Genomic DNA, 55412 nt, shown 5'->3' with positions numbered 1-55412 from the left:
AAGGTCTCGACCTCCGCCCACCAGACGCCCCGGTGGCCAAGGCAGATCCTGTCCTTGTTGAGGGGTTCGGGAATGATGACATGCTGGACCCGGTCCGGGCTGAAATAGCCCTTGCCGGCGAGATAGGCGACACCACCATAGCCGCCGGACTCCTCGTCCGCCGTACCGCTGATCTCGATGGCGCCGGAAAACTCCGGAGAGACGGCCAGGAAGGCCTCGGCGGCGACAATGCTGGCGGCCAGGCCGCCCTTCATGTCGCAAGCGCCGCGGCCGTAGATCTTGCCGTCAATCAGTTCTCCGCCGAACGGATCCTTGGTCCAGCCGTGTCCGACATCGACCACATCGATATGACTGTTGAAGTGAACGCACTCGCCGGGCCGGTCGCCGTCCCGGCGGGCAACGATGTTCCAGCGCGGATAGCGGTCGCTGTCGCCCGGTGTGCCGTGGGCGCGGATCAGTTCGACATCGAAGCCGGAGGCAGCCAGGCGCTTTTGCAGATAGTCGCAGATCTCGCGGTAGTTCTCGCCGGGCGGATTCAAGGTCGGAATGCGCAGAAGATCCTGGGTCAGCGCGATCAGATCGTCGCGCCTTGCATCGATTTCCCTGACAAGATCGTCCGCAAGCGGCATTCCGGCATCGTCCCTATTGGCAAAAGGAACGATAACTATGCTACCGTCTTTCTACGGTGCCAATACCGTAGTTTCACGGTGAGTTCAATTTCCATGCTCGATCTTGACCAGCTTGCCTTCGACCATGCGCCCATGGGCCTTGCTCTCACCGAGGACCGGATCATCCGGACTTGCAATGAGAGTTTTGCGGAGATGTTCGGCTACGAGAAAGACGCCCTGATCGGCCAGAGTTTCCGGCAGCTCTATGGAACCGACCAGGAATTCCACCAGATCCGCGACATTGGCCTCGAACCCTTGCGCCGGTCCCTGCCCTATACCGACGAGCGGCTGATGCGCCGCGCGGACGGGTCCCGGATCTGGTGCCGCTTCCGCGCCCGCACACTGACACCGGAAACCCCGCTCAAGCGCATCGTCCTAAGCTTTGCCTTGATCGACAATGCCAGCGCCGGCCCGAAATTGACCCCACGCGAGCGCGAGGTGCTGCTGCTGCTCTCACAGGGCCAGACCAGTAAGGAGATGGCCCGCAGCCTCGGCCTGTCGCCGCGCACGGTGGAAGATGTCCGGGCACGGCTTCTGAAAAAGTTTCAGGTGAAAAACGTCGCGGTGCTTTTGGCTCGGCTGTCCGGGCATGAGGCGGGCAAAGGAGGACGGTGAGAGATTATTCGGCAACAAGCCGATGCAACAAACTCTGGGGCCACCCCGGACGCTCGAAGCGCAGGTCCGGGCCCCACTCATTTCCAGAGCGCTTAACGTATTGAGGGCAAAGCCCTGAAAGGCCTAGGTTGATCGCAAGCGGCGATGCGAGTGGGCCCCGGGTCTCGCTTTGCTCGCCGGGGACGACACTCAAAAACAGCAAGGCTCCGTTGGTCCCTCAGGCCTTCGTCACCTTCTGAGTCTGCACACCCAGCTTGTCGATGCCGAGTTTCATGACTTCGCCGCCCTTGAGATAAACCGGCGGTTTGCAGCCCATGCCGACACCGGGAGGGGTGCCCGTGGAGATGACGTCGCCCGGCTGCAGGCTCATGAAACGGCTGAGATAGGAAACCAGGAACGGGACGCGGTAGACCATCGTCTTGGTCGAGCCGTTCTGGTAGCGCTTGCCGTCGACCTCCAGCCACATGCCGAGATCGTCAAAGTCGCCGACCTCGTCCTTGGTCACCAGCCACGGGCCGGTCGGACCGAAGGTGTCGCAGCCCTTGCCCTTGTCCCAGGTGCCGGCACGCTCGATCTGGAATTCGCGTTCGGAGACATCGTTGACGACACAGAAGCCGGCGACATGGTCCATGGCATCGGCTTCGTCGATATAGACCCCGCCCTTGCCGATCACCACACCAAGCTCGACTTCCCAGTCGGTCTTTTCAGACCCGCGCGGGATCTTCACGTCGTCATCCGGACCGACGATTGCGGAGGTCCACTTGTTGAAGACGACCGGCTCCGGCGGCACGTCCATGCCGGATTCGGCGGCATGGTCGGCATAGTTGAGGCCGATGCAGATGAACTTGCCGATATTGCCGACGCAGGGACCAAGACGCAGGTCCTGTTGCGGCGTGCCCTCGACCACCGGCAGCGTGTCGACGTCGAGCGATTCCAGAAGCTGGAGACTTTCCGGCAGCAGCGCGTTGCCCGCAATGTCCGGCACGATGGAAGACAGGTCGCGGACATTGTTGTCGGCATCCAGAAGCCCCGGCTTTTCCTGTCCCGGCGCGCCATATCTCAGCAATTTCATGAAAGGCTATCCTCAGAGGTTGGAACCCGGCCGCTTGCGGCGGCCGGGTCAGGGTGCGGATCAATCTGCCGCCATCAGACTGCATATGGAAGCAAAAATCCGCCCCGGTTACGCATTTAATTATGATCTATATCGATCAATCATAGAGAACCGCGGTGATCTTCGGATCGTCCATGTTCGATTTGTCGTACCAGTAGAAACCGGTGTCGATATGGGCCGGAACTTCCTTGCCCTGGGACGCTTCGAGAGCCGCCTTGACGGTCTCGTAGCCGATGCCGACCGGGTTCTGGGTGATCGCGCCGGCCATCACGCCATTGCGGATCGCGTCCTTCTGGGCCTTGCCGCTGTCATAACCGATGATGACGATGTCCGACTTGCCCATTTCGGTGACGCCGTTGACGACACCGAGCGCGGAACCTTCATTTGCGCCGAAGATGCCCTTCAGGTCGGGGTTCGCGGTCAGGATAGCCTTGGTCAGTTCCGTCGACTTCAGATGATCGCCCCCGCCATATTGAACAGTGACCACTTCAATATCCGGATGCTTGTCCTTGATCTGATTGGCAAAACCGTCAACGCGGTCGATGCCGGTGCGGCTGGTCTGGTCATGAGCGATGATGGCGACCTTGCCGGCGCCGCCGATCAGCTCGGCCATCTTGTCGGCGGCAAGTGCTGCCGCAGCGACGTTGTCGGTGGACGCGGTGGAGACCGGAATGTCGCTGTCGACGCCGCTGTCAAAGGCAATCACCGGGATGCCCTTTTCCTGCGCCTGTTTCAGGAGCGGGATCGCGGCCTGGCTGTCGAGGGCGGCAAAGCCGATTGCCGTCGGGTTCTTGGCAAGCGCGGCGGCGAGCATGTCGATCTGACGGTCGACCATGGTCTCGTTGTCCGGGCCTTCGAAAGTGATGGCAACGCCGAATTCCTCGGCCGCCTGATCGGCGCCCGCTTTCACGGCCTGCCAGAACTGGTGCTGGAAGCCTTTCGAGATCAGCGGAATGTAGGTTTCCTGGGCCGTGGCGATATTCGCGGAGAGCAGCAGCGCGGCGGCGCTGGCAGCTCCGATGAGGGTACGTCTGTTCAGCATATTCCTCTCCTGTGGGTTGGACCGGGCATTGCCGGGGTTCGGGGCGTCAGCGCCCTCTTGTTGGTTGGTGAAACTCATGCCCTGCGCCTGCGCACCATGTCGGCGTAGACAGCCAGGATGATGATCGCGCCGGTGACCACCGTCTGCCATTCCTGGGCAACGGACAGCACGCGCAGACCGTTGGTGAGCACAGCCATGATCAGGGCCCCGATCAGGGTTCCGAGCACGGTGCCGCGCCCGCCTGACAGCGACGTACCGCCGATCACGACCGCGGCGATGGCTTCCAGTTCGTAGCCCAGGCCCAGCGCCGGCTGAGCGGAATTCAGCCGCGAGGCGATCAGGATGCCGGCAATGCCGCAGATGGAACCCGCCAGCGCATAGACCGACATCTTCCAGAAATCCGTGTTGACGCCGGAGAGCCGCACGGCTTCCTCGTTGGAGCCAAGCGCAAACGTGTAACGGCCGAGCACGGTGCGGCCGAGGATATAGGCGGCGGTTCCAGCAACCAGGAACAGGATCAGGACACCGTTGGGGATCGGCAGCCCCGGGAAGATGTCGCCGATCAGCGAGCCGCGCGAGATCTGGTCGAAACCGGGCGTGTCGTTGAAATAGATCGGCCGCGTGCCGGAAATCACCAGCGACAGGCCCTTGAGGATCAGCATCATGCCGAGCGTGGCGATGAAAGGCGGGATCTTCATCTTGGCAATGAACGTTCCGGAGCAGAGGCCGCAGAAAGCCCCGGTCGCAATGGCGGCGATGACACCGAGCGGCAGCGGCAGTCCAAGATTGGTCAGGACCACGCCGGCGATCACCGCGCAGAAGGTCATCAGCGTACCGACCGACAAATCAATACCGCCGGTGATGATCACCAGCGTCGCCGCCACCGCAAGCACCCCGTTGACGGAGGTCGCCTGCAGGATCGCGATCATGTTCGAGGTCTGCATGAAATTGGGCGAGGCGATGGAGAACCCGACCAGAAGCAGGATCAGGCTTGCAAAGGCGAGCAGCTTCTGATGCGCGCCGGCCTCGACCAGGCGGCCGAGAAGCGAGGGGGGCGTGGTTGAATTCACGGCGGTCATTGCTGGTATCCCTCTGGCTGCATGGACGGGGCCCGAAGTGTCGCGAGATGCATGATGTCTTCCTGGGAGGTCTGTTCCCCGCCGGGCAGGATGCCGGTCAGGCGGCCCTCGCACATGACGGCGATGCGGTGGCTGAGGCGCATGACTTCCGGCAGTTCCGAGGAGATCACGATCACCGCCCTGCCCTCGCCAGCCAGGTTCTTGAGAAGCTTGTAGATTTCCGACTTGGCGCCGACATCGATGCCACGGGTTGGCTCGTCGAAGATCAGGATGTCACAATCCCGATAAAGCCACTTGGCGATGACGACCTTCTGCTGGTTGCCGCCGGACAAAAGCCGGACTTCCTGCCGGTCGGACGGCGTCCGGATCTCCAGCTTGCCGATATAATCCTGCGCGGTCTTGCGCATGGCCTCTTCGTTGAGCACACCGAGGCGGCTGGAGAAACGGTCGAGGCTTGCAAGCGCGACGTTGGTGCGGACATCCATGCCGGTGGCGAGACCGAAATGCTTACGATCCTCGGAGAGGTAGCCGATGCCGGCCCTGACCGCGTCGGAGGGCTTGGAGATCGCACAAGGCTTGCCGTGGACGCGGATCTCACCACCGTCGCGCGGGTCCGCGCCGAAGATCGCCCGGGCGACTTCTGTACGCCCGGCGCCCATCAGTCCGGCAAAGCCCAGAATCTCGCCCTTGCGGACGGAGAAGCTGACATCGCGGATTTCCTTGCCGCGGTTGAGGCCACGCACTTCCAGAACCGTTTCCGCCTCCGACAGGTCGGGGACAGTGACGGGGTCGTTGGTGACCTCCCGCCCGACCATCATGGAGATGATCTTGGAAACCGGCGTTTCGGCCGCGCCCACCGTTCCGACATAGGCGCCATCGCGCATCACGGTGACCCGGTCGGCGATCTGTTTCAGCTCGTCCATCTTGTGGCTGATATAGATGATGCCAACCCCGTCGGCCTTGAGGCGCCGGATGATCGTAAAGAGCTCCGCGATCTCGGCATCGTTCAGCGCCGCCGTCGGTTCGTCCATGATCAGGACCTTGGAGCGGTAGGACAGCGCCTTGGCGATCTCCACCATCTGCTGGCGGGCAATTGTGAGCTCTCCGACCACGGTCTTCGGGTTCATGTTCAGGTTCATGGAGCGGAAGATTTCGGTTGCCTGCGCATTCAGCGCGGCCTCGTCAAGAAGTCCAAAGCGCTTGCGCGGCTCCCGGCCAATGAAGATGTTCTGGGCAACGGTCAGATCGTTCATCAGGCTGAGTTCCTGGTGAATGATACCAATGCCGAGATCCTGAGCCGCGCGCGGACTGTCCGGCACAACGTCCCTGCCCTCGATCAAGAGCTCACCGCCGTCCTTCGGGTAGATGCCGGACAGGATCTTCATCAAGGTCGACTTGCCGGCACCGTTCTCGCCCATAAGCGCGTGGACTTCGCCGCTGTCGAGCTCGAAGCTGACGGCTTTCAGGGCGTGCACGCCGGGGAAACGCTTTTCGATTCCCGTCATTCTCACCAGGTTTGTCATGACGCGGTCCTCCCAAACCACGACGAAGGGTCACTAGATGGTGACGCCTCCATCGACGAGGAGCGCCTGCCCGGATACGAACCGGCTCTCATCCGACAAAAGGTAGACGACCATCGGGGTCAGATCGTCGACGGTGGCCAGCCGGCCCATGGGCTGGCGGGCAATGAAATTCTTCTCCGCTTCAACCGGATCCGGCGCGGACGCGATCCGGCCCCGCAAGGAGGGCGTGTCGACCGTGCCCGGGCAGAGCGCATTGCAGCGAATGCCTTCGGCCACGAAATCCGCGGCAATGCCTTTGGTGAGGCCGATCACGGCCGCCTTGGTGGCGCCGTAAAGCGTGCGCACCGGAAAGCCTTTGATGGACGAGGCCATCGAGGACATGTTGAGGATCGAGGCGGACCCGGTTGCCTTGGCCCTCAGGCGCATGCCGGGCAGAAAGGCCTGGGTCATGCGGTACATGGACCGGACATTGAGATCGAAACTGAAATCCCAGTCGTCCTCGCCGATGTCGAGAACCGTGCCGTGATGGACAAAACCGGCGCAATTGAAGAGGCCGTCGAGCTCGGGCAGCTCGGCTACCAAGGCATCTATCGACGCGCGGTCGCAGACATCCAGCTTGCGGGTCTCGATGCCCGGCGCTTCTGCGGGCAGCGTCGCCAGGGTCTCGTCGTTGATGTCGACCGCGAAGACCTTCGCGCCTTCCCTGGCGCAGGCAATGGCGCTGGCACGGCCAATGCCCTGGCCGGCCGCAGAAATCAGAACTGTTTTATCCTTCAGGCGCACTCAAATTCCTCCCGAACGTCCGCGCGTTTTCTTGTAATTCTCGAGGCTGCGGCTACATCACCGCGCCGATTTGCCACGGCACGAATTCGACGCCGCCGAAGCCGAGCTTCTCGCTCTTCGACTTCGCGCCAGAGGCAACGGCGATGATCTTTTCGAAGATCTCCTCGCCCTTGGCCTCCAGGCTGACGTTTTCCGAAATGACATCGCCGCAATTGATGTCCATGTCCTCGGACATGCGGCCATACATCTCGCTGTTGGTCGCCAGCTTGATGCAGGGCGTCGGCATGTAGCCGGAGACCGAGCCGCGCCCCGTTGTGAAGACGATGATGTTGGCACCCGACGCAATCTGGCCGGTGACGGAACACGGATCGAAGCCGGGACTGTCCATGAAGACGAAACCCTTCTTGTCGATCGGCTCGCCGAACTTGTAGACATCCACCAGCGGCGCCGACCCGCCCTTCGCAGCCGCGCCCAGGGATTTTTCCAGGATGGTGGTCAAGCCGCCGCGCTTGTTGCCGGGCGACGGATTGTTGTCCATCTCGCCGCCGTTTCGCGCGGTGTAGTCCTCCCACCAGCGCACACGCTCGATCAGCTTCCTGCCGACATCGACCGAGACCGCCCGGCGGGTTAGAAGATGCTCGGCGCCATAGATCTCGGAGGTTTCCGACAGGATGGTGGTGCCGCCGTGGCGCACCAAAAGATCGGACGCAATGCCAAGGGCCGGATTGGCGGTGATGCCGGAATAACCGTCCGAGCCGCCGCATTGCATGCCGACCGTGATTTCCGACACCGGAATCGGCGTGCGCACAGCTATATTCGCCAACGCTGCCAGCTCGCGCAGTTCCTTCAGCCCCGCTTCGATGGTCTTGCGAGTGCCGCCGGTCTGCTGGATCGTCATGTAGCGCAAGTCGCCGCCCGTGCGGATCTTGCGCTCGCCGACGAGATCGGCAATCTGCATGACCTCGCAGCCAAGTCCGATCAGCAAGATCGCGGCGAAATTCGGATGCTGCGCGTAGCCGGACAGGGTCCGGAACAGGGTTGCGTAGCCCTCGTCCCTGGCCGACATGCCGCAGCCGGTGCCATGGACAATCGGAACGATGCCGTCGACATTCGGAAATTCGTCGAGAAGGCCGGATTTCTCGGCCGCCTCGGCAATGAACTTGGCGACAGACCCCGAGCAGTTCACGGAAGTCAGAATGCCGATGTAGTTGCGTGTGCCCGCCCGCCCCGTCGCCCGGCGGTAGCCCATGAAGGTTCGCTCGTCCGTTATGGGCGCAAGCGGAACAGAGGCTTCCGCGTGCTGGTAATCCTGACTGTGGTCGCCCATGCCGAGATTGTGGACATGGACATGCTCGCCGGGACGAATGTCGGATTTTGCCTGGCCGATGATCTGACCATAACGGATGACATTCTGACCGGTGGCAATGGGGCTTCGCGCGATCTTGTGGCCACGCTGGATTTCGTTCACCAGAGGCGCATCCACAAAGGCTGCCTGTTTTCCGGCTTCAATATCCTCAAGGGCGATGACCACGTTATCATCGGCGTTGAGAAGGATTGAATTGGCATGAGGCTGCAGCACGAATGTTTCTCCCGGTTCGGCCCCGATTTGGGTTTTGTCGAGCTCCGATTTGACCCGACGATAAGCTTGACAGGACAACTGTGTCAACTAACATGTTAGCATACTAATCGAGATAATCATGTCCCTGAGCACCGAACACGACTTCCCGGACATCACCCTGCCGGACATCAGCAAGCTCTCCGGATCGCTGGCCCAGCGCGTCTACGAGGCTTTGCGGACAGCGATCCTCGCCATGGACCTGCCGCCTGGCACACCGTTGAAAAAACAGGTGATTTGCGAACAGCTGGGCGTGTCGCGCTCTCCTGTCACCGAGGCGATCACCAAACTCGCCGCCGAAGGTTTGGTGGAGGTCGTGCCGCAATCCGGGTCCCGCGTGACCAAATTCTCCATGTCGGAAATCCGCGAAGGCGCCTTCCTGCGTGAAGCCATCGAGCTTGCCGCCGTCGCCCGGGTGGCAGAAGAACGGACGGAAGAGCAGCTGGCGGAACTGACGCGCAATCTGCGTCTGCAGGCGCTCTGCCTGGAAGACCACGACGAGACCGGTTTCTACCGGGAAGACGAACATATGCACGAGCTGATCTTCGCCTTCACCGGCTATCCGAGGCTCAACGCGCTGGCCGCGACCGGCTGGGTTCAGGTCAATCGGGCCCGGCAATTGCTGTTGCCCATGCGCGGCCGGGCCTATGAGGCCTATGAGGAACACCGGCAGATTCTCGAGGCCATTCGCGACCGCGATCCGGAACGGGCCCGCAAGGCGATGCAAAAACACCTGAGTGAGCTGGTCACACGCCTTGAGCCGCTGGCGGAAAGCCGGCCGGACCTGTTCGACTGAGATCGGACCGAAATCAAACACCGGGAGGATAAACATGACCGCTCTGAAATCGCGGCCACTAAATGCAAGAACCAATCGCCCGATCCACCTGACGGAGATGGGTTTTGGCGGTGCGCCGCTCGGCAATCTTTATCGCAAGGTCTCCGAAGAGGATGCGCAGGCCGCCCTGCAGACGGCCTTCGACAACGGCATCCGCTATTTCGACACGGCGCCTCAATACGGCCTTGGCCGCTCGGAACTGCGTTTTGCCGAGGCGATCAGGCGGTTCGGGCGGGACAATATCTGCCTGTCGACCAAGATCGGCCGCCTGCTCATCGACTGCACGCCCGAGGAAGTGACCCCGGAGGCCTTTGTCGACGTGCCGCAGAAGAAGATCGTCTTCGACTACAGCTATGACGGCGTCATGCGCAGCTACGAGGCAAGCCGAGAGCGCCTCGGCGTCGCCAATGCCGACATTCTGTTCGTGCATGATGTCTGCGCGTTTTCGCAAGGGTCGCAGGAAGCCAGCGATGCGCGGGTGCGGGAACTGTTCGACGACGGCGGCTACAGGGCGCTCACCGAGTTGAAAGATGCCGGCGAGATTGCCGCAATCGGCGCCGGGGTCAACGAGTGGCAGGTCTGCCAGAAACTGCTGGGCCTCGCCGATTTCGACGGTTTCCTGCTCGCGGGCCGCTATACGCTGCTGGAACAGGACGCCCTGGAGAGCTTCCTGCCGCTTTGCGAAAAACGCGATGTCGGCATCATTCTGGGCGGGCCTTACAATTCCGGCATTCTCGCGACCGGCGCCGTCCCTGGCGCCAAGTACAACTATACTGAGGCACCACCGGACATCCTTGAGCGGGTGCGCCGGATCGAGGCGGTTTGCAACTCTCATTCCGTACCGCTGATTGCAGCCGCGCTGCAATTCGTGCTCGGTCATCCGGCCGTCAAGACAGTCATCCCCGGCGCGGTCAACGCCACCGAGGTCGAGGCCAACATTGCCCTTCTGAAAACCAACATTCCCGCCGGTCTCTGGTCCGACCTCAGGACCGAGAACTTGATTCGGCCGGATGCCCCCCTTCCAAGCGAGACCTCCCATGCTGCGTAATCTGCCCCAGATCCTGAGCCCTGCCCTGCTCTATGCCTTGAGGGCCATGGGCCATGGCGACCGGATCGTCATCGCCGATGCCAATTATCCGGCCGAAAGCAGCGGTCCGGAGTGTATCCGCCTGGACGGAATCACCGCCACCGATGTGCTCGCGGCCATCCTTCAGGTGATGCCGCTCGACACATTTGTCGCCGCCCCGGCGCAGACCATGCAGGTCGTCGGCGATCCGGACGCCGTTCCGGACATTGTCGCCGAGTTCCAGACCCTCATCGACGAGACCGCCGACAATCCGGCACAGATTTCAACGCTCGAACGGCACGCCTTTTACGAGGAAGCCTCGTCCGCCTTCGCGGTCGTCCAGACCGGAGAGCAACGAATTTACGGCAACATCATCCTGACCAAAGGCATCATCGCGCCATGAGACTGGACGCCCATCAGCATTTCTGGCAGCTCGCGCGCGGCGACTATGGCTGGCTGACACCGGATTTTAAACCGATCTACCGGGATTTCGGACCGGGCGACCTGACGCCTTACCTAACTCGCTTCGGAATTGAAGGCACCATCCTGATCCAGGCAGCACCGACCGTCGCCGAAACCCGCTTCATGCTGGGCCTTGCGCGGCAGAACGCGTTCATCAAGGGTGTGGTCGGCTGGGTGGATTTCGAGGCAAGCGATGCTCCGGACCAGATCGCGGAGCTTGCGGCCGATCCAAAGCTTGTCGGTCTTCGGCCGATGATCCAGGACATTGACGATCCCGACTGGATGCTGAAGGGCAGTCTGACCCCGGCCTACAGCGCGCTTGTCGCGCACGATCTTGTCTTCGACGCCCTCACGCTGCCGCAGCATCTGAGAAACCTGCTGTGGCTTACAGACAGGCACCCGCGCTTGCGGATAGTTATCGACCACGGCTCCAAGCCCGATATCGCCGGCGGCAATGTCTCCGCCTGGGCAGAGGATATGTACTTCATCGCGGAACGTCCGTCGGTCTACTGCAAGCTCTCTGGTCTTGTGACGGAGGCAGGAGCCAAATGGACTGTCGACACCTTGCGTCCACATGTTGATTACCTCCTGGACATATTTGGCCCGGACCGACTGATCTGGGGCTCCGACTGGCCGGTCTGCACGCTTGCCTGTTCCTACGAAGACTGGGTTCAGCTCACGGGCGAGCTGCTGCAGGATCTCTCAGAGGATGAAAAGCAGGCCGTTCTTGGAGGCAATGCCGAGCGGGTCTACCTGCGGGCGCGCAATAGCTGAGGCCTCCACCAGCTTGCAGCATTACCCCAGACTTGCATGACCGGTGATGACCCTCAGAACTTCCTGCGCCACGACCTGCGCCACCGGAGTCAGCACCTGCCCCTTACGCGTCAGGAAGGAATAAGTCTCCACCGACAGCGGCAAGCGGCTTTCCAGAACCGCAATGCTGCCGGGCGCGCCATCCGGCCGGTTGGCAAAGCTGTTGGCCACAGATCTCGCGACCGGTGCGACCGCATTGGTCTGCTGGATGGTCGCCAGCGTGAACAGGAAGGAAGAGGTGGTCAGCACGCGCCCGGGCAAGGACAGGCCGGCGTCCCGGAGCGCCTGTTCCACCGTTTGCCGGATCGGTGCGCCGACCGGCGGCAACACCCAGTCATAAGGCAGAAAGGCATCCGCGGCCAAAGGCGTCTCGTGCCTTGTCAGCGGATGGCCGATCCGCGCGATCATCACGGCGGGTTCGCGCAACAGCGGCTTTTCCTCAAAGAGGGCGGGATCCTCGTCAACAGGTACCCGGCTGATCGAGAAGTCCAGCCGACCATCCTCCAGCATCATCGCCAGTGAGTTGCTTGGCCCGACCTCCACGGAAATCGAGATTTCCGGGCTGTGAATGCGGATCTGGCGCAGCGCCGGCAGCACATATTCGATGGCCGGTCCAGTCACCGAGCCGATGCTGACATGACCGCTCTGGCCCGCCTGGTGCTGCTCGATATCCCGGCCGGCATCGGCGAATTCCTGTAGGATGCGCACGCATCTTTCAGCCAGTTTGCGGCCGACATCGGTCAGCTCGATGCCCCGGCCGCTGCGAAAATAGATCTCCGCCCCGGTGATCCGCTCGATTTCGGCGATCAGGCGCGAGGCGGCCGGCTGGGTGATGCCGAGTACCTGAGCGGCGTCGGTCAGCCGTGAATGACCGGCCAGTTCAGCCAGCAGGCGCAGATGGGAAATCTTCAGGCCGCGTCGCAGCAGATCCAGGCTCATGAACGTCTCAACCTCAAATCACATACCATTTTTGGTATTCAACAATAATGAATAATAATTTGACGGTCATGTTGATTTTCTCCCATTTAGACCCGGCATCACCCATGCATGCCTGAGATTGACTTGAGGCCGGTGGGGAACCGGTCTGGGAGGACGAAATGAAACTTGTTTCCAAGGCGCTGGTCGCGGTCGCGGCAGCAGCAACCCTCATGTCCGGCGTCGCGCTTTCCGGCGCAGCCATGGCCCAGGACAAGGGCACCATCGGCATTGCCATGCCGACCAAATCCTCGGCCCGCTGGATTTCCGACGGCAACTCGATGGTCGAGCAGTTCACCGAAGCCGGCTACGCCACCGACCTGCAATACGCTGAAGACGATATTCCGAACCAGCTGGCGCAGATCGAGAACATGATCACCAAGGGCGTCGACGTCCTCGTGATCGCCGCCATCGACGGCACCACGCTTTCCAACGCGCTGGAAAACGCGGCCGCCTCCGGCATCAAGGTCATTGCCTATGACCGCCTGATCCGCGACAGCGGCGATGTCGACTATTACGCCACCTTCGACAACTTCAAGGTCGGCGTACAGCAGGCGACCTCGCTGGTAAGCGGCCTGAAAGAGCGCTTCGGCGACGGCCCGTACAATGTTGAATTGTTTGGCGGATCCCCGGACGACAACAACGCCTATTTCTTCTATGACGGCGCCATGTCCGTCTTGCAGCCGCTGATCGATGACGGCACCGTCGTCATCCAGTCCGGCCAGATGGGCATGGACACGGTCGGCACCCTGCGCTGGGACGGCGCTGTCGCCCAGGCCCGCATGGACAACCTTCTGTCCGCCCACTACACCGACAAGACCCTCCATGGCGCGCTCAGCCCCTATGACGGCCTGTCCATCGGCATCCTGTCGTCCCTGAAAGGTGTCGGCTACGGCTCCGGCGACCAGAAAATGCCGATCGTCACAGGTCAGGACGCCGAAGTTCCTTCCGTGAAGTCCATCCTCGCGGGTGAGCAGTACTCCACCGTCTTCAAGGACACCCGTGAACTGGCCCGTGTCACCGTCGGCATGGTCAATGCCCTGCTGGAAGGCGGCGAGCCGGAAATCAACGACACCAAGACCTATGACAATGGCGTCAAGGTGGTGCCGTCCTACCTGCTGGAGCCGGTCGCGGTCGACTCAAGCAATTGGGAAGATATCCTGATCGGCAGCGGCTACTACACGGCTGACCAGGTCAAATAAGAAAATTCTCCCAAGCAGACTTCCCGCCCGTAGGCGTTAAACTTGCGGGCGGGTCTTTCCTTCCGAACTCGGAGAACGGGGTCGATGGCACTCCTTTCCATGCAGAACATTAGCAAGACCTTTCCCGGCGTGAAGGCGCTGAACCAGGTCAATCTGGACGTCCAAGAAGGCGAGATCCACGCCGTCGTCGGCGAGAACGGTGCCGGCAAGTCCACGCTGATGAAGGTTCTGTCAGGCGTCTACCCGCACGGCCAGTATGACGGCGAGATCGTCTATGACGGCGCGCCGGCCCGGTTCTCAGGAATCTCGGACAGCGAACGCAAGGGCATCATCATCATCCACCAGGAACTGGCGCTGGTGCCGCAGCTGTCCATCGCAGAGAACATCTTCCTGGGCAACGAATGCGCCCGCAAGGGTATGATCGACTGGCGCGAAACCAACAAGCGCACCGAAGAGCTTCTGGCCAAGGTCGGGCTGGTGGAAGCGCCGACCACCAAGGTCGACAATATCGGCGTCGGCAAGCAGCAGCTGGTGGAAATCGCCAAGGCGCTGTCCAAGGACGTCAAGCTTCTGATCCTGGACGAGCCGACCGCCGCGCTCCAGGAGAACGACAGCAGGAAACTGCTCGACCTGATGCTGGAGCTGAAGGCACAGGGCGTCACCAGCATCATCATCTCGCACAAGCTGAACGAAGTCCGTTACGTCGCCGACAGCGTCACCGTGATCCGGGACGGCATGACGGTTTCCAAGCTTGATGCCAGGGCGGGTCTGAGCGAAGACGATATCGTGCGCGACATGGTCGGCCGGGACATGACCCACCGGTTTCCGGAACACAGCCGCACCCCCGGCGATATCCTGATGGAGGTCGAGGGCTGGAACGTCTGGCACCCGGAACATGCCGAGCGGAAAGTCATCAAGAATGCTTCGTTCAATGTCCGCGCCGGCGAGGTCGTCGGCATTGCCGGGCTGATGGGCTCCGGGCGGACCGAGCTCGCCATGTCGATCTTCGGCCGTTCCTATGGCCGCAACATTTCCGGGTCCGTGAAGCTGAAGGGCCAGCCGGTCGATGTCAGCTCGGTCGACCGGGCCATCGATGCCGGCATTTCCTATGTCACCGAGGACCGCAAGGCGCTCGGCCTGGTGCTCGACGAGACCATCCGGTTCAACACCACGCTGGCCAATCTCGAAGGCGTTTCGGCAGGATCCATTCTGAAGCGCAACGAAGAGACCAAGGTCGCCGAACGCTACCGCGAGGCGCTGGCGATCCGTACCCCGTCGGTGTTCCAGAAGACGGTCAACCTGTCGGGCGGCAACCAGCAGAAGGTGGTTCTGGCCAAATGGCTCTTCACCGCGCCGGAAGTCCTGATCCTCGACGAGCCGACCCGCGGCATCGATGTCGGCGCCAAATATGAAATCTACACCATCATCAACGACCTCGCGGCCCAGGGCAAAGCGGTGGTCATGATCTCGTCTGAAATGCCGGAACTGCTCGGCATGTGCGACCGGATCTACGTCATGAACGAAGGCGCGCTTGTCGGCGAACTCAACGCCGCCGACGCGAGCCAGGAGCGCATCATGTCGCTCATTGTCAACGAGTGAAAGAGCGAGACCGATGGAACTGGCAGAAAGCGATAGCAATGTGGCTCCGGTCGTTAAGACCAAGAGCATTGGCGAGTATCTTTCCTCGCACCTGCGCCAATACGGCCTTCTCTTCGCACTGATCGCGGTGATGGCCTTCTTTCAGATCGTCACCGACGGCACTCTGCTGCGGGCGGTGAACGTCACCAATCTGCTGCTGCAGAACTCCTATATCGTCATCATGGCGCTCGGCATGCTGATCGTCATCGTGTCGGGCAATATCGACCTCTCGGTCGGCTCGGTGATGGGCTTCATCGGCGCGCTCGCCGCGGTGATGATCGTCAATCACGACATGCCCGTCCTGGTGACCATCATCAGCTGCCTCGTGATCGGCGGCGTGATCGGCGCGGCCCAGGGCTATTGGGTCGCCTATTGGAAGATCCCCTCCTTCATCGTGACCCTGGCGGGCATGCTGGTCTTCCGCGGTCTGTCGCTGTGGTTGCTCGAGGGCCAGTCCGTCGGCCCGTTCCCGAAGGAATTCCAGGTGCTGGCCACCGGCTTTGTACCGGACATCTTCCCGGCCGGCCTCGGCGCGGCACTGGCGGAGATCTTCGATGCGCGCAAGGTCAACGTCCTGGCGCTCGGCACCGGCCTCGCCGCCGCTGCCCTGGTGGTCTGGATCGGCCTGCGCCAGCGCGCCCAGAACAAGGCCTACGGTATCGAGGACGAGCCGAGGAGCTTCTTCGTCGCCCGCAACGTGATCATTGCCGCCGCGCTGATCTTCGTCATGTTCAAGCTGTCCCTGTTCCGCGGGCTGCCGAACGTGCTGATCACCATGGGCGTCCTGACGGTCATCTATGCCTTCATCACCGAAACGACCACGGTCGGCCGGCGGATCTATGCCCTTGGCGGCAACCAGAAGGCCGCCAAGCTCTCCGGCATCAAGACCGAGCGGCTGACCTTCCTCGCCTTCACCAACATGGGCGTGCTGGCCGCCGCGGCGGGCCTGGTCTTTGCCGCCCGCCTCAACACGGCAACCCCGAAAGCTGGTTTCGCGCTGGAGCTCGACGTGATCGCGGCGGTGTTCATCGGCGGCGCCTCCATGTCCGGCGGGGTCGGCACCATCATCGGCGCAGTGGTCGGCGCCTTCCTGATGGGCGTGCTCAACAACGGCATGTCGATCATGGGCATCGGCATCGACTACCAGCAGATGATCAAGGGCCTGGTCCTGCTCGCCGCCGTCATCTTCGACGTCTACAACAAGAACAAGCAGGGATAGCGCCATGTTGATTTCCCAGATCCGCGACGATGCCGGCAACCAGGCGGTCGTCGTTCGAAACGGCAGCGAAGCCTGTATCCTGAAAGGGGCTCCATCGACCTACGCCCTCGTCCAGGAAGCCATCGAAAAAGGCATCAGCCTGGCCGACTGCATCCGCGGCTACGACCTCGGCCCTGCCGTCGATCTTGAACAGCTTGCTGCCGAAGGCCGCCTGCTGCTGCCGATCACCCATCCGGACGGGGCGCATCTGCATCTGACCGGCACCGGCCTGACCCATCTCGGCTCCGCCGCGACCCGCGATGCCATGCATGCCAAGTCGAAGAACGACGATGCAAACGTCACAGACAGCATGAAGATGTTCCATATGGGACTGGAAAACGGACGCCCCGCCCCCGGCCATGTCGGTGTGCAACCCGAATGGTTCTACAAGGGTAACGGCGCCTGCGCGGTCGCCCCCGGCGGCGACCTTGTCAGCCCTGGTTTTTGCAACGATGGCGGCGAGGAACCGGAGATTGCGGGCGTCTATGTGATTGCCAGGGACGGCTCGCCGTTCCGGGTTGGTTTCGCGCTTGCGAACGAATTTTCCGACCACGTCATGGAACGGCAGAACTATCTCTATCTGGCCCACTCCAAATTGCGCCCCGCCTCTTTCGGGCCGGAGCTGCTTGTCGGTGAGCTGCCGGAAAGCGTCCAGGGCACCAGCCGGATCTACCGGGGCGGCTCGCTGCTCTGGGAAAAACCGTTCCTGTCCGGCGAAGCGAACATGTCGCACACGCTCGCCAATCTGGAACACCACCATTTCAAATACGGCGTCTTCCGCCAGCCGGGCGATGTCCATGTGCACATGTTCGGAACGGCGACCCTCTCCTTTGCCGACGGCATTTCCTGCCAGGAGGGCGACGAGGTCGAGATTTCCGCGCCGGGCTTCGGCGTTCCCTTGAAAAACCGGCTTGTGTTCCGGCCGTCGGAAGATGCCGCCGTTCAAGTGAAAGTGCTTTAAGTCATGACGTTCAAACCGGCAAAATGGCCGCGCAGATTGCGCTCGGCCGAATGGTTCGGCGGCACCAGCCGCGACCACATCTATCATCGCAGCTGGATGAAGAACCAGGGCCTGCCGGATGACCTTTTCGACGGCCGCCCGGTGATCGGCATCTGCAACACCTGGTCCCAGCTCACTCCCTGTAACGGCCATCTCCGCGATCTCGCCGAACGGGTCAAGCACGGCATCTACGAGGCCGGCGGCTTTCCCGTCGAGTTTCCGGTGTTTTCGACCGGTGAGAGCACGCTCAGACCCACGGCGATGATGTACCGAAATCTGGCCTCGATGGATGTGGAAGAAGCGATCCGCGCGACGCCGCTGGACGGTGTTGTCCTTCTGGTCGGCTGCGACAAGACCACGCCGTCCCTGATCATGGGCGCGGCCTCCGTCGATCTTCCGGCGATCGTGGTCACCGGAGGGCCGATGCTCAACGGCTGGTTCCAAGGCGAGCGGGTCGGTTCGGGCACCCATCTCTGGAAATTCTCCGAAGCCGTGAAGGCCGGCGAGATGACACAAGAAGAGTTTTTGGAAGCGGAAGCCGCCATGAGCCGGTCGCCCGGCACCTGCAACACCATGGGCACGGCCTCCACCATGGCCTCCATGGCCGAGGCACTTGGCATGGCGCTCTCCGGCAACGCCGCCATTCCCGCAGTCGACAGCCGCCGCCGGGTGATGGCGCATCTGTCGGGCCGTCGGATCGTGCAGATGGTCAAGGACGACCTGAAGCCGTCCGATATCCTGACACGAAAAGCCTTCGAGAATGCCATCCGCACCAACGGCGCCATCGGCGGCTCGACCAACGCGGTCATTCATCTGCTTGCGATTGCCGGCCGCGTCGGCATCGACCTCACCCTGGACGACTGGGACAGGCTCGGCCGGGACATTCCGACCGTCGTCAATCTGATGCCGTCGGGCAAATATCTGATGGAAGAGTTCTTCTATGCCGGTGGCCTGCCGGTGGTGATCAAACGGCTCGGCGAAGCCGGCATGCTCCACAAGGACGCGATCACGGTGGCCGGCGAGGCGATCTGGGACCAGGTCAAGGATGCGAAGAACTGGAACGAGGATGTCATCCTGCCGGTCGAGGAAGCCTTGACCCAACAGGGCGGCATCGCGGTGCTGAAGGGCAATCTGGCGCCGAGTGGTGCAGTGCTGAAGCCCTCCGCCGCCTCGCCGCACCTGCTTCAGCACCGGGGCCGCGCGGTCGTTTTCGAGGACATTGACGACTACAAGGCGAAGATCAACGACGACGCGCTCGACATCGACGAGACCTGCGTGATGGTCCTGAAGAATTGCGGACCCAAGGGCTATCCGGGCATGTCCGAGGTCGGCAACATGGGTCTGCCGCCGAAAGTTTTGAAAAAGGGCATCACCGACATGGTGCGCATTTCCGATGCGCGCATGTCCGGCACGGCCTATGGCACCGTCGTGCTGCACACCACCCCGGAAGCTGCCGCCGGTGGCCCGCTCGCGGTGGTGAAAACCGGTGACATGATCGAACTGGATGTGCCGAACCGGAAAATCCATCTCGACATTTCCGAAGAAGAACTGATCGAGCGGCTTGCGGCCTGGTCTCCGAACCACCACGTCCCGGAGAGCGGCTATGCCCGCCTGTTCCACGATCACGTCCAGGGCGCCGATACCGGTGCCGATTTCGACTTCCTGAAAGGCTGTCGCGGCTCCGCCGTGCCGAAGGATTCTCATTGATGGCTGAAAAACTGGCGCTGGTGGGCATCGGCAAGATTGCCCGCGACCAGCATATTCCCGCAATCAACGCAAACCCGGACTGGAGCCTCGCGGCGGCGGTCAGTCGTCATGCCGGTGTCGATGGCATCGACCATTTTCAGGACATAGACGCGCTGCTGGAAAACCGGCCGGACATCACGGTGGTGTCACTCGCGATCCCGCCCCAGCCGCGGTTCGACTATGCCGCCAAGGCCTTGAGAGCGGGCAAGCATGTCATGCTGGAAAAACCGCCGGGGCAGAGCCTTGCGGAGTGTTTCACGCTTGAACAAATGGCGAAGGAACACGGCGTAACCCTTTTTGCCACCTGGCATTCCCGCCATGCCGACAATGTTCCGGCGCTGAAAGCCTTTCTTGCAGAACGCACCCTGAAGCGCCTGAAGATCACCTGGAAGGAAGACGTGCGCCGCTGGCATCCGGGCCAGGAATGGATCTGGGAGCCGGGCGGCATGGGCGTCTTCGATCCGGGTATCAACGCCCTGTCGATCCTGACGGAAATCCTGCCCTATCCGGTCCATCTCACCGGCGCGACGTTGGAATTTCCGGAAAACCGGGCGACCCCGATCGCCGCCAACCTGGATTTTGCCGATCCGACCGGGGCCGAGATGAGCGCCGTCTTCGACTGGCGCCAGGAAGGTCCGCAGACCTGGGACATCGACATTGAAACCGACCGCGGCTGCGCCAAACTCTCACTTGGCGGTGAAAGGTTGGAAATCGAGGGCGCGCCCGCTACACAGGGGGCGAACCACGAATATGCCAATCTCTATGCCCGCATGGCGGAGCTGGTGAAAACCGGCAGGAGCGATGTCGATCTCTCGCCGATGATCCATGTCTGCGACGCCTTCTCGCTGGGCCGCAGGCTCACCACGGACGCCTTTCATTTCTAGGCTGGTCACAGCCTGAGTTCACATTCGAAACCAGAAGGTTTGTCATGACATTCATGCCTCACGGAAAACAGCTCGTTGCCGGTCAATGGGTCGCGAGCGACGCCACCTTCACCTCCGAGCCCGCCACCGGCACCGCCCATGCCTTTTCGGTCGGCACGCCCGAGCAGGTCGACTCCGCCTGCCAGGCCGCCGAGGAGGCATTCTGGACCTACGGCTATTCCTCCAGTGAAGACCGCGCCAGGTTCCTGAACGCGATTGCCGACGAGATCGAGACCCTCGCCGACGCCATCACCGAGATCGGCATGGCCGAAACCGGCCTGCCGCAAGCCCGGCTCCAGGGTGAGCGTGGCCGGACCACCGGTCAGCTGCGCCTCTTCGCAAGCCACATACTGAAGGGCGATTATCAGGACAAGCGCCACGACGAGGCCCTGCCCGACCGCCAGCCATTGCCACGCCCGGATCTGAAACTGGTGCAGCGTCCGATCGGCCCTGTCGCCGTCTTCGGCGCGTCCAATTTCCCGCTTGCCTTTTCAACCGCCGGCGGCGACACCGCTTCGGCCCTGGCGGCCGGCTGTCCGGTCGTGGTGCGCGGCCATCCGGCCCATCCGGGCACGGGCGAAATCGTTGCCGAGGCGATTGCCGCGGCAGTGAAATCCTGCGGCCTACATCCCGGCGTCTTCTCCTTCATCCAGGGCAATGGCTACGAAGTCGGCCAGGCGCTGGTGCAGCACCCGCTGATCACCGCGGTCGGCTTTACGGGCTCCCTGCGCGGTGGCCGGGCCCTGTTCGATCTCTGCGCCCAGCGCTCCAATCCGATCCCGTTCTTCGGCGAACTCGGCTCGGTCAACCCGATGTTCCTGCTGCCCGAGGCTCTTTCCGCGCGCGGAGAAGCGATTGCCAAGGGATGGGCCGGATCGCTGACGATGGGCGCGGGCCAGTTCTGCACCAATCCGGGCATCGTGCTCGTGATCGACGGCCCGGCCGCGGACGCCTTCGTCAAAACCGCGACGGAGGCTCTCGGCGAGATCGGCGCCCAGACAATGCTCACCGACGGCATTGCGTCGGCGTTCCGATCCGGAGCCAAGCGTGTGGCCGGATCGAGCGGTGTGCGCGAACTGATCGGCACCAGCTGCGAGACCCGCGAAGCCGCTCCCTATTTCTTCGAGACCACCGGCGACAACTGGCTGGCCAACGAGGAACTCGGCGAAGAGGTCTTCGGCCCGCTCGGCATCGTCGTGCGCGTGAAAGACGAGATACAACTGCTTGAAATCGCGAAGGGTCTTGAAGGTCAGCTCACCTGCACCCTGCAGATGGACGACGGCGACACAGAGCTTGCGCGCAAGTTGATGCCGGTGCTGGAACGCAAGGCCGGCCGCGTGCTCGCCAACGGCTTCCCGACCGGCGTCGAAGTCGCGGATGCCATGGTCCATGGCGGCCCCTACCCGGCTTCGACCAATTTCGGCGCCACCTCGGTCGGAACCCTCGCCATCCGCCGCTTCCTGCGCCCGGTCTGCTACCAGAACCTGCCGGATGGTTTGCTGCCGGTAGCGTAAGTTTGAGCGAAGACACAGTCGACCTCACACCAAATCCGACGTCATCCTGAGGAACGCGCCCGCGCGCGTCTTGAAGGATCTGCACCTTGTTCAGGAGCAAGCGGCCGATCCTTCGAGACGGACCTAACGGTCCTCCTCAGGATGACGTCTTTTTGTTTTGTGAGCTCGCAGTGGCCTTCATCTGTTGCCGCCATGCGTCTGCATAGGCTTCCAGCAACGAGTCACCCGGAACACTCGCAGACGAAGCCGGACGCTCGGGACCATCGCCTTGCCGATCCCCCAGCACCAGCAAGGCCGCCCCGATGCTTGTGCCGGTGGCCGAGGCTTCCGAAGTTTCGACCGGCCGCCCTGTCGCTGATTGCAGCATCGCCTGATAGTGGCTGTTGCGCGCAAAGGGCCCTTCGACGATCACCGGTCCGTCCGCCCCTATCATGTCGAGGCACTCGGCGGTGACCATCGCCAGATAGAAGGAAAGCGCCGCAAAGCGCTCTCCCACACTCAAGGTGCGTTCATCGACAGTCCAGACCGCCTGCCTACCCTGAAACGGACCGGATCGCGGATCGACGGCCGGCAGCAGAAAGATCTGTTTTTTCAGCACCGCTGCCACGTCGGCCTCTGAATACTCTGCCGTGCGGCCATCCATCGCGAGATCGAATTCCCGTCCACCCATGAAGCGGGCCGAGGGAACGGGGTCACCGAAGGCATTGACATTCATCAGCGTGTCCCGCGCCGGGTCGAGCGGGGTTTCCCTGCCGCCAATGGCAAGGGCAATGACCCAGGTACCCGTCGAGACGACCGAAAAGGGCGCAGGCCGTTCCCGAAGATGCGGCAGCAGCGACGCGTTGGAATCGTGGATGCCGCAGGCCACCTCAGTCTCTGGAGACAATCCGGTCGCCTCGGCGACCTCCGGTCGGAGGCGGCCCGCGCAGTCAATCGCCTTGCGGACCGGCGCCATTCTGCTCTCAAGCCCGAGGCGTGCCACCAGCGACGAAAAACATCCCCGCCGCGGATCCCAGAGATCCGTATGGCAGCCAAGCGAGGTGACCTCGTTGGCGAGCACTCCCGCGAGACGGAAGACCCAGTATTGCGGATAGGTCAGGACGGTGACGACGCGCTTCTCAAGCTCCGGATCCGTCTTGAACTGCCAGAACAGCTGCGCCCCGGCATTCAGCCCCACGGGCAGGCGCGGCGATCCGGTTTCGGCGAAGTCCGGCCGGATCCCGTCATAGTCTTCGGTGAGGTCATCCGGTCCGTCATGCTCGTAGTCGAGCACCGGAGCCGCGAGGTTTCCATCTTCATCCAGCAGCACCAGGCTTGCTCCATGGGTGGTGACGGAAAGCGCGTCAATGCCGTGGTCTTCGTTGAGCCTGGCGAGGGCTTCGCAAATGAACTGCCAGTGCCCGTCAATGTCGTAATGGGGATAGGGCGGCCCGCCCAAAACCGTATTGGCCCGTTTCAGGACCCCGATTTCAACGCGCTTTTCAAGATCGACCACGGCGACCTTCACGTTGGTCTTGCCAATGTCGATCACGCCGACATGCCGGATCTCCGTCATCTGGCGTCAGTCCATACGAAAGACGGTTTCAAGCTCCGTCACCACGGGCTTGTTGTCGGGCTCGGATGCCATGATGTCGGCCATGTGCGCCCACCATTTCTGCATCACCGGATGGCTCGGCAGATCCTCCATCCTGTGACCGTCCTCACGCCAGAGCACGCCGAAAAGGATGTTGGTCTCCCGGTCGAGATGGATCGAATAGTCCCGGATCCCAGCCTCCTTGAGAAGCGCGACCAGCTCGGGCCAGATCTCGTCGTGGCGCTTTCTGTATTCTTCTTCCTTGCCCGGGTTGAGCTGCATCTTGAAGGCGACTTTTTCCATGAGTTCAGGCCTTCCGCTTCGCGAGTATCCGCCGGGCGATGCGCGGCAGGGCAATGACGCCGATCAGCAAAAGGCCGATGAAGATCGACATGACAATGCCCGGCACGTTCAAAAGCCCGAAGCCGAAGGTGACCATGCCCATGACAAAGGCGGCGATGACCACACCCGGAATGGAGCCGGATCCGCCCAGAATGCTGACGCCGCCGAGCACGACCATCGTCACCACTTCAAGCTCCCAGCCAAAGGCGATCGACGGCCTTGTCGCACCAAGCCGCGAGGTCAGGCAGATCGCAGCCACGCCGGACATCAGGCCGGTCAGCAGGAACAGCGCGAATTTCACCCGTGTCACCCGGATCCCGGAGAACAGCGCGCCAACCGGATTGTTGCCGATGACATAGACTGCGCGGCCGAAATTTGTCCTGTGCAGGATCACGGCAAAGACGATGGCAACAAGAGCAAACAGCAGGAATTCGAAGGAGATCACCCACCAGACATAGCCCTGTCCGAAAAAGGCGAAGTCGGACGGGTAGCCGGTATAGGCCTTGTCACCGAGCACGATATAGGAAATGCCGCGAAAGAGGCTCATCGTGCCGATGGTGACCACAATAGACGGCAGGCCGAGACCGGTCACCAGAGCGCCATTGAACGCGCCACAGGCCAGTCCGACGCCGAGACCGATCAGGATCAGCATCGGCGTGTCCGCCCCCATCTGTACGGCAAAGCCCATGGCTGTGGAGGCCAGCGCGATGATCGAGGCGACGGAGAGATCGATCTCACCGGAGATGATCAGGAGCGCCATGGCAAAGGCGATCATCGCCTTTTCGGTGAAGTTGAAGGTCGCGTCGGAGAGGTTCCACGGGTCGAGGAAATAGGGCGACGCGAAGCTGTTCAGGATGAACACGGCAACGGCCACGCCGAGCAGGAGCAGCTCCCAGCTGCCTAAGAAGCGCTGCATCGGCGATTTCAGCCGGTCCGGGATCTGCCGCCCAGCTGAACCAGTGTCTTGTGCGGTGACGCTCATGCCGCATGCTCCGCTTTCTTCAGGATCACCCGGCCTTTGGTCCGGCTGGACGTGGCGTTGAAGGCGACCGCGATGATGATGGCGCTGCCGGAAATGGCAAGCTGCCAGAAGGGCGAGATGTTGATCACCGGCAGGGCGTTCTTGACGATGCCGAGGAACAGCGCCCCGAGCAGCGCCCCGCCGACCGAGCCGACGCCGCCGGCAATCGAAATGCCGCCGATGACACAGGCCGCGACCACTTCCAGTTCGAACCCGCCGGCAATGTCGACATAGGCAACCGCGTAGCGCGCCACCCAGAGATAGCCGGTCAGCCCGGCCAGCGCGCCGGAAATCACGTAGGCCGCGCACTGGGTCTGGCCGACATTGATGCCGGTATAGACGGCGGCGTGGGGATTTCCGCCGACGGCAAAGAAGGCGCGCCCGAGCGGCGTGCGTCCGATCAGGACGACAAATCCCAGCACCACCACGATCGCGATCCAGGACAGCACCGGCAGGCCGAAGACGACCTCGCGCGGGAAAGCCTTGAAGGCATCGCTCATTTCATGGGCGTTGATCCATTCTCCTCCGGAGATCACGAAAATGATGCCGCGATAGATGGTCATGGTGCCGAGCGTGACCACGATCGGCGGAATGTCCAGCCGCCAGACCAGCAGCCCGTTCAGGAGCCCCATCAGCGCGCCGAGACTGACGGCCAGCAAAAGGATCAGCGGCACCGGCAGTCCAGGCATCGCGGTATTCAGCATGGCAACCACCATGCCGGTCAGGGCCAGATTGGCGGCGACCGAGAGATCGATGCAACGGGTCAGGATCACCACCATCTGGCCAAGCGCCAGAATGATCAGCGGCGCGGTGTCATTGAAGACATTGGCGAGGTTCGCCGGGGTGACAAAAGCCGGAAAGCGCGACGCGATGGCAACGACCAGGACCAGGATCGCTCCGGCCAGGATCGCCTCGCGGGATTTGAGAAACGACAGGATCATGAGCGCACCTCCGTGATGCCGGCGGCCGCGCGCACCAGATGTTCAGGCGTCAGCTCGTCGCCTTCATATTCGGCCGCGATGCGGCCTTCGCGCATGACGATCACCCGGTCCGACATGCCGAGGATTTCCGGAATTTCAGAGGACACCATGATGACGGCGAGGCCCTCGGCGGCGAGTTCAGCCATGAATTCGTGGACGGCGGCCTTGGAGCCGATGTCGATGCCCTTGGTCGGCTCATCCAGGATGATCACCCGCGGCTTTGTGGCCAGCCATTTGGCGATGACCACCTTCTGCTGGTTGCCGCCGGAGAGTTCACCGATGTCCTGGTCGAGCGCGGCCGCCCGCAGGTCCAACCGCCGGGTGTAGTCGCGCGCCAGCTTGAATTCTTCGGCCAGTCGCAGGAAACCCTTGCGAGATGTCTCCTTCAGCGACGGCAGCGAGACGTTCTGGAAGATCGGCAGACCCTTGATCGCGCCCTGTTTGCCGCGGTCTTCGGGCACATAGACGATGCCATGGCCGATGGCCTGGTTCGGGTCGCGGATGACGGCAACCTGATCGTCGATGCGGATCGCACCCTTGGACGGTTTGGTGATGCCAAAGAGAGCCTGCATGAATTCGCTGCGGCCCGCGCCGACCAATCCGTAAAAACCGAGGATCTCGCCGGCACGCAGCGAAAATCCGATGTCCTCGAATTCGGTCGGATGCGAATAGCCGACAACCTTCAGGACTTCCTTGCCGAGCTGCGGCGAGCGCTTCGGAAACACCTGGTCGACCGAGCGGCCGACCATCAGCTTGACCAGTTCCTGTTCCGAGACCTCTGAAATCCTGCCGGCGCCGACCATCTGACCGTCTCGGAAGACGGTGTACCGGTCGGCAATGCGGAAGATCTCGTCGAACTTGTGACTGATGAACAGGATCGCCTTGCCCTCGGCCTTCAGCCGTTCGACCAGTTCGTAGGTCTCCTCAATCTCCTTGTGCGACAGCGACGCGGTCGGCTCGTCCATGATGACGATGTTGGCATCGATGGAGAGCGCCCGGGCAATCGCCACCAGGTGCTTGTTGGCAATGCCGAGATCCCTGAGTGTAACGGCGGGATCGATCCTGGCACCGATCCGGTCGAGAAGCGCCTTTGCCTTGTTGACCATCGTCTTGTGGTCGATCAGACCAAATTTGGTTTTCGGCGCGTGGCCGATAAAGATGTTTTCCGCCACCGAGAGATCGTCGAAGAGCACCGTTTCCTGGTGGATGGCCGTGACCCCGGCCCTTCCCGCGTCCTGGGCGGTCGGAAAGGTGACGGACGTGCCCGCGATCGAGATCTCGCCTGCATCCGGCTGGTAGATGCCGGTCAGGACCTTGACGATGGTTGACTTGCCGGCGCCGTTTTCACCCACCAGCGCTGTGACTTCGCCGGGAAAAAGCTCCAGCGACACTTCCGAGAGCGCCTTGACGCCCGGAAAGGACTTGGAGACTCCCTTCAGGGACAGAATAGGGCTGACCGCCTCGCCCGTTTGCGGATGCACGTCCGCACTGCCCTGCGTGTTCGCAAGCATGACCATATCCCGGAGCCTGGTGTTAGAAGTCTTGAGGTGAGGACCCGGGGCACAAGGGCTCCGGGTCCCGGACAGTTTTCCGTCAGGTCTTGGCGACCAGCTTAGAAGATGTCCTTGAAGTCGTCGATGTTGGAGCTGTCATAGACGAACGGATCCGCCATCGCGCCTTCGTTGCTGTCGTTCAGCGTCAGCGTGCCCATGCGCCCCATTTCGATTTCCGCACCAGGGGCTGCCTCGGCTTTGCCGGTGGACAGGTTATAGGCCAGCATGGTGGCCGAATAGCCGAGGTCGATAGGGTTCCAGATCGCGAAGGATTTCGAAGCGCCGGTTTCGATATGGCCGGCCATTTCTGACGGCAGTCCCAGACCGGTGACGTTGATCTGACCGGCTTTTTCCGCGTCGGAAACAGCCTGTGCGGCGGCCACGATGCCGACGGAGGTCGGTGCGATGATGGCCTTCAGGTCCGGATAGGTCTGCATCAGGCCCTGGGCTTCGCGGTAGGACTTGTCGGCCAGGTCGTCACCATAGACGGTGGCGACCACGTTGATGCCCGGATAGTTGTCCTTGACCTTGTTCATTTCCTCGATCCAGATGTTCTGGTTCGTGGCGGTCGCGGAGGCCGACAGCACGGCAACGTCACCACCATCCGGCAGGTGATCGGCGGCCAGCTTGATGATCATGTTGCCGATCAGCGGGTTGGACGACGGGTTGAGGTGCAGCTGGCGGCCTTCCGGCGCGACGCCCGAATCCCAGGAAATGACGGTGATGCCGCGGTCCATGGCCTTTTTCAGCGCCGGCACCAGGGCGTCCTGGTCATTGGCGGAGATCGCGATGGCATCGACCTTCTGTGCGATCAGTGCGTTGATGACCTCGATCTGGCCTTCGGCCGTGGTGTCGGTCGGACCGGTATAGATGATCTCGACATCGCCGAGTTCCTTGGCGGCTTCCTCGGCGCCCTTGGCGGCGGCCTCGAAGAAGCCGATGCCGAGCGCCTTGACCACAAGGGCAATGCGCTTGTCTTCAGCCTGGGCCGGGTTGGCGATGGTAACGGCGGCAACGGCGGTTGCGGCCAGAAGTGATTTCCAGAGTTTCATTGCTTCCTCCCTAAGATCAACCTGCATTCCTTGGAATGCAGGAAGTTGATCGCTCTTGAGTGCTGGAGCATCTTGTCCGCGTTCGTCGAACGCGGGATGCACCAGTCTGCCGCCCCTCCTCTGGTCCGGCAGAAAACCGGCTACCCGCTCGAGGTCGCCTTGCTCTGTGCGGCGCCCATCGGCGCCACGATCAGATCGATGTCGGCCTGTTCCAGCATCTTGGCCGCGCTGTCCGGAATGCCGTCATCGGTAATGACGGTCGTGATCCGTTCAAGAGGGCACAGGATCAGGCTGGACCTGGCACTGAATTTCGATGAATCAACCAGAACCACCAGCTCGTCCGCCTGACCGATCAGTTTCTGCTCGGCCTGGATCAGCAGCGGGTCCGCTTCCATCAGCCCCAATGGCCCAAGCCCCTGCGCGCCCATGAACATGCGCTTGGCATAGAAGTTCCGGGTCACGTCATTGTCGAACGGGCTCAGGATGATGTTCTGCTCGCGGTAGATCACTCCGCCGGAGAGCATGATGGTGTTCTTTGAGTTCTTCAGGAGATGCTCGGCGATCGGAAACGAGTTGGTGAACACCTGGCAGCGCTTGGTCGCCAGCGGATGCACCATCTGGAATGTCGTGGTACCGCCATTGACAATGATCGCGTCGCCGTCCTCGCACAGCTCGACCGCCTTCTGCGCGATTGCGCGTTTTTGCGCGATATTGATCGTTTCGTTGACGCTGAACGGGCGGCCGGCCAGGCCGACAAATTGCGGCGGGTGCATGGACTCAGCGCCTCCGCGCACACGGCGCAGCTTCTTCTGTACATGCAGCTGGGCAATGTCCCGGCGAATGGTCGCTTCGGAGGAATCCGTCAACGCCACCAATTCCTGAACCGTCACGACCGGACGGTCCTGGACGGCGGATAATATGATCCTGTGGCGTTCTTTCTCGTGCATCTGGTCCTCCCATTGAGCAAACGTTTCCACCATTACCGGTCAGTGTCAATCATAAAATGTCAAAAATGATCATATTGCACTGCGATATGATCGTTATTGATCGTTTTTGATTGACTTTCAATTCCGATCAAGCGAGTTTCTAGTCAACGAGACGCAAGCTGTCAGGCTTTCATGGGAGGAAAAGATGTTGAATTCCGCTGCCGGGTCCCGGCTGGCCAATCTGTGGGATGACCAGAAAGCCTCCGGAATGAGCGAGGCCGAGCTTTTGCTCTACAGGTCCAACCTGCTCGGCTCGGACAAGCGCATCACCAACTACGGCGGCGGCAACACCTCCGCCAAGGCGATGGAACAGGATCCGCTCACCGGCGACATGGCCGAGGTGCTGTGGGTCAAGGGCTCGGGCGGCGATGTCGGCACCATCAAGATGGACGGATTCGCGACGCTTTACATGGACAAGCTCCGCGCGCTGAAAGGCCTTTATCGCGGCGTCGCCTATGAAGACGAAATGGTCGGCTACCTGCCCCATTGCACCTTCAATCTCAATCCGCGCGCAGCCTCCATCGACACGCCCTTGCATGCCTATGTGCCGAAGAAACATGTCGACCACATGCATCCGGACGCGATCATCGCGATTGCGGCCGCCAGCGACAGCAAGGCGATCACCCAGGAAATCTTCGGCGAGGACATCGGCTGGCTGCCCTGGAAACGGCCCGGTTACGAACTCGGCCTGTGGCTTGAAAAGTTCTGCTTGGAAAACCCGGAAGCGCGCGGCGTGGTCCTGGAAAGCCATGGCCTCTTCACCTGGGCCGACGACGCCAGGGCCTGTTACGAAACCACGCTGGAAATCATCAACAAGGCGATTGCCTGGTTTGAAGACAAGACCGCAGGCAAGGACGCTTTCGGCGGCTCGAAACACCGGGCGCTTGCCCCGGCCGAGCGCCGAGCGGCCGCAGCCAAACTGATGCCGGCCATTCGCGGCATGGTGTCCGGCAAGCAGCACATGGTCGGTCATTTCGACGACAGTGATGCGGTGCTGGAATTTATCTGCGCCAACGACATGGAAGCGCTTGCCGCCCTTGGCACCAGCTGCCCGGACCATTTCCTGCGCACCAAGATCCGTCCGTTGGTGGTCGATTTCGATCCTGAACATCCGAATATCGACGACACGCTCGCCGGCCTCGGCGCCGCCGTCGAAGCTTACCGGGACGATTACGCCGCCTATTACGCCCGCTGCAAACATGACGACAGCCCGGCGCTGCGCGATCCGAACGCGGTTGTCTACCTGGTGCCCGGCGTCGGCATGATCACCTTCGCCAAGGACAAGGCGACCGCGCGCATTTCGGCTGAATTCTACACCAACGCCATCAATGTCATGCGCGGCGCTTCCGGTGTTTCCACCTATTGCGGCCTGCCGGAACAGGAAGCCTTCGACATCGAATACTGGCTGCTGGAGGAAGCAAAACTCCAGCGCATGCCGAAACCGAAGAGCCTGGCCGGCAAGATCGCGCTGGTCACGGGCGGCGCCGGCGGTATCGGCTCGGCGACCGCCGAACGCTTCCTGCGCGAAGGCGCCTGCGTGGTCCTCGCCGACATCGATGCCGGTGCCCTGGCGGCCGCCGCCGACAATCTCTCAAGCCGTTATTCGAAGGACGTTGTCCGCTCGGTGACCATGGATGTCACCAGCGAAGAGGCTGTTGCCGACAGTTTTGCCAGCGCGGCGCTGGAATTCGGTGGCGTCGACATTCTGGTCTCCAATGCCGGCATTGCCTCCTCGGCGCCGATCGAAGAAACCACGCTGGATCTCTGGAACCGCAACATGTCGATCCTGTCGACCGGCTATTTCCTGGTCTCGCGCGCGGCCTTCCAGCTGATGAAAACCCAAGGGGTCGGCGGCTCGATCGTCTTTATCGGCTCCAAGAACGGCCTTGCCGCCTCGCCCGGAGCCAGTGCCTATTGCACGGCCAAGGCCTCCGAGCTGCATTTGGCCCGCTGTCTTGCCCTTGAAGGCGCGCCGGACGGCATCCGCGTCAATGTGGTCAATCCGGACGCGGTGCTGCGCGGCTCCAAGATCTGGTCCGGCGACTGGCTGAAGGAACGGGCCGAGGCCTATGGCAAGGACACATCGGAGCTGGAAGAACATTACCGCCAGCGCTCTCTGCTGAAGCGTTCCGTGCTGCCAGAGGACATCGCCGAGGCGAGTTACTTCTTTGCCTCCGAGGCTTCAGCGAAATCGACCGGCAACATCCTCAATGTCGATGCCGGCAACGTCCAGGCATTCACGCGGTAACGACAAGCCAATATCCTCCTTTTGAGAGGCTAAACCAAAAAACTCGTCATCCTGAGGAGGTCCGTCAGGTCCGTCCCGAAGGATGGGCGGCAAACTCCAGACAAGAGGCCCATCCTTCGAGACGGGCCTCGCGGCCCTCCTCAGGATGACGCAGAGTGGGTCGGAAAGGGTCTCCAAAATGATGATCGACAAGGCACTGATCGCCAGGGACAACGCGGCGCGGGCAGAAACGCTCAAGCGCGATTACGACACCCTTGGCGAGCGGCTCGACCGCCAGGGCATCGCCATTGATGCCATCAAGGCGAAGGTCGCCGCCTATGGCGTCGCCATTCCTTCCTGGGGCGTCGGCACCGGCGGCACGCGCTTTGCGCGGTTTCCGGGCGCCGGCGAGCCGCGCCACATCTTCGACAAGCTGGAGGATTGTGCCGTTATCCAGCAGCTCACAAGGGCAACACCAAACGTCTCCCTGCATATCCCCTGGGACAAGGCGGACCCGACGGAGCTGAAGGCCAAGGCGGAAACCCTCGGCCTCGGCTTCGACGCCATGAATTCCAACACGTTCCAGGACCAGGACGGCCAGGGCCGGTCCTACAAGTTCGGCTCCCTCACCCACACGGATGCGGGCACCCGCCGTCAGGCCATCGAGCACAATCTGGAATGCATCGAGATCGGCAAGACGCTCGGATCGAAGGCCTTGACCATCTGGATCGGCGACGGCTCCAACTTTCCGGGCCAGGTCAATTTCACCCGGCAATTCGAGCGTTATCTCGAGGCCACCAAGGAGATCTATGCCGGCCTGCCGGACGACTGGCGGCTTTTCACCGAACACAAGATGTATGAGCCGGCCTTCTATTCCACGGTCGTGCAGGACTGGGGCACCAACTACATGATCGCCCGGGAGCTCGGCGACAAGGCCTTCTGCCTCGTCGATCTCGGCCATCATGCGCCCAACGTCAATATCGAGATGATCGTCTCGCGGTTGATCCAGTTCGGCAAGCTTGGCGGCTTCCATTTCAACGACAGCAAATACGGCGACGACGATCTCGACACCGCCTCGATCGATCCCTACCGCCTGTTCCTGGTCTTCAACGAACTGGTCGACGCGGAAATCCGCCAGGCTCCGGGCTTCGACCCCGCGCACATGCTCGACCAGTCGCACAATGTCACCGACCCGATCGAAAGCCTGATTGTCTCGGCGATGGAGGTCGGGCGCGCCTATGCCCAGGCCCTCATTGTCGACCGGACTGCCCTCACCGGGTTCCAGGAGGACAACGACGCGCTGATGGCGACCACGACGCTGAAGACCGCCTTCCGCACCGATGTCGAGCCGATCCTCGCCATGACCCGGCTGGAAAGCGGCGGAGCCATTGCGCCGGTGGCAAGCTATCGCGCCGCCGGTTACCGGCAGAAGGTGGCAGAGATCCGCCCGGCGGTGTCCGGCGCCGGCGGCGGGATTGTGTGAAGGCGTTTCGCTCTAAGAGTGCCGGCCCGACCTGCGACCAATGAGCGAGGCGACGGTGCGCGCCAATAGCCGCCAATCAAAGATCCGGGCCTTTGTCGAACATGTCTTTGCGCACCAGAAATCCCGCATGGGCCTGTTTGTGAGCACAATCGGCATCGACCAAGACCGCACCAAGATCGGCATGGCGAACCTTGCCTACAAACTGTGCCGCCATGTCTGGCATCACGGGCGAATTGCGCCCGCATGACGCCGTAAGTGGCAAAACCGCCTGGTGAATGCGGAAACCGGCGTCCAGCCTTAAATCAAAGGACTATTCCGTCGTGCTGGCCCTGGCATATCCTGTGCACGCCAATGTTACTCAAAACTTTAGGCCTGAGGCTACGGCGTCACGAATAGTCGATGTCAACCCGGATGTTACATTGCTCTGGCCGAAAGCGTGACGTCACTTCTGGGTATACTAAATGTTTCGCTTTTCCCAACAGCGAAGCATTGTGAGCCTCACCCAATCGATACGCCTAGTGATGCTATCACTTGGCGTTTGTCCGTTTTGGGCCGCGAGGAGACAGTCTGGTTTTGGCTGTCGATTGACGAAACTTGCCATTCGCCTAGCGCCGATCAGGCGGGGGCAGAGCAAGAGCTGTTTCCGTCGGCACGCGGAATTCAAACGAAACATGACCATTTGTAGCTGACAGCCCGTACTACGGACTTTCGGAACCGTTAATCGTCAACGCAGTAGCGAATACACACTTTGATACCCCGACCCAGTCCATCTCGCCGAAGGTAACGCTTACCATTTCCCGTTAGCTCAGAGGACCATAACAAAGAGATTTCAGCTTTTTCCGCGCTGACCAACATGCATCAGTTTCGATCGACGCGATTCATGCAACAATCTCAAGCTTTCATCGAATGTTTGGCCCAATGCCTCTCGATTCTCATGGTTCTGTGGCCCTGACGGCTCAACAACATGGACAAGAGTCGAATGATAGCTTTTCCGAGACGTAGAGGATCGGGTCCGAGAAGAAGAAGCGTCATCATCAACGAATTTCACCTTCAAACTTGGCGCACCTGAAAGCCACCAGCTTTTTCAAAACACGGTTTCGCCATCGGTCAATTTGTCAGAATGAGGAATGACCCGCCATTGGTTTCCACGAGTCGAGGCGTATCCTTCCACATTACCGCGTTGATGCCCCGCACCGGTGACGTACCGCAATACCGGACCCGCAATGATCTGGAGTTGCACGAATGTATGGTCATCCGGGATAGGCTCGAACCCGTGGCGATTTCCGAATCAACCCAAGACAACGCGCTTGTCATCACGAAAACATTTGACCCTGGGTCAGGCTTTGCACGTTGCAGGTTGGAAAGCCCGGCCTCTGGCAAGTTTCAATAGTGCGTGAATGTCTACATAGGAGACTGACAATGTCAGAAATCAAGTTGACGAAAGTTGAAGTGCGGCCCGGTGGCCAGCTTCTGTACTATGTTCGCGTGAACACTGCCGCAGGTAAGGTTGAATTGCCTGTCGCCATCAGGGAGCAGGGATCCGACGCCTCGAACGAAACGAAAGTCCTTCAATCCTCGCTCGCTATTGCGGAAGAATTAGAGGGATCAATTAGGCTTCATCTCGAAGCAAAGCCGTAATCGATCTCCTTGAAAAAAACGGCCGTCTACCATGACGGTGCAGTGAAGAAGAATCTTGATCACACGGGCAGTAAGAAGAGGCCAAATCAGAAGTATTTGGTCAGTCGGACCCACCAGGTGGCCAAGAACCGTGCCTTCAAGATCTTTTCGCGTGCCGCCCGCCGTGTGGAATTGCCGGCATTTGTTTTTGTCATTTGATCCAGCGCGTCTTTCGCGTTCATGTCCTGCATCAGGTTGCCGCCAATTGTTGCCGGAATGCCGGAGAAGACGTGGTAAATCGTCCAGGAACCGTCAGATTCGACACGCTTGCCATATTCACTGTGCATGGAATCCTGCGCGGGCGCTCCTCCCTCGTCGTCCCAATTTTCAAGCGCGCGGTTCATGAAATTGAACGGATCGGGAGCAGGCACCGAAATGGGTGCAGGTTCGGATTGTTTCCACTTGGGTAGTCCCGCCGGGTCGGTCGAAACCGACTTGGTCATTGCTTACTCCGCGTCAGGTCACCGACCAATTCGCCGCCGCTATCCGGCTGGCGCCGGTCCTGTTTCCCGACTTGAGCCTGCATCCCCTTTAGGAACTTGAATAGATCACTGTCCGTCGACAGGACGAGGGTCGTTCCCGAGGAAATCATGTCTTTGTAGGCCTGCATTGTCCGGGTAAACGCGTAAAATTCCGCAGCCCGGGGCGTCGTGTTATACGCCTGCGCGTAAATGTCGGCAGCGGACGCATCTGCCACGCCGCGAATTTCCTCCACGGCACGATAGGCTTCGGATTGGATCTTGTTCAGGTCGCGCACCCTGTTGCCGCGTATCCGCGCGGCCTCGCCGTTGCCTTCCGACAGAAAGCGTTCGGCGATCAGGCGGCGCTCCGAGACCATCCGGTCGTAGATCTTCGGCCGGACACTTTCATTGTAGTTGATTCGCTTGAAACGGATGTCGAGCAGCGCAATCCCGAACACCTGGACCTTTTGCGCGGCCGCCTGAAAGATTTCCTGCTCCACAAGGGCGCGGCCTTCTGGATGGGAACCAGTGAGCCAATATCCTGCGCAAGTTCCTCATCCGTCAGGAGCGTGTCCCTCAAGGGCGTACGTCCTTTTGTTGTCCGGATAATCTCGATCAGTTCGTGCTTGGCAACCGCGTTGCGAGTCTCACTTCCGAGAATATCGTCGAGCCGGGACTGGGCGCTGCGTTCGTCGCGCAGCCGCAGAAAATACTGCAAGGGGTCCGTGATTTTCCAGCGGGCGAACAGATCGACGGAAATGTAAAGCTTGTCCTTCGTTGGCATGTCGGAAGGATTGCCATCCCATTCCAGCACCCGACTGTCGATGCGGTTGACGTCCTGGACGAAGGGAATTTTCAGCTTGAGCCCTGCCGTGGTGATGGGCTCGCCAACGGGCTTGCCGAACTGGGTGATGATCGCCTGTTCGATTTCACCGACCGTGTAGACGGCAGTGGAAGTCGTGACCAGCGCGATGGCCGCGAATCCGGCCAGAAGTCCCCATATGATCTTCATTGGTTGGTTTCCTTTTGGCGGTCGAGATTGAGAAGCGGCAAGATGCTGCTGGTGGATCCATCGACGATGATCTTCGACTGGATGCCGGGCAAAACGTCCTGCAGGGTCTCGATATAGATCCGCCGCTGTGTCACATCGGGTGCCTTGAGATATTCCGCCAGCAGCGCAGTGAAGCGTGCCGCGTCGCCTTCAGCCTCATTGATCCGTTTCAGCCGGTAGCCGTCTGCTTCACGGATACGCTGATCCTTTTCGCCTTCGGCAAGTGGAATAACTTTGTTGTATTCCCGGCGCGCCTCGTTGATGAGGCGTTCCTTTTCCTGCTGCGCCTGGTTGACCTCGTTAAAGGAAGCCTGGACGGGTTCGGGCGGGTTGATGTTCTTGAGTTGCACCTGGTCGATGCTGATGCCCATGGCATATTTCGTGGCCAGAGCCTGCATCTTCAAAAGCGCCTCGCTTTCGATCTCCTGCCGGCCGATCGTGATCACTTCGTCGACGGTGCGGTCGCCGACGACCTCACGCATCACGGATTCCGAGACATAGCGGAGGGTGGCGGCGGGCTCACGCACCTCGAACAGAAACTTGACCGGATCCGAGATCCGGTACTGCACGACCCATTCGACCAGAGCCGCGTTCAGGTCGCCGGTGACCATCTCGGTCTCGCGCCGTCCGTCGGTTGGACTTTGATAGGGGTCGTTCCCGCCAGGTGTCGCGAAGCCGAATTCCTGCTTCAATTGACGCTTGACCGGGACAATCGTCGCAGTGTCGATCCCGAGGGGAAACTTGAAATGCAATCCGGGCGGGACCTCCGCGACGAACTTGCCGAAACGCTGAATGACCGCAACGGAGTCGCTGGGCACGGTGTAATAGGAAGACCAGAGACCGTACGCGGCCAATCCAAGAGCGGCGGCGATCAGAAGTCCGCGGCCCGAGGGAGAGCCGCCCGGCAAAATGCCACCAAGGTGCTGGCGGCCCTGCCGCAGAAAGGCATCGATATCCGCTGAGCGATCTTTCGGCCCCTGTCCCCAGGGACCGGAATTGTCCGGTCCAGTGCTTTGGGAATTCATGCTGTTGCCTTTCATGAGACGCTTTTGCAAGCGGAACGGCTCGGTTGATTGGTTCTCAAAATTGAAATTGCCGGTCAGGTTATTGCCTGGCTCCAAGCCTTGCGGCTGAGCTTCCCGTCCCGGGATAGCGGGCATGTGCGCGCGATCTGGAGCTAACTGATGCTTTCCAACACCGGCATACCTTCGTTTTCGGCGGCTTGAATTGCGGTCCGATCCGATTGGTTTTCCCTCGGTCGACGACAGAAGAACGCCTGCAGTGTAAAAGGCCTGGGCGTATGCATATCTGTGGCTTCGATATTACCGCCAGCAACGGCCGGAAACATCCTCCTAGGCATCCCAGCCACTCCGGTCCCGCTTAGAACCTGCTTCAGGACTTGTCGAGTTTGAGTTCAGCCAGGCAAGCTTCTGCCAGATCCCGGTCAGCGGTTTCCGAGCCAGGAGGGGTCGCCCAACCGGTCTCCATGAGTGCACCTCTGCGCTGATAGGTTGAGGTCTCGCGAATTGAGGCCATCTTGTCCGCCCGCAGCGTGTCAGTCCGGGACTTTTCGATGCAGACCGGTAACAGCGCCGCGATAACGTTGTTGTGCGACAGCTTGTTCGCCATCTTGTCCGCATTTCCACCTGTTACCCAGCCGCCCCAGGAAAAGCCAACGGTGGTAGCGGTCACGGCGCCGATCACAACGCCTAGGATGACAGGCTTCAGCCATATGGGAGTGTTCATTTCAAGTCCTCCTGCGGAGAAACGTCCGCGTCGTCTTCGGGCACTTCATCGTTGGCGGACCGGTCGCGATCGAGTATGGCTTCCAGATCGTTTCCGGAAATCTCTCGCATGTGGGTCCTGCCCTTGCCGGAAACCATCAGATAGGTCGCCGTCTTTCGGTATCCGAGGAAATTCATATCCTGAAGAAGTTCCTCTTCGACAAGGATTTCATAGTCTCCGGCAGGTAGGACTTCCGATTGCCCCCTCAAAGAGAAGGGATGGAAGAACTTCACCGTCGATCTGGTCGATCTGGTGTTCATGTCAATCTCTGTCGTTTCTCGATGGTTGTGCTTCAGTCAAACTCCTGGAATCGTCTTGGTAGAAGAACTCAGACGGAGCGAGACCGTTTCAAAGACTTTAGATGGATCCGGCCGGTTGCGTGCTGATCGAAGTTAGTCTCAATCGGAAATCTCGGTCCAAACTTTGAAATTCCTTAAAGTGTTTTCGCCAAAGGTCTGTGTAAGCGGGACATCGGCTGCATCCCGCCCGTGGCCAATCAGAAATCGCGCGATGCGGCGCTGGTTGTTGCGCGGATCAAAGACCCACCAACGGTTTGCCAGGAAAACTTCCATCCAGGCTGCGAAATCACCCGGGGGATGCGGTTCCGGCTCGCCAATATCACTCAGGTATCCTGTACAATAGCGGGCCGGTATGTTCATGCATCGGCAGAAGGCGATTGCCAGATGGGTATAGTCGCGGCAAACGCCCCGCCTTTCAGCCAGAGTCTCAGACGCTGTTCGGGTCGCCCGTGCATGCTCATAGCCGAAGGTCACATGCTGGTGCACGTAGTCACAAATGGCCTGTACCCTGGCCCAGCCAGTCTGTGAATTTCCAAACAGCCGCCAGGCTTCTTCCGACAGGAGGTCGGTATCGCAATACCTGCTCCCCAATATAAACACGAACGTATCGGACGGGAGGTCTTCAACAACATGCTGATAGGCGGCCGGAAAAACCGGATCCTTTTTGCCGCTGTCTAAGAAGATGCCATGTGTCGAGAGTGTGAAGGTGCCCGGCGGTGCCGTCAGCCTGGAACACCAATTCCCGAAAACATCCCGATAGCTTTCGATCGGCACACAGGGAGTGGTCGTCAAATAGTCCAGTCGCTCGAGGTCACAATAACGCGTGTCATCGACGTTGAGCATCGCAAGCATTGGTGTGGATTTTGGAAATTCGAAATCGAGACGGCAACCCAGACTAATCCGCAGATCACCTTGCTTTTTGCGATCTGAACATGCCAAACGGACATTTGAAGGCAGGGCTTGTGTCATTTGAGCGAAAGCCTGGCAAGTGCCGCAGCCGTCCGGGCGTGTTCCGATTTCTGGTAATTTCCCAGAAAGGCACCATCAACCCTTACCTCCCATATTCCATTTCTTTCCAGGACCCGCACCCGATCCTGTTCAACACCTGGAAGAGGCGGATGGGTGGAATCAAGCGCGAATTCTATCGGACGCCTGGCGGCCTTTTCAGGTTTCGATTTGTTCGACTTCGGAGTGGCACAGGTTCCCCCGAGATTCATCACCCCGCGTATGAATTCTTCTGCATAATCGTCAACGTCTCTGTAGTCCTGTTCCCGGCGCGCCATCGACATCGTGTCGACAAAACGTGTCTTGAGGTGCTCGACAAACCTGGGCTCAGAGCAGGACATATACGCGATGAGGGACTGCAGAATTCTCTCGTGCGCAAGAACCCGCCGCTCGAGATCTGTGGAATCCGTCACGGGTCCAGTTGTTTTCATTTTGGTTTCCATAGCCTTAGTGCTCCCTTTGCAAGCATGCGCGCGGATCGTTCAAAGCCTGCCGGCGCAAGCTCAGGCAGGTACCCGGAATCAGGTTCGGCACTCTTGAGGGCAGCTTCGCCGCTTAACGACTTTGAGATAATTTCGTCTTTCGGGGTCAGCAGCACGAGCCCGATTGTGGAAGAGGCGCGCCGCTTTCCTGTCTTTGCTGACGTTGCAAAACGCGTATCAGGAAATTGACCTGGAACCCGACCGTTCGGATGATTCTACATGGAACCTGGAAGGCACATCCTGATCGAGGTTAGTCCCCGGCGTCTTATCGGCGCCGAAGCAGCCAATATTCTGACTTGAGAATTTGCCTACCCGTGCATAGTTTTCTATTAAGATCATGAAAAAATGAGAAATATCGGAAAGGAGAGCAGAATATTAAGCCATCTGTTCTTCCTGAAAACATTCCGATGAATTTAGACAACCTGAGTTGAGGTTCTGAGTGCGTAAGATTTACTTCAGAAACGGCCCGTTTTGGTCTAGATATTCAGGGTCAAACCCCGCAAATTCGACAAGTCGGTCACGGTCGCCAAACATCACCTTGCCGTTTCGAAACATTAGTAACCCGTTTTCGCGCAGTTGCCGCAAAACGCGATTGACGTGAACGGCACTCAGCCCCAGAGCATCGGCGAGGTGGTACTGTGTCAGCGGACAGTCATAGCCAGTTTGGCTGCCCATACCCACCAGAACCAACCTTGCGCCAAGTTCGAGCAGGAAATGCGCGGTGCGCCTATCCGCGTCGCGCCGTCCGAGATTGACGAGGTGTTCGACGACCATGGCTTCGTCTCTTGACGCGGCCCATAATATGGCTGTCGCCAGTCGTGGGGAGGTTGCAAACGTATCGAGAAGGTCGCCAGCCTGAACTTCAACCGCCTGAATATCTGTGATCGGTTCGAAACTGTGGTCCGAAGTACGAAGCAATACGCTGCGCAATCCCAAAAAGTCTCCAGGAATTTGGAAATCGACGATCTGGCGTGTCCCGTCAGGTTGGATCTTGTATGAGCACACCCAACCTTCCGAAAGAATGTAGGCTGCCTGATCGGACTGTCCCTGTTGGACAAGATCACGTCCAGCAACAAAGCTGCGGCGGCGCTTGTGCAGATTACGCAAGGCATCGAACTCGCTCGCAGACAGGGCAACGAAGTTGGAAAGCTTGCGGGCAAGCGGACTTTTTTCGATAAAATTCAAAGCGTTTATCCCAGGAAGTTATCAGATTTCCGAGTTGTCTGGGCCAAGACTGCTTTCGATCAGTACAGCATACTGATTTCCTGTCATTCTGGTGAAGTTTATTGGGCTCAGACCCAAGCAGAGCTTTCACCCATGAAAGGGGCAGCCCAGATGCCCGACGTCAACGACTATTCAGGAATGGCGGCGCTCTCGATCTGCGAAGCACTTTTGCTTGCAATGAACGATCACAAAATTCTTCCCGAGCACGAAATCGTAGGCGTTTTGCGGGATGCTGCCGCAACTCATGAGAATGCTACCGGAGATAAAGCCGAAATGGAAACGCACCAAGCCGTTTCTGAGCTGATCAAACGGATCATCGCCGGAGGAAACTCGGTACGGCGGCCACAATCCGATTGACGCTCGCGGCGGAGGGCATTCCGTCAACATTCTTCGGGCTGTTTCATTCCATTCCGCATCAAATGATGCATCGCATTGGCCATGACACATCAGAACAACTCAAATCTGCCAACCGAATTCGCCGACAGGTTCACGAAACCGGTCGCGAGGTTTCTCAAGATTGAATCCGCGGCAGGCGGATTGTTGCTCCTTGCCGTCTTCCTGGCGCTCCTGCTGGCCAATTCCTCCTGGGCATCTGGTTTCTTCATTTTCTGGGAGACGCCGGTTGGCCTGAATTTCGGGTCGTTGGATTTCACCCGTTCATTGCGGCACTGGATCAACGACGGCTTGATGACGTTCTTCTTCTTCGTGATTTCTCTCGAGCTCAAACGGGAACTGGTCCTTGGCGAGTTGAGGAAACCAAGACATGCGGCGCTGCCCTTGGCTGCGGCTCTCGGCGGTATGATCGTTCCGGTCGTTATCTATTTGGCCTTAATAGTCGGACAACCTGGGACCCATGGATGGGGAACGGTTATGGCGACCGACACGGCATTCGCGATCGGGTGTCTAGCGCTCTTCGGACGGCTCGTTCCAACCGTACTCAGGCTGTTCTTGCTGTCCTTGGCCATTTTCGATGATGTCGGGGCAATACTGGTGGTGGCTGTCTTTTATGGAGGGCCGCTGAGCTGGACCGCCACGGGGCTAGCAATTGCCGGTCTTGGGTTGGTCGCAGGTCTGGCCCGCCTCGGGATAAGAAGCATCCCGATATATTATCTGGCGGGCCTCGTCATTTGGTTATGTGTCGACGCTTCGGGTATCCATGCGACAATTACAGGGGTCGTTCTCGGGCTGATGACCCCGACACGAGTCTGGGTGAGCGACACGCGCTTGCGTGCAATCCTTGCGCGGGTGCTCGCCTATCCGGGAGGGGAGCACTGGAGCGGAGACACCCCGGAACGCAGCGATCTTCGCGCGGCCGGTCGAGCGGTTTCAGAGTCCCTTTCTCCCGTTGAGCGGATCGAATTGACGCTGCATCCTTGGGTGGGGTTTGTGATAATGCCGCTTTTCGCTTTCGCGAATGCGGGCGTCGCAATCGAACTGAGCGACGTCAGTCAGAAGGTTTCCATCGCCATTGTCGCCGGACTTGTGTTCGGCAAGCCACTCGGTGTTCTCGCATTCAGCTGGGGAGCCGTCCGTCTGGGCCTGGCAACCAGGCCCACTCATTTGTCATGGCCATTCTTGACGGCCGGAGCCTTTCTTGCGGGCATCGGTTTCACCATGTCGCTGTTTATCGCGAACCTGGCTTTTGATCCCAATCAGCTAGGAGCCGCAAAGCTCGGAATTCTTATGGGATCCGCAGTCTCAGCGATAATCGGGTTGCTTGCGCTCTTGTGGCTGGTGACGCGCTCTGACCTCCGCCGAAACGGGACAACCGAGGAAGTCTGAAAATACATAACTTCAACGGAGCCTTTTCGACCGGTTGATCGAATTCAACCAAGCACAATTGGGTCTGGCACGGCGTTGATGCTCCGTCCTGGGCAGTTAGGATTGTCTGTCGGCAAGGTGTGAGGCTCCTGGCAACAGCCGAAACGCTCTTCCACTTGACAAGATCGTCACGGTTCCCCTGCTTCTGTTTGTCGCCGAGGGCTCTGGGGCGTCCAGAAACCTCGTTTTCTGACTTGGAACATGGAGGTCAGCAGCGGGCGTCCACATCTTCAAGTCCCATGGAGCGGCTCCTGCGGGCTTTACTGTGGGCACTGAAATCGACAGCACCTAAGGCAGTGAAACACTTTAGATGCGGCCAAGCAGCACAAGCACGACGACGACGATCAGAACCGTACCAAGCACACCGACCCCGGCGTGGCCGAAGCCAAAACCATAGCCGCCGATACGGCCGCTGAATCCGCCCAAAAGAATAACGACAAGCAGAATAATGAGGATCAAGCCGAGTGACATGATGGATTCTCCTGAAAGAGGACCTAACGCGTCACGCGATAGGTCCTGTTGATCCGAACCGCGGTGACCGGGCGGCTCATTGGTCTTCGTGACGCCCCGGCTGCGCCAAATTGCTCATTTTCCTTCGATGGAAATGCCGTTCTGGCCGATCTCGATATCGATCCCGCGCTGGCGTTCGTTGTAGTACAGATAGCTTGCGCCAACCGCCACGACGGCAAGCACGCCGACAAGGATCAGAAGAAGGTTCCGGTTGATCATCTTGTTCCTCAAAGATTGCCGATGTTCAAAGGACCGTGGAGGCAGGGTGAATAGGCTGCCGGTTCCCTTCTAAGTGCCATGGGTTTGAAAGCCGACATAGGCCAGCAGCAAGCCGATGCCGACCAGCCAATAGATGGATATTGCCGTCGGCCGGGGCGCGGAAGCATTCTTGCCGATGCGCGGAAGACAAGCGATCAGCCGCGAGACGGCCATGGCTCGCGCCGGACCGAACAACGGTACATCGGTGAAGCGGCCCAGGAGCGCCTCCAGTCTTTGCCGCGCAGCCGCCTCCCCCGAATGAGCCAGGGTCGCCGCCTCAACCCAGGGATCGACACCAAGCCGGGCGAGCATCGAAAGCACGGTAACACTGGTTCCGCGAACATCGTCTCCGACGAGGGCTTGTAGAAAAAGGTCGTATTGCGGGTCTTGTCTCAGTCTGTTCGGTACGTATGCCATTTGAGTATCCTTGCGGGCACCGTCCGTTTCGGCAGAATTCGCCGGGGACTTTGCTCCGATTGAACCGAAGCGGGTCAGAGCCCTGCCTTCGGTTTCGTTCATCTTATGAGAAAGCATGCAACCCGGTACTTACCCAGATCAGTGCAGGAGGAAGAAAAGCCTTTGGCAGAAGCCGTGTTCTCCTTAGGCCGGACCGTATTCGGGCAGCGATGTCTGAATAGTCGGCACGGTCGCACATACGCTTGACTTTGCAGCTCAGGGAATTCGGTTCTTTCTCAAGAAAGCCGACGGTGCGGTATCTGACGGAATAGCGTCGCGTGATAGCCACTTGCAGCAGAACCGCTGTCTACGCTGACTGAAGCTACAGTGACAGCACTCTGCATTGCGACGTTGATAGAGACCACATGCCGTCATCCTGACCGTTCAATGAACGACTGGTATCCACGCAGCCGCTGGCGAGTGGCAGATAATGGGATTGGGTTCGGTTCATTGAAGTCGCGCATCGGAAGCGATTCATCAATAGCTGTGCGGGCTCCCTGCGCGTCTTTGAACCCACTGGCCTGATCTGTATCAGTGCCGCTTGAATACCTGAGAGCGTAAGGTCGGTGAAAGACGCGCATTCATGGGTTGAAGAGCAGCGCGCAGAGTTCGGCGGACGCGTCCCGGCAAGGGTTCTGCAATTGCGCCCGGTCCTGTGAAAGAACGGAACCAACGAGGCCCCAAATGCGAAAGTTCAGAAACAAAGCCCGCTCCACCGGTTCCCTCGAGGCCGACCATCGGATCGCCAATCACCTGGGCCTGCTGTCCAGTTATGTTCGCCTGAAGGGGATCGGTCTCACGAGACAGGAAAGCCCATTGGAGGCCATGGAAGTCGCGTTGCTATTGAACGCGATCAGTGCACATATTCAGGCCGTGTCGGACTTGCACCGTATTCTTGCCGGCAGCGGTTCCGAAGACGAAGTTCAGTTGGGGGATCTTCTGGGCCAGATTTGCACAACCCTCAGGTCGGGCATTGCGGACGACGTCATTTTCACCGAAACCTACGCGCCTGGCTGTGCCTTGAAATTCGATCATGTGCTCCCCGTTGCGCAGATCTTTACCGAGATCGTCACCAACGCCCTCAAGTATGGTCATCGCGCCGGTGCAGTGAGGCGGATCGGGATTGCCTGTCGAAAAGATATCAGCGGTTCAATCCTGATTATGGTCAACGACAATGGGCCAGGCCTTGGGAGCGCTGGCACGAGCAAGACCGCCAATGGATTGGGAACACGACTGGTAAAGGCACTGTCGGCTCAAATCGGCAGCTCGATCGATTATTCATCCAGTGAAAGCGGCGTGACCGCGACACTGACATTGGCAAGTGCCGGCTTTGTTTTCGACCAGACGCTGACCCCGGACGTGTCGCGCACAAGCTTCAGCAGTAATGGCTAGAACTGGAGCGGAATTGGCGTATCATGGGTTGAGCCGGCCTCGTCGCGATATGTGCCGTGCTCTGTTCGACGTTTCCCGATACCGCGGCGTCCAGTGAATCCCCGGTCGGCATTCCAACATCAATCATCGATCACTGTGTGATGCACTTCGACTGACATTTCTCCCAGAGCGTTCCCGGGTCCTGTAAAACTGCCGGCAACCGGGACAACCTGATGAATTCCGCGAGCGACGGCAACGGGGACAAGATTTTTGGATCCAACGCTTTGGTTCGTGGGATCGAAAGCGACCCATCCCGCACCTGGTACAAAAACTTCCGTCCAGGCATGGGTGGAGCCCTTACCTTCATGCCCCACAAGACGCTTATCAGGATCGAACAGGTAGCCGGAGACGACGCGCGCTCCGAAACCAAGGCTTCGCACAGCCTCCGCGAACAGGACTGCAATGTCGCGACATGCCCCTGATCTGCGCGATAGTGTGTCCAGAGGTGTCTGCGTTCCCTCCATCTCGCGGCTCAGATAGGCAATGCTGGTCGAGACGCCGGCCGCGATGTCCCTCAGGAGTGACAATGTATCGGTCGGACGTCCAAGGACAAAATCCTCGGCCCATTTGGATAGTCGGCCGTCAAGGTCGGGATATTGAGGCGTTGCGAGCGCTCCTAGGTCGGTCACGTCGTCATCGGAATAGAAAAACGGGTAATTGATGGCCTCGGCAGCAATGGTGAATACCGGCCAGGATGAAGCGGTGAGTTCAACTGTTGCGCGACTTTCGATGAGCAACTGTTCGGTAGGTGCGCTGAACCGGGCAGTCGCGACGGCATTGCCCGCGACGTCATGGGTCCAGGTGATTTCTGCTTCTGGCGATACCGTCAAGTCATGCGAAATGAGCCGCAGGTCACGCGCTTCACGCGGCCGCAGCATCATCCGGTGAGGTCCTAGCAAGACCGGTTGCAGATAACGGTATGCTGTTGCGTGATATGTGCTCAGCGTTGTCATGAGGATCTCTTTGATTATTTGAAGCGCAACGCACAGGCCTGCCGGCAAACTGATGCCGAAACGACGCGGGTGTCTTTCGCTCGACAAGGCTGAAGCCAACAACCAGATCGTGCGAGCTACCGTCGAGCGGGAGAAACACCTCCGGCCTTGCAACAATATCCTGCCCGCCAATCCGGGCCACGGTATCTTCATTGCGGACCACGCGATTTTCACGCAAGGCATCCGCCACTCTCAGGCGCACTGAGGAGCCTGGCCAGTCCGCCGGGAGGTTGGGTGTGACGCGAAGACGGTTGCCTTCGCAGGTCGTGCCGCGGATCCCCTCGATCGCTGCCCGGTGCATCCAGGCGGCTGTCCGTGTATGCAACACTGGCCCAGACAAGACCAAGGACCCGTGGGTGGCCCCGAAACGCGCCATCTGCGAGCTTTGGCGGCATTCGGTCGTAACTGGCCGGCAGATCGGTGCGGCTCTCGCCGATTTGCGCCACGACCTGGTGAAAGTTATCGAGAAACCACTGTGCTGCAGGCACAGTCGGGTGACCGTCTGCAAGTTCAAGACTGTAGACCTTGCGCCTGGCCGACAAGGCAGTTGCATTTTCTTCCAGTCGGCGCTGCAATGAGACGACACGCGGTGGCTTAAGGGGGACGTCTTGTTGTTCGGCCAGACTGGTCGCATGCTGTTCCAGACGTTCGACCCCGAACCTCTCCGCATGCACAGGATCGGTATCGTTACAAGGAGCTTTGTTTGCCCGTCGAAGCGGCGACCAACCTGGAAACCCGACGATCATCAGGAGCCTCCGATACTAAATTTGGCCGAATATCAAGCGGCAGTATGCTGGTGCTGAATGCAAGGCAACGCCAGAGGATATCTGTGGGCACCATCAGGGCCGGTTCACAACCTATCGCCCATTCACGCGGGCGGTATTGGGAGCAGTGTTTACTTTCCGCTTGGATCGGCAATCGCCCTGCCACAAATCCGGTTCAGTATTTTTTGGCCTTCGGCGATGTCTCGATGCTCAAACTCTTGCTGAAAGAAGGTAACGGGACAGGCTTGGTCTTTTTCTGCTTTGGTTTTCTGTCTTCTCTACCGCGGCGGCTTTTGCCCTTTGCCATTTCTTTCTCCTGTTCTCGCGTCGGAAGGCGATTTTCCGGCGTGTATCCGCGCTTTGGATGGTGTTCCGATCAGTTGCTTTGGTCTTTGACAGCTCAGCCTCGATGCTCCGGCAAGTTTTTCAATTCGACCTTGGTCATCTTGGTGTGAGCAAGGATTTTTCCGTTTCCATCGCGCATGAAGGCGATGCGTGACACATCAAGGGCAACTTGCTTGACCCCGATTCCGAAAAAACCGCCAACTTCAATGACTGCCCTCGCGTACTGTCCATTGCCGAGCATTTCGGAGACATTGCCGATCACCTTATCATCGGGTCCGTAGATATCGGCGCCCTTGACGTTAGCGGCAATGATCTCGCCGGCCTGAAGGGGCTTATGTGATGAATGGTCCATGGGACCTCCTGGGTGTGGCTGGAGTGCGCGACAGGCGGCAGGCCCGATCAGAATAGCCAGACAGGCAAAAGTGACTTGTCAGCAGCTGTTTGGTGCCGGGTTTAACGGCGTCGCCCATCATTGAAGCTGTGTGACAACATAGCAGCAGTGATGGCGATGCATGCTGATGTGGGTTAGCGTGTCGTCACATTTTCGGCTAATCCGCATCCAGATATTCGGTTGCAGGTCCCTGAACCGTTTCGGCGGTGGTGATGCAAATTTATGACCGCGCGTTTAAGTAGAGATCGACGAAAACCACCCCGGTTTCCGGCTGTCCAACTGCAGCGGCTCGATTGTTGCCCTGAATACTTCCGGCAGGATCTTCTGGCACGGGTGGGCGTCCCGAGTAGTTAACCAAGGCATCGCTGAGTTCAGCCAATGCCGACAGCTCACAAGGCGCGTGACCTAACAGCAACTTTTAGAATAACGCGAAATTGATCCAAGGGTCGTTTTGGGGACGGACCCACGTCGATCCAAAACTTGCGGATTTTATCGGCTTCCAGGCCAAGACATTTCAGTCCGAACGACCGAAATGGGGACGCAAAGCGGACACCCCTAGTTCAAGAAACGCGTTCTAACAGTTGATTTGTTTGTTCAACGCCGGGCCCCCACTTCAAAACACGCCAGCAATTACATCACCAATTCCGTCCGAAGCTTCTCGTATTGGGCTTTCTCCGAGATGCGTATTCCGCTGAGTGGTTGCGATGTCCTTGTGCCCGAACAATTCCTTGACAACATGAATGGAAGCTCCGGCCAAAATGGCAAAACTCGCGAATGAGTGCCGTGGATCATGGAGCCTCAGCTTCTCGTCACCGAGTTGCGTCCGCACTCAATTCCAGACCTTAATAGTCCCAGAACAAGGTCCTTCTGTTCGGTCACTTGCATAGATGAATGTCGTTCTCGGATCGCGGTGACTTTCCGTGCAATCAATGCAACTCAAACCCAGCCTGGTTTAGCGGCAGAGTCCTTCACTCAGGGATTGGTTTCACCAAATGCAGTCAGCGAGCGTGCCGGTCAGCCGCACAGGAAATGTGGGGCAACTAGTGGGCAGGAAGCTCGGCCGATCAAAAAATATCAATAAATTCAATGACTTATAAAAATAAGTGGCGGAGAGGAAGGGATTCGAACCCTCGAGACGGTTGCCCGCCTACTCCCTTAGCAGGGGAGCGCCTTCGACCACTCGGCCACCTCTCCGGTAAAGCCCGTGTACGAACAAAAGCCTTCGAGTTCAAGGCGTTTTTTTGACGCCTCATGCCTTTTCCCCATCGGGGGCGCCTATCGGCGCGGCAACGCGGAAAGACGCGCCGGGACACGAACCCGCGCGCTGGCCGTCATTGGCAGAGCCGGTTAGCCGACGCCGAAGCATCTTGAGTGCGCCCGGAACCCAGGCTTCGCGCTCCGCGGCGTCAAGATGACGGTGCAGCGCCTGCCCTTGCCGCTTGTGGTCGCACAACAGGAGCGCGACGAGCGTTAGTAAAAGAATAGATTAACCCTTTGCGTTCTCGCCTTTTAAATCTGAATTTAACAAACTTACGTTAGGTGATATAAAAGATCATAAAGCATATCTGCCAATCTAAGCTTGTCGAGTAAATAAATACAACTTCACCCAGGAGCTGCTCTTTGCGCTTTCTCGTTGCCCTCGTCCTGCTCCTGTCCCTTTGCCTCCAGGCCAGGGGCACCGATCTTCTGATCGTCACGGAGGAGCTTCCGCCTTACAATTATCAGGAGGACGGGATTGCCAAGGGGCTGTCGACGGAAGTCGTCGAAGCGGTGCTGGCGGAAACGGGCATCGAGGCGGAGATCGCCTTTCTTCCGTGGGCGCGCAGCTACTTGATGGCGCAAAACCGCAAGAACACGCTGATCTTCTCCATGGCGCGCATTCCCGAGCGCGAGAACCTGTTTGAATGGGTCGGCATCGTCTGCCCGATCACGACGTCGTTTTTCAAAAAAGCCGGCAATGATGCCGTTGAGGTTCATACGTTGGAGGACGCCAGGAAATATGCCATCGGCGTCACGCTCGAAAACGTCAATTACCTCTACCTGGAAAGCAAGGGCTTCCCCCATCTGGAACTGGAAAGCCAGGATCTCCTGAACATGCGCAAGCTGGCGCATGGGCGGATCGATCTGGTGCCTTTCGACGAAGCCTCCTTCTTTTACCAGGTGCGCAAGGACGGCATGGATCCGGCCAAGTTCGAGGCCATTTACCGGATCGAAGACCTGTCCAAATATCTCTACATGGCCTTCAGCAAGACGTCCGATCCCGAGCTTGTCGAGCGCTTCCGGGTCGCACTGCGCACCATCCAGGAAAATGGCGTCTATGACGGCATCCTGATGCGCTACCGTCTGCTGAATTGAGTGTCCCGCGCTCATACCAGCCTCAATAGATAGGAACCCATCTGATGGCGCTGGTCCGGTTTGGCCGGCAAAGCGCGTTGCGCAGGACGGCCTGGTTGGCCGTGCAAGCGGCGCAACGCTGTCCGGCAGGCCGGAGCAGGCCACCGAAGGCCGTGTTTGGGGACTGTTCAGCTGCGTCCCAGGTTTTGAACGATAAACCATATCGCCCTGCAACCTGCTCCTTGCTGAACAGACCCCAAACACGGTCAGATCGGTTCCTATCTATTGAGGTTGGTATTTGTTCAGAACGTCCCCAATTCGGCCCCAGTTACTTGCTGTTCTGTGGCGTCTCCGCTGACCTCCAGCAACCGGAGCCACCGTCATCACCGCGCCGCCTTTCGCCGTGCCCCTGCCGCCAGCCTCGCTGACCCGGTTGATCGCCGACCGGTTCCCGTTTCTGTGCGCCCTGTGGCTGCATCTGGCGCTCTATGCGGTGCTGACGGACGCGGCGTCTTGGCGGGTGCCCGCACCGCGGCCTCCGGAGCCTCTCGACGTGGAGATCCTGCCCTTTGTCCCCTCAGCCCCGTCGTGACGCCTACGCCCGCTCTGCCGGCGCGGGAGAGCGGCGCGGCAGCCGACACACAGCCGGCAGACCCCGTCACGCCGGGCTCAGTGGCCGCCGAGACGGCCGGTCCGGCCGCACCGGCATGGGTGACGGCCACGACCTTCCTGGCGGCGGATGTGCTGAGGGACCCCCGCTCGCAACAAGCCCGCGAGGCACTGGCCACGCTCACGGGTGCGGACAGTCGCGAACAGATCTGCGCGCTGGAGGCCATGGAACAGCTTCGTCACGACAGGCAGGGGTTCAGACCGACACGTCTGTCGCCGCATGCGTTCCGGAACGCGGTTTACAAGGAGGGCATGATCCAGGTCACGGCCGGCGCGGTGCGCAGCAACCGGATCTGGTATGAGATCGCCTATCGCTGCCGGCTCGACGCGGGCGGTCAGACGATCATCGGCTTTGAATATGCTTTGGGCGCACCGGTGGATCGGGCGCTCTGGGACGAATACGGGCTGGCTCCGGTCTATTGATGGGACCGATCCGGCCTACTCGCTCTGATTGGACACGACAGGCGTTTTGGCCTGCCGCGTCAGTTTGGTGATGTCGGTTCAGGTGCCGTCAGGCCGGCAGCCTTCGCCGAACTCAATGCATCGACAGCCATTCACGGGCCGAACGCTGTGCTTCGGCAATCTCGGACGAGCTCATTTCGCAGGAGATTTCCTTGCGGTAGCGGGCTGCGTCCCGGTTGCCCTTGAGCGCTGCAATGTTGAACCATTTGTGGGCGGTGACCAGATCGGTGGCGCCGTGGCGGCCGCAGGCGCTGTCCAGACCCATCTGGAACAGAATGTCCGCCGTGACCGGCTTTTCCCCGAAGGTGGCCAGATCGGCCGAGTGCATTTCAAAACGAGCCATGTTGCTCCCCTTTCATCCTCTGTCAGACTTCCCTGACGCCGCTTCGGACATTCGGTCCCGTGGCGGCGCCCCCTGTGGCGATCGTGTTGCCGGATCTTTCCTGGATCGCGGTGAAACCCGATCTAAGAAACGCAAGCTTTCGTGAAGCTTTCCCCGTCGTTTCTTGAAGTCTACTTGAGCAGCCGCGGTTAAAAGGCTCGTTAAAAATCAGGTTTAACGCAATGCGAACAAAGCTTTAAATAAGTCTGAAATTTACACGGCGGTAAGCATAAGGTTTCGATTTCCTCTTTTATATCAATCGTATTCTCCGAAAAATTGACAAGGCTTCTCAAGACTCTGTTCACCATGGATTCGTTTGTGCGGAAATCCGGCGCTTTTTTCCTGCTGCCCCCTCCGGAACGGACAAAGGCGCTCCGCCGGTTTTTTTTCAGCCACATGACGCAGCGTGATGGGTTTTCAGAGCCTCTGGATGTCTCTACATTCCCTTTCCGTAAACGGAAGGCATTCCGCTTTGGGAGGAACACATGCTGAAATCACTACTGACCACCGCGCTTCTGGCGGCCGGTCTTGCCGCCGCGTCCCCGACGCTGTCTCACGCCGCAGACGCCAAGGGGGATTGGGTCCGTCCGAACGGCGCTTCCAAGATCCGCATCAGTTCCTGCGGCAACGCGCTGTGCGGCAACCTGATCTGGCTGCGCGAGCCGCGCAACGACACCCAGAACCCGGACGCTTCCAAACGCGACCGTCCCCTGCTCGGCGTCCGCATCGTCCAGTCGATGAAACCGACCTCCAAGGACAAACAGTGGAAGGGCAAGGTCTATAATGCCGAGGACGGCAAGACCTATACCGGCTTCATTGAACTGACTTCGGCCAACAAGCTGAAGCTGGAGGGCTGTGTTATGGGCGGCCTCATCTGCAAGGGCGAGACCTGGAGCCGCGCCAACTGATCCACACGAAATCGGACGGAAACGCCAAATCGTGCTGATTTGGCCTTGGCCCCGTCGCAATTGCCGGTCAAGAATAGGGGCGCAATCGTTACCAGCAATGCGGCGGGGTTTTCCGTGGTTTCCAGCGCTTTCCTTTCTCGATTTTCCCGGGCGTCCGTTTTCAAGGCCACCACGCTCTCATCGCTTCTTGTGCTGGCCGCTTCCGGTTCGGCCCAGGCGGCACCGGACATCAACGGCACCTGGAAAACGCCTGCGGGCGCTGTCATCCAGATCAAGGCCTGTGGCAAGGAGCCCTGCGGCCGCATCGTCGATTTCCCGGCCCCCAAGGGTTATACGGTCAAGACCACGCCGGATCTCAACAACAAGGACGAAAGCAAGCGGGGCCGCAAGGTGCTCGGCCTCAAGGTCCTGTGGCGGCTGAAGCCCGCGTCCAACAGCTGGAAAGGCCGGGTTTACGATCCCCGCCGCGGCTTCAGCGCCAACGCCACCGTGCAGCGGACCAGCGCCTCGACGCTGGAAGTGCAGGGCTGCGTACGCGTTGTCTTCAATGTCTGCGAAAAGGAAACCTGGCGGAAGGTGAACTAGGGTTCTGGCCAAGAACCGTCACATCAGCATCTTCTTATAGCCGAGATGGCTCTGCTCATAGCCGAGCCGCCGGTAGAAGTGATGCGAGCCTTCGCGTTCCCTGTTGGAAGTGAGCTGGATGATGCAGGCATTTGCCTCCGCCGCGAGGCCTTCGGCATGTTCCATCATCTTGCGGCCAACTCCGGTGCCGCGCTGATCGGCGCGCACATGCACGCTTTCAAGCTCCACACGCGGCCTCCCCTTGAAGGCGATGCCCTTCAGGAAATGGATCTGGTAGGTACCGACCACCGCGCCGGCTTCGTCGAGCGCGACATAGATGTCGCATTCCGGCGCCTCCCGCAGGGCATCGAAAGCCGGGCGATAGGCCTGCCAGTCGTCGAATTCCCTGCCCTTGCGGACCGAGGTCGCGCCGGCATTGATGATGGCGACGATTTCCTGGAGATGTTCGGGGCGGGCTTTTTCGATGCGGACCGGTTGTGTCATGGGATTTAATCGCCTGCGGTTAGAAAGCATATTTGAGGGAGCGCACTAACGGCAAATCGGATCTTCCGGATCAATCTCCGCCACGCCCCACCAGGTCGTTCGCCAGCCGGTCTCCTTGAAGAGATGCGGCCAGGCACCGCTGAGATAGGTGGCGGAAAGCGGCGTCGATGCTTCCCAGAAGGCGTTGCGGATAAAGCGCTCCTGCGGAGACGCGACAGGTCTTTCCTCCCCCTCCTCCCAGACAAAGAAACATCTGTCGCGCGCAGGCGTTGACGCCGGGATCGCCTTCGTGACAACGCGGGCCTCAGGGAACAGGACCCTGAGATTGCCGCCGGTGTAGCCGGTGTCGGCGATCAGCGTCGCCTTTTCCGCACCCAGGTCCTTGAGCGGTACGCTCAGATCCGCATAGGGTTTCATGTGCCGGCAGTTGCCGCCGCACCAGAACCGGTCCGGCGCCAGAAGCCCGGGCACGCGAGCGAGAAACGCCACGGCCACGAAAGCCAGCAGGACGGCGCCCAGCCAGCGCCATTGTTTCTGAAAGCCGAAACGCTCCAGATCGGCAAACAGGACAATCGGCAGAAGAATAAGGAGCGGATGCATGTGCCGCTCCTTGACATAAGTTGCGCCGGTCACCGCGATCAACAGCGCGGTCAGGAAGATCATTGCCAGGACGGTGCGGCCGCACAGGCGGGCGACGTCGTTGACCTTCGGCACCACCGGATCCTTCCGGCCGAGATAGCGCGGCCAGAACAGGACGAGCAGGACAGGCACCAGCGGCACGGAAAAACCCAGAAGCCCGAAAGCAAGCTTGCCGAGCCCCTCGCCCGCCCGCGCCAGATGCGAGGTCTCGGCGGTCACGCCCATCGTGTCTGAGACCGACGACAGCAGTTTCAAGCCCTCGCTCAGGATCCACCAGGCATAGGGGCTATAGACCAGTGCCATGGCCACCGGCACCAGGAGGAGACCGGCAAGGCGCAGGCGGCTCCGCCAGGCTGGATCGCTCAGCGTGGCCAATAACAGGGCCAGGACAAACAGGGGATAGGAATGTTTGCCGAGCAGCCCCGCACCTGCCGCGGCGCCGAAGAGCAGATAAAAGCCAAGCCGCCCGGTCTCCAGAGCCTTGATGAAGAAGAAGGCACTCATGGCACAGGCGGTGGTCAGCACCACGGTGTGGGTGACACCCTCATGAAGGTTCCAGCCAAACTGGTAAAAGAGCGAATAGGAAAAGGCACAAAGCGCGGCAAGGCGCGGGTCGGCGATCGCCTTGCGGGCGATCAGGAACAAAAACAGCGCCGCGATCGAGATCAGGCCGTATTTGACGGCAAGTGCTGCCCGGATCGTCGGACCGAAGACCTGCTGGGCGGACCAGAGCAGCCATTCGTAAAGCGGCGGCTGGCGCAGCATGTAGCCGGGCTGCAGCGTCTGCACCAGCACGTTTTCGAACATGTCGTCCGTGCCAAGCACGGGTGTCGACAGCGCCCTGAGCAGCAGATGCGACAGTCCCCAGAGCGCGACAATCGCCCACACGCCGAGCGGGGTGGCATAAAAGGGC

The 55412-nt window shown here is 60.0% G+C and carries 58 protein-coding genes, 1 tRNA gene and 1 pseudogene (2 of these 60 cut by a window edge); 25 read left to right on the top strand and 35 right to left on the bottom strand.

From position 1 onward, the window contains the following. Positions 1-629, bottom strand: the 5' end (the start) of a protein-coding gene (locus tag M0H32_RS06270) for an acetylornithine deacetylase/succinyl-diaminopimelate desuccinylase family protein (RefSeq protein ID WP_248152236.1). 697 nt of this gene lie to the left of the window's left edge; 629 of the gene's 1326 nt are visible here — the first part of the coding sequence; the start codon lies at positions 627-629; its stop codon lies beyond the left edge, outside the window. A gap of 93 nt (positions 630-722) precedes the next feature. Between M0H32_RS06270 and M0H32_RS06265 the strand changes: the two genes are divergently transcribed. Then, positions 723-1283 (top strand): PAS and helix-turn-helix domain-containing protein, encoded by a 561-nt coding sequence (locus tag M0H32_RS06265; RefSeq protein WP_248152235.1) that lies wholly within the window; start codon positions 723-725, stop codon positions 1281-1283. Positions 1284-1500: 217 nt separating this feature from the next. On the opposite strand, the gene M0H32_RS06260 is transcribed toward M0H32_RS06265, so the two are convergent. The 6 genes from M0H32_RS06260 to M0H32_RS06235 all read right to left on the bottom strand — a co-directional run bounded on the left by M0H32_RS06260 (position 1501) and on the right by M0H32_RS06235 (position 8400). After that, positions 1501-2355, bottom strand: coding sequence for a fumarylacetoacetate hydrolase family protein (locus M0H32_RS06260; RefSeq protein WP_248152231.1), 855 nt, complete (start codon positions 2353-2355; stop codon positions 1501-1503). Positions 2356-2491: 136 nt separating this feature from the next. Continuing rightward, the gene (locus M0H32_RS06255; RefSeq protein ID WP_248152229.1) at positions 2492-3436 is read right to left on the bottom strand and encodes an ABC transporter substrate-binding protein; all 945 of its coding nucleotides are present in this window, start codon (positions 3434-3436) and stop codon (positions 2492-2494) included. Between the two features lie 74 nt (positions 3437-3510). Next, positions 3511-4515, bottom strand: coding sequence for an ABC transporter permease (locus tag M0H32_RS06250; protein ID WP_248152227.1), 1005 nt, complete (start codon positions 4513-4515; stop codon positions 3511-3513). After that, on the bottom strand, positions 4512-6038 hold the full coding sequence (locus tag M0H32_RS06245; RefSeq protein ID WP_248152225.1) for a sugar ABC transporter ATP-binding protein: 1527 nt from the start codon (positions 6036-6038) through the stop codon (positions 4512-4514). Before M0H32_RS06245 ends, M0H32_RS06250 begins: the two co-directional genes overlap by 4 nt. A gap of 33 nt (positions 6039-6071) precedes the next feature. Beyond that, entirely contained in the window at positions 6072-6821 is a 750-nt protein-coding gene (locus M0H32_RS06240; protein WP_248152223.1) for an SDR family oxidoreductase, read from the bottom strand. 52 nt (positions 6822-6873) lie between these two features. Next, positions 6874-8400 carry a UxaA family hydrolase gene (locus tag M0H32_RS06235; RefSeq protein WP_248152222.1) on the bottom strand — a complete coding sequence of 509 codons (1527 nt, stop codon included), beginning with the start codon at positions 8398-8400 and terminating at the stop codon, positions 6874-6876. 118 nt (positions 8401-8518) lie between these two features. Between M0H32_RS06235 and M0H32_RS06230 the strand changes: the two genes are divergently transcribed. From M0H32_RS06230 to M0H32_RS06215, 4 genes are read left to right on the top strand one after another with little or no spacing between them, the layout of a single operon-like run. After that, a complete protein-coding gene (locus tag M0H32_RS06230; protein ID WP_248152218.1) occupies positions 8519-9232 on the top strand; it encodes a GntR family transcriptional regulator in 714 nt (237 codons plus the stop codon). Between the two features lie 43 nt (positions 9233-9275). Beyond that, positions 9276-10319 carry an aldo/keto reductase gene (locus tag M0H32_RS06225; RefSeq protein ID WP_425607303.1) on the top strand — a complete coding sequence of 348 codons (1044 nt, stop codon included), beginning with the start codon at positions 9276-9278 and terminating at the stop codon, positions 10317-10319. Further along, entirely contained in the window at positions 10309-10740 is a 432-nt protein-coding gene (locus tag M0H32_RS06220) for an RbsD/FucU family protein (RefSeq protein ID WP_248152212.1), read from the top strand. The genes M0H32_RS06225 and M0H32_RS06220 overlap by 11 nt, the downstream gene beginning before the upstream one ends. Continuing rightward, the gene (locus tag M0H32_RS06215) at positions 10737-11573 is read left to right on the top strand and encodes an amidohydrolase family protein (protein ID WP_248152211.1); all 837 of its coding nucleotides are present in this window, start codon (positions 10737-10739) and stop codon (positions 11571-11573) included. Before M0H32_RS06220 ends, M0H32_RS06215 begins: the two co-directional genes overlap by 4 nt. A 21-nt stretch (positions 11574-11594) precedes the next feature. Here M0H32_RS06215 and M0H32_RS06210 read toward each other — a convergent pair whose 3' ends face one another. Then, positions 11595-12551 (bottom strand): LysR substrate-binding domain-containing protein, encoded by a 957-nt coding sequence (locus M0H32_RS06210; protein WP_248152208.1) that lies wholly within the window; start codon positions 12549-12551, stop codon positions 11595-11597. Positions 12552-12709: 158 nt separating this feature from the next. Here M0H32_RS06210 and chvE point away from each other — a divergent pair, with 158 nt between their 5' ends. The 7 genes from chvE to M0H32_RS06175 all read left to right on the top strand — a co-directional run bounded on the left by chvE (position 12710) and on the right by M0H32_RS06175 (position 21868). Then, positions 12710-13789, top strand: coding sequence for a multiple monosaccharide ABC transporter substrate-binding protein (gene chvE / locus M0H32_RS06205; RefSeq protein ID WP_248152199.1), 1080 nt, complete (start codon positions 12710-12712; stop codon positions 13787-13789). 84 nt (positions 13790-13873) lie between these two features. Then, a complete protein-coding gene (mmsA, locus tag M0H32_RS06200) occupies positions 13874-15388 on the top strand; it encodes a multiple monosaccharide ABC transporter ATP-binding protein (protein ID WP_248152196.1) in 1515 nt (504 codons plus the stop codon). A 13-nt stretch (positions 15389-15401) separates the two neighbouring features. Further along, complete coding sequence (gene mmsB / locus M0H32_RS06195; protein ID WP_248152193.1) at positions 15402-16646, top strand: multiple monosaccharide ABC transporter permease; 1245 nt, start codon at positions 15402-15404, stop codon at positions 16644-16646. A 4-nt stretch (positions 16647-16650) separates the two neighbouring features. Continuing rightward, positions 16651-17646: an AraD1 family protein gene (araD1, locus tag M0H32_RS06190; RefSeq protein WP_248152192.1), complete on the top strand. Its 996-nt coding sequence runs from the start codon at positions 16651-16653 to the stop codon at positions 17644-17646. A gap of 3 nt (positions 17647-17649) precedes the next feature. Further along, positions 17650-19392 (top strand): L-arabinonate dehydratase, encoded by a 1743-nt coding sequence (araD, locus tag M0H32_RS06185; protein ID WP_248152190.1) that lies wholly within the window; start codon positions 17650-17652, stop codon positions 19390-19392. Further along, positions 19392-20315: a Gfo/Idh/MocA family protein gene (locus M0H32_RS06180; protein ID WP_248152189.1), complete on the top strand. Its 924-nt coding sequence runs from the start codon at positions 19392-19394 to the stop codon at positions 20313-20315. Before araD ends, M0H32_RS06180 begins: the two co-directional genes overlap by 1 nt. A 44-nt stretch (positions 20316-20359) precedes the next feature. Continuing rightward, complete coding sequence (locus M0H32_RS06175) at positions 20360-21868, top strand: aldehyde dehydrogenase (NADP(+)) (RefSeq protein WP_248152188.1); 1509 nt, start codon at positions 20360-20362, stop codon at positions 21866-21868. Positions 21869-22004: 136 nt separating this feature from the next. On the opposite strand, the gene M0H32_RS06170 is transcribed toward M0H32_RS06175, so the two are convergent. The 7 genes from M0H32_RS06170 to M0H32_RS06140 form a co-directional block, all read right to left on the bottom strand. Beyond that, a complete protein-coding gene (locus M0H32_RS06170; protein ID WP_248152186.1) occupies positions 22005-23423 on the bottom strand; it encodes an FGGY-family carbohydrate kinase in 1419 nt (472 codons plus the stop codon). A gap of 6 nt (positions 23424-23429) precedes the next feature. Beyond that, positions 23430-23744 (bottom strand): L-rhamnose mutarotase, encoded by a 315-nt coding sequence (gene rhaM, locus M0H32_RS06165; RefSeq protein ID WP_248152184.1) that lies wholly within the window; start codon positions 23742-23744, stop codon positions 23430-23432. 4 nt (positions 23745-23748) lie between these two features. After that, complete coding sequence (locus tag M0H32_RS06160) at positions 23749-24765, bottom strand: ABC transporter permease (protein ID WP_248152179.1); 1017 nt, start codon at positions 24763-24765, stop codon at positions 23749-23751. After that, the gene (locus tag M0H32_RS06155; RefSeq protein ID WP_248152178.1) at positions 24762-25745 is read right to left on the bottom strand and encodes an ABC transporter permease; all 984 of its coding nucleotides are present in this window, start codon (positions 25743-25745) and stop codon (positions 24762-24764) included. The genes M0H32_RS06160 and M0H32_RS06155 overlap by 4 nt, the downstream gene beginning before the upstream one ends. After that, positions 25742-27301: a sugar ABC transporter ATP-binding protein gene (locus tag M0H32_RS06150; protein WP_425607297.1), complete on the bottom strand. Its 1560-nt coding sequence runs from the start codon at positions 27299-27301 to the stop codon at positions 25742-25744. Before M0H32_RS06150 ends, M0H32_RS06155 begins: the two co-directional genes overlap by 4 nt. Before the next feature lie 95 nt (positions 27302-27396). After that, positions 27397-28389 (bottom strand): rhamnose ABC transporter substrate-binding protein, encoded by a 993-nt coding sequence (rhaS, locus tag M0H32_RS06145; protein WP_248152170.1) that lies wholly within the window; start codon positions 28387-28389, stop codon positions 27397-27399. A 140-nt stretch (positions 28390-28529) separates the two neighbouring features. Next, positions 28530-29336 carry a DeoR/GlpR family DNA-binding transcription regulator gene (locus tag M0H32_RS06140; RefSeq protein ID WP_248152167.1) on the bottom strand — a complete coding sequence of 269 codons (807 nt, stop codon included), beginning with the start codon at positions 29334-29336 and terminating at the stop codon, positions 28530-28532. 184 nt (positions 29337-29520) lie between these two features. Between M0H32_RS06140 and M0H32_RS06135 the strand changes: the two genes are divergently transcribed. From M0H32_RS06135 to M0H32_RS06120, 4 genes and pseudogenes are all read left to right on the top strand, one after another. After that, a complete protein-coding gene (locus M0H32_RS06135; RefSeq protein WP_248152166.1) occupies positions 29521-31623 on the top strand; it encodes a bifunctional rhamnulose-1-phosphate aldolase/short-chain dehydrogenase in 2103 nt (700 codons plus the stop codon). 178 nt (positions 31624-31801) lie between these two features. Continuing rightward, complete coding sequence (gene rhaI, locus M0H32_RS06130; RefSeq protein ID WP_248152164.1) at positions 31802-33085, top strand: L-rhamnose catabolism isomerase; 1284 nt, start codon at positions 31802-31804, stop codon at positions 33083-33085. 34 nt (positions 33086-33119) lie between these two features. Continuing rightward, positions 33120-33332, top strand: a pseudogene (locus M0H32_RS06125) (IS5/IS1182 family transposase); the annotation flags it as partial. Between the two features lie 1172 nt (positions 33333-34504). Continuing rightward, positions 34505-34723, top strand: coding sequence for a hypothetical protein (locus M0H32_RS06120; RefSeq protein WP_248152155.1), 219 nt, complete (start codon positions 34505-34507; stop codon positions 34721-34723). Between the two features lie 86 nt (positions 34724-34809). Here the strand turns inward: M0H32_RS06120 and M0H32_RS06115 are convergent, their stop codons facing one another. The 9 genes from M0H32_RS06115 to M0H32_RS06075 form a co-directional block, all read right to left on the bottom strand. Beyond that, a complete protein-coding gene (locus M0H32_RS06115) occupies positions 34810-35205 on the bottom strand; it encodes a hypothetical protein (protein WP_248152154.1) in 396 nt (131 codons plus the stop codon). Next, positions 35202-35600 carry an SPFH domain-containing protein gene (locus tag M0H32_RS06110; protein WP_248152152.1) on the bottom strand — a complete coding sequence of 133 codons (399 nt, stop codon included), beginning with the start codon at positions 35598-35600 and terminating at the stop codon, positions 35202-35204. Before M0H32_RS06110 ends, M0H32_RS06115 begins: the two co-directional genes overlap by 4 nt. After that, positions 35579-36235: an SPFH domain-containing protein gene (locus M0H32_RS06105; protein WP_248152150.1), complete on the bottom strand. Its 657-nt coding sequence runs from the start codon at positions 36233-36235 to the stop codon at positions 35579-35581. The genes M0H32_RS06110 and M0H32_RS06105 overlap by 22 nt, the downstream gene beginning before the upstream one ends. Beyond that, on the bottom strand, positions 36232-37299 hold the full coding sequence (gene hflK / locus M0H32_RS06100) for an FtsH protease activity modulator HflK (RefSeq protein WP_248152148.1): 1068 nt from the start codon (positions 37297-37299) through the stop codon (positions 36232-36234). The genes M0H32_RS06105 and hflK overlap by 4 nt, the downstream gene beginning before the upstream one ends. Positions 37300-37666: 367 nt before the next feature. Then, positions 37667-38020, bottom strand: a complete 354-nt coding sequence (locus tag M0H32_RS06095; RefSeq protein ID WP_248152142.1) for a hypothetical protein — start codon at positions 38018-38020, stop codon at positions 37667-37669. Next, positions 38017-38319 carry a hypothetical protein gene (locus M0H32_RS06090; protein ID WP_248152141.1) on the bottom strand — a complete coding sequence of 101 codons (303 nt, stop codon included), beginning with the start codon at positions 38317-38319 and terminating at the stop codon, positions 38017-38019. The genes M0H32_RS06095 and M0H32_RS06090 overlap by 4 nt, the downstream gene beginning before the upstream one ends. A gap of 138 nt (positions 38320-38457) precedes the next feature. Beyond that, entirely contained in the window at positions 38458-39264 is an 807-nt protein-coding gene (locus tag M0H32_RS06085; protein ID WP_248152645.1) for a transglutaminase-like domain-containing protein, read from the bottom strand. A gap of 59 nt (positions 39265-39323) precedes the next feature. Next, positions 39324-39806: a hypothetical protein gene (locus tag M0H32_RS06080; RefSeq protein ID WP_248152138.1), complete on the bottom strand. Its 483-nt coding sequence runs from the start codon at positions 39804-39806 to the stop codon at positions 39324-39326. Positions 39807-40295: 489 nt separating this feature from the next. Next, the gene (locus M0H32_RS06075) at positions 40296-41030 is read right to left on the bottom strand and encodes a Crp/Fnr family transcriptional regulator (protein ID WP_248152135.1); all 735 of its coding nucleotides are present in this window, start codon (positions 41028-41030) and stop codon (positions 40296-40298) included. 150 nt (positions 41031-41180) lie between these two features. Between M0H32_RS06075 and M0H32_RS06070 the strand changes: the two genes are divergently transcribed. Together M0H32_RS06070 and nhaA are read left to right on the top strand one after the other, a co-directional pair. Beyond that, entirely contained in the window at positions 41181-41426 is a 246-nt protein-coding gene (locus M0H32_RS06070) for a hypothetical protein (protein ID WP_248152124.1), read from the top strand. Positions 41427-41507: 81 nt separating this feature from the next. Further along, positions 41508-42851, top strand: coding sequence for a Na+/H+ antiporter NhaA (nhaA, locus tag M0H32_RS06065; RefSeq protein ID WP_248152121.1), 1344 nt, complete (start codon positions 41508-41510; stop codon positions 42849-42851). A 345-nt stretch (positions 42852-43196) separates the two neighbouring features. Here the strand turns inward: nhaA and M0H32_RS06060 are convergent, their stop codons facing one another. The 3 genes from M0H32_RS06060 to M0H32_RS06050 all read right to left on the bottom strand — a co-directional run bounded on the left by M0H32_RS06060 (position 43197) and on the right by M0H32_RS06050 (position 44075). Continuing rightward, entirely contained in the window at positions 43197-43361 is a 165-nt protein-coding gene (locus M0H32_RS06060) for a DUF3309 family protein (protein ID WP_248152118.1), read from the bottom strand. Positions 43362-43475: 114 nt separating this feature from the next. Next, positions 43476-43619, bottom strand: coding sequence for a hypothetical protein (locus M0H32_RS06055; RefSeq protein WP_248152116.1), 144 nt, complete (start codon positions 43617-43619; stop codon positions 43476-43478). Positions 43620-43688: 69 nt separating this feature from the next. Beyond that, a complete protein-coding gene (locus M0H32_RS06050) occupies positions 43689-44075 on the bottom strand; it encodes a hypothetical protein (protein ID WP_248152114.1) in 387 nt (128 codons plus the stop codon). Positions 44076-44798: 723 nt separating this feature from the next. Between M0H32_RS06050 and M0H32_RS06045 the strand changes: the two genes are divergently transcribed. Then, positions 44799-45506, top strand: a complete 708-nt coding sequence (locus M0H32_RS06045; RefSeq protein WP_248152113.1) for a sensor histidine kinase — start codon at positions 44799-44801, stop codon at positions 45504-45506. A gap of 119 nt (positions 45507-45625) precedes the next feature. Here the strand turns inward: M0H32_RS06045 and M0H32_RS06040 are convergent, their stop codons facing one another. Beyond that, positions 45626-46498 carry a transglutaminase family protein gene (locus M0H32_RS06040; protein WP_248152111.1) on the bottom strand — a complete coding sequence of 291 codons (873 nt, stop codon included), beginning with the start codon at positions 46496-46498 and terminating at the stop codon, positions 45626-45628. Between the two features lie 52 nt (positions 46499-46550). On the opposite strand from M0H32_RS06040, the gene M0H32_RS06035 reads away from it, so the two are divergent. Continuing rightward, complete coding sequence (locus tag M0H32_RS06035; protein WP_248152109.1) at positions 46551-46742, top strand: hypothetical protein; 192 nt, start codon at positions 46551-46553, stop codon at positions 46740-46742. A gap of 734 nt (positions 46743-47476) precedes the next feature. On the opposite strand, the gene M0H32_RS29435 is transcribed toward M0H32_RS06035, so the two are convergent. The 4 genes from M0H32_RS29435 to M0H32_RS06025 form a co-directional block, all read right to left on the bottom strand. Then, on the bottom strand, positions 47477-47608 hold the full coding sequence (locus tag M0H32_RS29435; RefSeq protein ID WP_282449229.1) for a hypothetical protein: 132 nt from the start codon (positions 47606-47608) through the stop codon (positions 47477-47479). A gap of 93 nt (positions 47609-47701) precedes the next feature. Then, complete coding sequence (locus M0H32_RS06030; protein ID WP_248152106.1) at positions 47702-47998, bottom strand: PRC-barrel domain-containing protein; 297 nt, start codon at positions 47996-47998, stop codon at positions 47702-47704. Between the two features lie 652 nt (positions 47999-48650). Next, the gene (locus M0H32_RS29715; protein WP_425607296.1) at positions 48651-48866 is read right to left on the bottom strand and encodes a tyrosine-type recombinase/integrase; all 216 of its coding nucleotides are present in this window, start codon (positions 48864-48866) and stop codon (positions 48651-48653) included. Positions 48867-49141: 275 nt separating this feature from the next. After that, positions 49142-49231 (bottom strand) — tRNA-Ser (locus M0H32_RS06025). A 426-nt stretch (positions 49232-49657) separates the two neighbouring features. On the opposite strand from M0H32_RS06025, the gene M0H32_RS06020 reads away from it, so the two are divergent. The 3 genes from M0H32_RS06020 to M0H32_RS06010 all read left to right on the top strand — a co-directional run bounded on the left by M0H32_RS06020 (position 49658) and on the right by M0H32_RS06010 (position 51463). Further along, positions 49658-50392, top strand: coding sequence for a substrate-binding periplasmic protein (locus tag M0H32_RS06020; protein WP_248152103.1), 735 nt, complete (start codon positions 49658-49660; stop codon positions 50390-50392). A 382-nt stretch (positions 50393-50774) separates the two neighbouring features. Beyond that, positions 50775-50963: a hypothetical protein gene (locus tag M0H32_RS06015; RefSeq protein ID WP_248152102.1), complete on the top strand. Its 189-nt coding sequence runs from the start codon at positions 50775-50777 to the stop codon at positions 50961-50963. After that, positions 50960-51463 (top strand): DUF930 domain-containing protein, encoded by a 504-nt coding sequence (locus M0H32_RS06010; protein ID WP_248152101.1) that lies wholly within the window; start codon positions 50960-50962, stop codon positions 51461-51463. The genes M0H32_RS06015 and M0H32_RS06010 overlap by 4 nt, the downstream gene beginning before the upstream one ends. Before the next feature lie 112 nt (positions 51464-51575). Here M0H32_RS06010 and M0H32_RS06005 read toward each other — a convergent pair whose 3' ends face one another. Beyond that, positions 51576-51845, bottom strand: a complete 270-nt coding sequence (locus M0H32_RS06005) for a hypothetical protein (protein WP_248152098.1) — start codon at positions 51843-51845, stop codon at positions 51576-51578. A 524-nt stretch (positions 51846-52369) separates the two neighbouring features. Here M0H32_RS06005 and M0H32_RS06000 point away from each other — a divergent pair. Beyond that, on the top strand, positions 52370-52792 hold the full coding sequence (locus M0H32_RS06000; protein WP_248152092.1) for a DUF2147 domain-containing protein: 423 nt from the start codon (positions 52370-52372) through the stop codon (positions 52790-52792). A 114-nt stretch (positions 52793-52906) separates the two neighbouring features. Next, positions 52907-53377 (top strand): DUF2147 domain-containing protein, encoded by a 471-nt coding sequence (locus tag M0H32_RS05995; RefSeq protein WP_248152089.1) that lies wholly within the window; start codon positions 52907-52909, stop codon positions 53375-53377. A gap of 18 nt (positions 53378-53395) precedes the next feature. On the opposite strand, the gene M0H32_RS05990 is transcribed toward M0H32_RS05995, so the two are convergent. Further along, positions 53396-53860, bottom strand: a complete 465-nt coding sequence (locus M0H32_RS05990) for a GNAT family N-acetyltransferase (protein ID WP_248152086.1) — start codon at positions 53858-53860, stop codon at positions 53396-53398. 45 nt (positions 53861-53905) lie between these two features. Next, on the bottom strand, positions 53906-55412 hold the 3' portion of the coding sequence (locus tag M0H32_RS05985; protein WP_248152084.1) for a glycosyltransferase family 39 protein. Its footprint extends 32 nt past the window's final position; 1507 of the gene's 1539 nt are visible here — the last part of the coding sequence; its start codon lies off the right edge, out of view; the stop codon is at positions 53906-53908.

It is taken from the genome of Roseibium sediminicola, assembly GCF_023156505.1.
Classification (GTDB): Bacteria; Pseudomonadota; Alphaproteobacteria; order Rhizobiales; family Stappiaceae; genus Roseibium; species Roseibium sediminicola.
Note: the sequence above shows the minus strand (reverse complement) of the source record. Positions and strands in the feature narration are given on the sequence as shown.

Bases quoted from the DNA above. Each gene is read 5' to 3' on its own strand.
- mmsB (WP_248152193.1), top strand. From the start codon at position 15,402: ATGGAACTGGCAGAAAGCGATAGCAATGTGGCTCCGGTCGTTAAGACC.
- M0H32_RS06245 (WP_248152225.1), bottom strand. From the start codon at position 6,038: ATGACAAACCTGGTGAGAATGACGGGAATCGAAAAGCGTTTCCCCGGC.
- M0H32_RS06040 (WP_248152111.1), bottom strand. From the start codon at position 46,498: ATGACAACGCTGAGCACATATCACGCAACAGCATACCGTTATCTGCAA.
- M0H32_RS06045 (WP_248152113.1), top strand. From the start codon at position 44,799: ATGCGAAAGTTCAGAAACAAAGCCCGCTCCACCGGTTCCCTCGAGGCC.
- M0H32_RS06160 (WP_248152179.1), bottom strand. From the start codon at position 24,765: ATGAGCGTCACCGCACAAGACACTGGTTCAGCTGGGCGGCAGATCCCG.
- M0H32_RS06230 (WP_248152218.1), top strand. From the start codon at position 8,519: ATGTCCCTGAGCACCGAACACGACTTCCCGGACATCACCCTGCCGGAC.
- M0H32_RS06080 (WP_248152138.1), bottom strand. From the start codon at position 39,806: ATGGAAACCAAAATGAAAACAACTGGACCCGTGACGGATTCCACAGAT.
- M0H32_RS06005 (WP_248152098.1), bottom strand. From the start codon at position 51,845: ATGGCTCGTTTTGAAATGCACTCGGCCGATCTGGCCACCTTCGGGGAA.
- M0H32_RS06135 (WP_248152166.1), top strand. From the start codon at position 29,521: ATGTTGAATTCCGCTGCCGGGTCCCGGCTGGCCAATCTGTGGGATGAC.
- hflK (WP_248152148.1), bottom strand. From the start codon at position 37,299: ATGAATTCCCAAAGCACTGGACCGGACAATTCCGGTCCCTGGGGACAG.
- M0H32_RS06210 (WP_248152208.1), bottom strand. From the start codon at position 12,551: ATGAGCCTGGATCTGCTGCGACGCGGCCTGAAGATTTCCCATCTGCGC.
- mmsA (WP_248152196.1), top strand. From the start codon at position 13,874: ATGGCACTCCTTTCCATGCAGAACATTAGCAAGACCTTTCCCGGCGTG.
- M0H32_RS06105 (WP_248152150.1), bottom strand. From the start codon at position 36,235: ATGAAGATCATATGGGGACTTCTGGCCGGATTCGCGGCCATCGCGCTG.
- M0H32_RS06250 (WP_248152227.1), bottom strand. From the start codon at position 4,515: ATGACCGCCGTGAATTCAACCACGCCCCCCTCGCTTCTCGGCCGCCTG.
- M0H32_RS06140 (WP_248152167.1), bottom strand. From the start codon at position 29,336: ATGCACGAGAAAGAACGCCACAGGATCATATTATCCGCCGTCCAGGAC.
- nhaA (WP_248152121.1), top strand. From the start codon at position 41,508: ATGACACATCAGAACAACTCAAATCTGCCAACCGAATTCGCCGACAGG.
- M0H32_RS06255 (WP_248152229.1), bottom strand. From the start codon at position 3,436: ATGCTGAACAGACGTACCCTCATCGGAGCTGCCAGCGCCGCCGCGCTG.
- M0H32_RS06055 (WP_248152116.1), bottom strand. From the start codon at position 43,619: ATGATCAACCGGAACCTTCTTCTGATCCTTGTCGGCGTGCTTGCCGTC.
- M0H32_RS06170 (WP_248152186.1), bottom strand. From the start codon at position 23,423: ATGACGGAGATCCGGCATGTCGGCGTGATCGACATTGGCAAGACCAAC.
- M0H32_RS06095 (WP_248152142.1), bottom strand. From the start codon at position 38,020: ATGAACACTCCCATATGGCTGAAGCCTGTCATCCTAGGCGTTGTGATC.
- M0H32_RS06215 (WP_248152211.1), top strand. From the start codon at position 10,737: ATGAGACTGGACGCCCATCAGCATTTCTGGCAGCTCGCGCGCGGCGAC.
- rhaI (WP_248152164.1), top strand. From the start codon at position 31,802: ATGATGATCGACAAGGCACTGATCGCCAGGGACAACGCGGCGCGGGCA.
- M0H32_RS06120 (WP_248152155.1), top strand. From the start codon at position 34,505: ATGTCAGAAATCAAGTTGACGAAAGTTGAAGTGCGGCCCGGTGGCCAG.
- M0H32_RS06110 (WP_248152152.1), bottom strand. From the start codon at position 35,600: ATGGTCTCGGAGCGCCGCCTGATCGCCGAACGCTTTCTGTCGGAAGGC.
- M0H32_RS06090 (WP_248152141.1), bottom strand. From the start codon at position 38,319: ATGAACACCAGATCGACCAGATCGACGGTGAAGTTCTTCCATCCCTTC.
- M0H32_RS06150 (WP_425607297.1), bottom strand. From the start codon at position 27,301: ATGGTCATGCTTGCGAACACGCAGGGCAGTGCGGACGTGCATCCGCAA.
- M0H32_RS06155 (WP_248152178.1), bottom strand. From the start codon at position 25,745: ATGATCCTGTCGTTTCTCAAATCCCGCGAGGCGATCCTGGCCGGAGCG.
- M0H32_RS06000 (WP_248152092.1), top strand. From the start codon at position 52,370: ATGCTGAAATCACTACTGACCACCGCGCTTCTGGCGGCCGGTCTTGCC.
- rhaS (WP_248152170.1), bottom strand. From the start codon at position 28,389: ATGAAACTCTGGAAATCACTTCTGGCCGCAACCGCCGTTGCCGCCGTT.
- M0H32_RS06180 (WP_248152189.1), top strand. From the start codon at position 19,392: ATGGCTGAAAAACTGGCGCTGGTGGGCATCGGCAAGATTGCCCGCGAC.
- M0H32_RS06050 (WP_248152114.1), bottom strand. From the start codon at position 44,075: ATGGCATACGTACCGAACAGACTGAGACAAGACCCGCAATACGACCTT.
- M0H32_RS05990 (WP_248152086.1), bottom strand. From the start codon at position 53,860: ATGACACAACCGGTCCGCATCGAAAAAGCCCGCCCCGAACATCTCCAG.
- araD1 (WP_248152192.1), top strand. From the start codon at position 16,651: ATGTTGATTTCCCAGATCCGCGACGATGCCGGCAACCAGGCGGTCGTC.
- rhaM (WP_248152184.1), bottom strand. From the start codon at position 23,744: ATGGAAAAAGTCGCCTTCAAGATGCAGCTCAACCCGGGCAAGGAAGAA.
- M0H32_RS06060 (WP_248152118.1), bottom strand. From the start codon at position 43,361: ATGTCACTCGGCTTGATCCTCATTATTCTGCTTGTCGTTATTCTTTTG.
- M0H32_RS06265 (WP_248152235.1), top strand. From the start codon at position 723: ATGCTCGATCTTGACCAGCTTGCCTTCGACCATGCGCCCATGGGCCTT.
- M0H32_RS06260 (WP_248152231.1), bottom strand. From the start codon at position 2,355: ATGAAATTGCTGAGATATGGCGCGCCGGGACAGGAAAAGCCGGGGCTT.
- M0H32_RS06220 (WP_248152212.1), top strand. From the start codon at position 10,309: ATGCTGCGTAATCTGCCCCAGATCCTGAGCCCTGCCCTGCTCTATGCC.
- M0H32_RS06175 (WP_248152188.1), top strand. From the start codon at position 20,360: ATGACATTCATGCCTCACGGAAAACAGCTCGTTGCCGGTCAATGGGTC.
- M0H32_RS06115 (WP_248152154.1), bottom strand. From the start codon at position 35,205: ATGACCAAGTCGGTTTCGACCGACCCGGCGGGACTACCCAAGTGGAAA.
- M0H32_RS06030 (WP_248152106.1), bottom strand. From the start codon at position 47,998: ATGGACCATTCATCACATAAGCCCCTTCAGGCCGGCGAGATCATTGCC.
- chvE (WP_248152199.1), top strand. From the start codon at position 12,710: ATGAAACTTGTTTCCAAGGCGCTGGTCGCGGTCGCGGCAGCAGCAACC.
- araD (WP_248152190.1), top strand. From the start codon at position 17,650: ATGACGTTCAAACCGGCAAAATGGCCGCGCAGATTGCGCTCGGCCGAA.
- M0H32_RS29435 (WP_282449229.1), bottom strand. From the start codon at position 47,608: ATGGCAAAGGGCAAAAGCCGCCGCGGTAGAGAAGACAGAAAACCAAAG.
- M0H32_RS06035 (WP_248152109.1), top strand. From the start codon at position 46,551: ATGCCGAAACGACGCGGGTGTCTTTCGCTCGACAAGGCTGAAGCCAAC.
- M0H32_RS06070 (WP_248152124.1), top strand. From the start codon at position 41,181: ATGCCCGACGTCAACGACTATTCAGGAATGGCGGCGCTCTCGATCTGC.